Origin of the sequence: Moorena sp. SIO4G3 (assembly GCF_010692305.1) — a bacterium.
Taxonomy (GTDB): Bacteria; Cyanobacteriota; Cyanobacteriia; order Cyanobacteriales; family Coleofasciculaceae; genus Moorena; species Moorena producens_A.
On record NZ_JAAHIG010000046.1, the window covers coordinates 1 to 41,778 of the forward strand.

Below are 41,778 nucleotides of genomic sequence, written 5' to 3' on the forward strand. Positions count from 1 at the left end.
GAACCTGGATTTTAGATCCGAACTCTTCGGGAGATCTGACCTCTACTGTTCTTGGTTCCGGCCAGGTTCAGCAAGTCGGGTCGTCGAGCGAAGAATCCCCGCGTCTTTAGACCGGGGAGTGTCAACACCGTACCATTGTGCCATCGGATATATTACCAATTGAGCGATCGCATTTCCAGCTTGGCGGATCACGCGGAAGTTTTCACTACCAAGACGCTCAATGTAAGCCTCACAGTCACTTACGGAAACCCCAAAGCACTGAGATATAATCATCCCAATCTGCTCAAGGTCTTGTGAGTTGCAAACCGGACTATAGTCCAACCCAAGTGTCATATTAAAGAAGTTTGTATTACATATACTACTATAATACAAACTTCCCATACTGGGGGGGAAATAATGTCAAAGTCCCCCAGTATTGGGGGATTTAGGGGGCTTTGCGTAAGTCCTGTGGTTAATTTGAATTCTTAACAGTTACAGCTAACTACCTATAGTAACGATAAAAAATACCATCATGCCTGCGCCTGGGAGAATAGATTCTGACTCCCCTACGATTACGATAGTAGATTTCATCGTCCCTGCGCTTGGGAGAATAGACTCGCACGCGCCCACGCCTAGGAGAATAGATTCGCACCCCCCCACGCCTAGGAGAATAGATTCGCACGCGCCCACGGCCACGCCCACGCCTGGGATAATAGATGCGCCGACGCCTGCGGTGTGAACGATGCCTGTGTTTACGCCCGAATGAAGAGATGACAACGTCTAGGTTACTATCCCCAACAACGATGGGACTTTCAGCGTTAACTGGAGCCAGAGGGACTAGAGCCATCAGTCCTGTGAGAAGCACAATTGAGAATTTCATATTGCTGACCTCCTGTGGAAGAGCAATGCTATTTGAGCTACCGATAGATTAAATAAGCGTCAGCTATCAGCTAAAGGCGTTTAGTTAGGTTTGTTTCACCTTTTTAGTCAGGTGTTTTTGTCGAACTAAAGATCCATGCTTGATAGCTGATAACTGATCGCTCAATACTTACACAGATAGACGAGATAGACGTAGCTTACCTGAATGAATGTTCCCATACCCCCCTCTGTGGTGGTATTTTTATCCGGTTCCAAAGTAACGTAAGCATTCAGCTATCAGTTATCACCTAATGCGCTACGCGCAAGCTACTTGAGGTGCTAGCAGGCGCTTTAACTGAACGGGGTCGGATGAGTAAAACGAGCACAGATTTTCAACCAGTCGCACCAGCACCGTAAACTGTTTTCTTACCTCCCGTTGATTAGCTGACGGCTGACAGCTGATTGCTGAATGCTTACGATTACTGACCACCAACAGTCAACCGTCACCCAAACAGTTAAAAAGTGTGAAGTTTAGATCTCAAAGATGCTTAAAACAGTAGATAATAATAAATTTGGCATAAAAAGGATAACACCATGGCAGATTACCAGCACTGGGAGGAATCACTCGTAGCACCAATTATCCGTCAGGCTCAGCAAAAACTGATGTCTCCTAGGAAATTTCATGCCCTCTGCCAACAGGTCATCAAATCTACTGGTCAAAACAAGCTATACTTTTATCCACCACCTTCCGAGCTACTAGATGTAACTAACGGGATTACCATCAAAGAGTTAAGACAATTTTTAGACAAATTAGCAAAGTATGTCAGTAGTACCTCCTCAGAAGGACACCGAGTCACACTCTACCTAAAAAGAGTGCGGGTTAGATTAGGTAGGGTAAACAAGACAGTTGTTTTAGTAAAAAAAACCAGAGTGTGTCAGCACAGTCAAAAATCTGTTTTAAAGCGGTGCGACCCCGGTCGGGTTTCCCGACCTAGGGAAAGCGCACCAAGAGAGGCCAAGCCTTCTAGGAAAAAATTAGAAGTCAACTCCAAGGGGTTATATTCCAAGGCCATGCTCTCCCAGGATTTGCCCTCCCAGGATTTGCCTACACAACCAGCTCCAATTCACCCTGAAATGCTATCTACAGGGGGAATGAAGGTTGAGGTAGAAATAGCTGGAGCTGGCATGGTTGGTCGGGTAGCTCGCCTGAGAATTAATGGCAAAGACCTGGCATTTAAAGCATTTTTTGACCCAGATTTTGTCTGGCAGCATGGTCCTTGGGCTGAAATTCCCATTGGGATTAGACTGAAATATGCTCAGGTAACGAAAAATTGTGCAGAATTCTTGTTTGCTAGTCAAGATTGGATGGTATCGGAATGGATTTATCCCGATACTAATCCCGAGTTTCGGAACAATGGCATCACTTATGAACAGTTTGCAGAGCAAGAAGGTCTAACTCAACTCAATTCATTAAATATATATAATTACAATCCATACAATATACGTCTTGATCCAGGGGGAATTCAGAAAGAATATTGGGGCAGACGTTGGCATGATTTTTTAAGAGGAATTGTCTTTTACCTCAGAAAAGTCCAGCGAGAAGGATTAAAATCCCTGACACCATACCTTTCAAAAAGAATGATTACTTACCTATTACGGCGATTAATTGTTTTAATTTCTCCTTGGAAGAGTGACTCGATCGGAGGAAGGGAAAAGCGATGATGAGATGATGGGATAATGAGATGATGAGATGATGAGATGATAGGTATAGCAAGCAAAACAATCAAGCCAGAGAATAAGGTATAATTGGATCAGTATTCAATTACCTATTAGATCATGTAATAGCAATCCTAAATCAATTGAGAGAATGTTTTTTCCCTGTTCCCTACTCCCTGCTCCCAGATCCGCTGTTCCCAGATCCGCTGTTCCCTTTGCTAAAGGCTAATTAACCTTAATAAAAATCTCCCCATCTCGCCATCTCCCCATCTCCCCACACCTCCCACCCTCCCCACCCTTCCCACACTTTCATTTTTATTGACAAATATCAATACCCGATCTTCCCCCATCTTTTAACACAGGAGTTTGGTAGGATATCTATAAAAGTGTCCCTAAACGCACAACTATACATCCGAGAACTATACATCTCCTTCTCCTGCTATGCTTAAGAGACTAATTGGTGATCCCAACGCACGTAAGCTCAAACGGTACCAACCTGATGTTGTAGAAGTTAACCTCCTCGAAGAAGACATCCAGCACCTATCGGATGAACAACTCAGAGGCAAAACCGCAGAGTTCAAACAGCAGCTGGAGAAAGCCAACACTAGTCAAGAGCGTGATGAAATTCTTGATCAAATTCTGCCAGAAGCCTTTGCTGTAGTGAGGGAAGCAGGAAAGCGAGTGCTGGGTATGCGTCACTATGATGTCCAAGTCATGGGTGGCATTGTCCTGCACAAAGGACAAATCGCAGAAATGAAAACTGGTGAAGGAAAAACCCTGGTGGCTACTTTACCAGCTTACCTCAATGCCATCGATAGTAAAGGGGTTCACATTGTAACCGTTAACGACTACTTAGCCCGTCGGGACGCGGAATGGATGGGACAAGTTCATCGCTTCCTAGGTCTAACTGTGGGGCTGATTCAATCGGGAATGTCCCCCCTCGAGCGGCAAAAGAACTATGCCTGTGATATTACCTATAGCACCAACAGTGAATTAGGCTTTGACTATCTCCGGGACAACATGGCCACAGCAATGTCAGATGTGGTGCAACGTCCATTTAACTATTGCATTATTGACGAAGTAGACTCAGTACTGATTGATGAGGCCCGAACCCCACTGATTATTTCTGGGCAAGTGGAGCGACCGACGGAGAAGTACATTAAGGCCGCAGAAATTGTCCGCAGGCTCTATCCAGAAGATCCAGAGAATCCTGATCAACTAGGACACTACGAAGTTGATGAAAAAGCCCGTAACATCTTGATGACCGATGAAGGCTTTATCGAAGCAGAGCAACTTCTAGGGGTTAAAGATTTGTACGACCCCAAAGACCCTTGGGCTCATTATATTTCCAATGCCCTCAAGGCTAAGGAACTCTTTCAGAAAGATGTGAACTATATCGTGCGCAATGGCGAAGTAGTGATTGTAGACGAGTTCACTGGCCGAGTGTTGGCAGGACGCCGGTGGAGTGATGGTCTACACCAAGCCATAGAAGCCAAGGAACGGGTAGACATTCAAAATGAAACCCAAACCCTAGCAACCATTACCTATCAGAATTTCTTCTTGCTCTATCCCAAACTCGCCGGTATGACAGGTACCGCGAAAACCGAAGAAGCGGAATTTGAAAAAATCTACAACTTGCAAGTTACCATTATTCCCACTAACAAACCCTCTAAACGTCGAGACGTTTCCGATGTGGTTTACAAGACCGAGCCAGCTAAGTGGAGGGCAGTAGCAGAAGAATGTGCTGAACTCCATCAACAAGGACGTCCGGTACTAGTGGGAACCACCAGTGTAGAAAAATCCGAGTTGTTGTCGGGTCTGTTAGCCGAAAAGGGCGTACCCCATAACCTGCTCAATGCTAAACCGGAAAATGTGGAGCGGGAATCAGAAATTGTGGCTCAGGCAGGACGCAAAGGAGCATTGACTATTTCCACCAACATGGCTGGCCGAGGAACAGATATTATTTTGGGAGGTAATGCTGACTTCATGGCACGGCTGAAGCTACGGGAATATTTTATGCCCAAAATAGTTCAGCCAGAGCAAGACGAAGCCTTTGCCCCCATAGGGGTAACTACTGCAAAGCCTAAATCGGACGCTGTTGGGTTTGCTCCAGGAAAGAAACCGAAAAGCTGGAAGGTTAGCCCTCAGATTTTCCCTACCAAATTGTCCCGGGAAACGGAACAACTCCTAAAAGAGGCAGTAAATTTTGCAGTTCAACAGTATGGAGAGCAGAGTTTACCGGAACTAGAAGCAGAAGAGAAATTAGCGATCGCTTCAGAAAATGCTCCCACCAATGACCCAGTTATTCAAAAGCTGCGGGAAGTCTATAAAGCAATTCAAGGGGAATATGACGCATTCACCACCAAAGAACATGATGATGTGGTAGAAAAAGGTGGCTTGCACGTTATTGGCACTGAACGTCATGAATCCCGCCGTATTGATAACCAGCTCAGAGGACGAGCTGGACGGCAAGGTGACCCCGGTTCTACCCGATTTTTCCTAAGTTTGGAAGACAATCTGCTGCGGATATTCGGAGGCGATCGCGTAGCAAGAATGATGGATATGTTCCGGGTTGAGGAAGATATGCCCATCGAATCCGGGATGCTCACCAGCTCCTTAGAAAATGCCCAGAAAAAAGTGGAAACCTTCTACTACGATACCCGGAAGCAGGTATTTGAGTATGACGAGGTCATGAACAACCAACGGCGGGCAATTTATGCAGAAAGACGGCGAGTTCTGGAAGGACTAGACCTCAAAGAACAAGTCATCCAGTATGCCGAAAAGACCATGAGTGATATTGTAGACGCCTACGTTAACCCAGAGTTACCACCAGAAGAGTGGGATTTAGAGAGCTTGGTAGGAAAGGTCAAAGAATTTGTCTACTTACTCCAAGATCTAGAACCACAGCATCTAGAAGATATGACTGTCGGGGAAATCAAAACCTTCCTCCATGAAGAAGTCCGTAAAGCCTATGATATCAAGGAAGCTCAAGTCGATCAAATCCAGCCAGGACTAATGCGACAAGCTGAGCGATTCTTTATCTTGAATCAAATCGATAACCTCTGGCGAGAGCATTTACAATCCATGGATGCCCTACGGGAGTCAGTGGGATTACGAGGTTATGGCCAAAAAGACCCCCTGATTGAGTATAAGCAGGAAGGCTATGAGATGTTCTTGGAAATGATGATCGATATCCGCCGCAATGTGGTATACTCCCTCTTCCAGTTCCAGCCACAAATGCAACCCCAAGCAGTTTGATGGGTTTGTAAGTTGAAGGTTTAAGAAGTTGAAGGTTTAAGGTTGTTCGCGTAGCGTGGCCTTTTGGCCAAGGTTTAAGGTTGTTCGCGTAGCGTGGCCTTTTGGCCAAGGTTGAAGGTTGTTCGCGTAGCGTGGCCTTTTGGCCAAGGTTTAAGGTTTAAGGTTTGCTGCTGCCCTTAACCTTTTGCCTCTAGCATGCATGCCTCTTGCCTTCCCCTCCTGGGAGGGGTTAGGGGCTCACAGGGGTAGGTTTTTTACATTTGGGTAAAACATAGGACAAGCCAGAGGGAGAGGAAAAGAAAAACAACGAACAAATGATGATTTTTAACGACAAATTAATTAGACCTCTTGCAAAAATAGTTTGAGTTATAATTAAAGTTTTGGTAAAAATTATGTAGATTGTGTACTAGGCTTATACACAAACAGAGTACAAAGCAAGTTTGTTAGTCTTAAGCGATCGCTAACTGGAAAATTACAAAATTAATAATTGTACCACGAAAAACTTTTGCAAGAGGTCTACTGAGACGCGCTCAATACCCAAAACGGTAGAGATTGCTTGGGACACTACTAAAAATGGACGCAAGGATTCAAAATATAGTCAAGCACATGCTCTGGTTACGCAGCTAGTGAGCTTGAAAGCAACCTGATGGTAGCTTAGGTACAAACTGTGAAAAGACAACCTATTCAGCAATGAACAGGTTTTTTAATTTATGAAACAAAAACTTCCTGTTGGAAGGAGGTTAGTAACAACAAGGATAATTACCCTCTTACCCTGTTTTAACCCTTAGAGTTAATATTTCTTGCGGAAATTACTGCTCAGAATACTTAAAGGCAAAATTAAATTATTCTTACCCAAAACAGAGAGAAACCATGGTACGTCGTCAATTTGTTCACCGAAAACATCAGGAACCTCAAAAAAAGTCAGACGATAGTTGGATACTACAACGAAGTGCCGTGCGTAGAATTCCTACAAAAACTCAGGAATCCCAGAAATCAAAAGACAGTTGGATACTACAACGGAGTGCCGTGCATGAGGTTCCCGCAAAAAACTTGACGCAACCACCAGATTTTGTAGTCAGACCAAATTTGAGGCAACCACCAGATTTCGTAGTCAAACCAAATTTGAGACAACCACCAGATTTCGTAGTCAAACCAAATAAGGGAATTCAAGTGGATTTGACACAGATACCAGTGAGGAATTATTCTGAAACACCTTTTCAGCCAAAAATGCGATCGCATCTACAGGTACAACAGCTTGTGGCTAAGGACAGGTTAGCGACCCAACAAGAAAAAGGAAGAAGTGATAAAGAAACTCCAGTCCAGCGTCAGAAGGATAAAAGAGAAACGGAAAACAAGACAGGGTTACCAGACCATCTCAAGGAAAGAATTGAAAGTATGTCGGGTCACGACCTATCCGGAGTGCGTGTGAACTACAATTCGCCCAAGCCAGCCCAACTAAATGCTCATGCTTATACTCAGGGGCAGACGATTGAAGTAGCACCAGGACAGGAGCAGCATGTACCTCATGAAGCGTGGCATGTAGTGCAGCAGATGCAAGGAAGAGTTAAACCAACGATGAAAGTGAAAGGAGTTAGGGTAAATAATGAAAAGGATTTAGAGAAGGAGGCAGATATATTGGGGAAAAGGGCGATACAGAGGAGTTCAAGGAAGAGAGGTTTGCACGCTGAGCTCATCAGAGAAACAAGTAATAAACCGCAAAAAAAAGAAATAATTCAAAAAAATCCCATACCAATTAAAATAAATGATACAATAGTAAATTTAGAGATAGGAACAATCTACTTGATAGGAGAGACCCATGATCAAGATGAAGGCTTGGCTACAGAAATATTAAAAATCGAAAATGATCACATAAAAATTTTATTTGAAGGGTTAAGTCAAGAAGAAGCTATCCAAAATCCTGAAAAATACCCCAGAGCAAGTTATTTGGAAGAAGATTATCCAAAAATCATGCAAGAAATGTTTTATGCCGTCTTTGTAATGAACGACTACATAAAAATTTCGGAAAAACAAGAATCTAATCAGGTAGAATGGGATGGAAATGACTTTCAGCGTGTAGCATGGGGGGTAAGACAATTTAAAAAACTGTATACTAGTAATAACAATGAAGAAAAAATATTTAAGGAAAAAGTAAATAAACTGTTGTCTAAGCCTCAGATTATTCAAGGGTTACCAGATCTTCTAGATCTGATGGAGAAAAGTCCTGACGTAGCCAATAAAAACTTACTGGAAATTATGATATATACCTTGTCGATAGGAGTGGGTATATTACAACAAATAGTTAAAAAAACACCTAAAGATGAATTTGAAGATAGCGTAACAAATAAAGCCAAACAACTAAAGCAAGTAGTTCAAGAAACCGAAGGGAAATTTTTTAATCAAGAACCGACAAAAGAGTTAACTAGCTTACGTGAAGAAAGCATGATTCAGCGAATCAAAGATGAACACAAAAATACAGAAGCTCTAATAGTTATTATGGGAAAACGACATATCCCGGAGGTATTGAAGGAGGTGGCTAAGTTAGGGACAGTTGAAGTATTTAACAGCTATCAAGAGTTTTTCACTAGTGGCTGACGGGGTTACGAAACAGGCTGAAATGTTTGCTATGTAAAGCTACAGCCTTTTCAGATCTAGTGAGGTATAATCAAGATACTATAATATGAGCCGAGCCAAGAAAGAAGTGAGACCTTATTCTATTGATTTACGTCATGAGATTATCAATGTGTATGAGAATGAACCTATTTCTCAACGGCAGTTAGCCAAACGGTTTGGAGTGGCTTTGAGTTTTATTCAAAAATTAGACCTCTTGCAAAAGTTTTTCGTGGTAGAATTATTAGTTTTGTAATTTTCCAGTTAGCGATCGCTTAAGACTAACAAACTTGCTTTGTACTCTGTTTGTGTATAAGCCTAGTACACAATCTACATAATTTTTACCAAAACTTTGATTATAACTTAAAATATTTTTGCAAGAGGTCTAGTATATTGTCTTGATGCAAAGCGCGAGTGGTTTGAATTTACCGTAAGACAGTTGAGCCTTGTCTTGATGCAAAGCGCGAGTGGGGGAAACCCCCGCGTGAAGGCGCTGCATCGCTAATCAATAAGTTTTACCCATGCATCTGCATAGCCGACCAACCATAAAGGCTCAACGTAATCAGGTTTGGTCTCCGGGGGAAACCACGGCAGTCGCTCATGGGGGGAACCCCCAAGACCGCGCTGCCTTCCCAAGACCGCGCTGCATCGCTTTCTTATCCCCCACACCCCACACCCCACACCCCACACCCCACACCTGACGTCTTTGTAAAAAACATACCCTTGAAAGGGGGTTAGGGGTGGGTGCCTTTTGCCTTTTGCCTTTTGCCTTTTGCCTTGTTTAACTATAGTTATCACTAGTCAACCGATTCCCAATTCCCGATTCCCGATTCCCGATTCCCGATTCCCGACTTAACTTTATGGTCGAATCAACTTCCGTTCTGCCTGACGATACTCAGAAATCTTTCTGGCTCGTTGCAAAGGAATATAAGTAATCATTGCCACTAAGGGGATACCGGTTACTACCACAGCCGCTGGTACCAATGGATCAAGCAATCCCAGTATAAAAATTAGACCCAAACTACTCCCAAACGCTGTACTCACCAGTGACAGCCAGATCGAAAAATTCCTAGTCAATCCCCTATCCATAAACTTTTCTACCACAATACCGATTGCTACTCCACTGATCAATCCACCCACTAGTCCAGCTACAGCCCCAACCACTGTTGTAGCTTCTGCTGTTGCTACCAATCCAGTCAAAGCCGTTACCCAAGTAACAATACCAACTAAAATACCAGCCGTTCCTCCTGCCATTGCTCCTGAGGTACGACCAGCTGTTGCCGTTAACCAAGCTGCCAATTCCAAACCTACCGCTGCCCCAGCTAAGGTGCTAAAACCAGGTGTGGCACTAATTCCCATTAGAGTTCCGTAGATCAGCAGACTAGAGGCTATAATCCAATCAACAGCTACAGCAAATAGTAACAATAAGGCTAGGTAAGCGTAGGGGAGTTTTTTCCGAGTAATTGGGATAGGAGCAGTTTTTAAATTAATATCTAACGAATAAGTCTTCGGGGAAGAATTTGTGTGCAGTAAAACCTTTCTTTGGTAAGTTTTATCCGCCATCAACTTTCCAGTATCAATGGTGATTTTGCACTCAACTTGATTCCCTTCAAAGGTGGCTGGTTCAAACGAAATCCAGCTATGGTAATCGGGGGTATGAGGTGGATCGTGAAGATGAGGCGCAACTTCCCACTTTCCAGTTAACGTTGTCTCAGGTATAGGATTCTTGATCCAGATGGAGTGAGTCAGTTTTTTGCCCAAGCTAGTCCCGGTGAACTCCAGACTGCTGTGACTCAAGTCAACCTTTGGTAAACAAATCGGGTCAGTAGGTATAGCGGCTAGAGCAGCTCTAGCATTGGGATAGCGGTTCTCCAGTTGGGGTTCCACCATTTTTTCTAACCACTTCACCCAATGGGGACTCACCTTCGGAATTAAATGCTGAAAATTAACGTGATAGCGGATATCAACTAAATCATCAATATCCTCTGCTTTGGTATTACTCAATAAGCAAATTAATGTGATACCTACACTATAGAGATCTGATGCTTCGGTGAGTTGACGCCGAAATAATTGCTCTGGTGGCATAAAGCCTAAGGTTCCTTTAACCAGGCTACTAACCCCTACTTCTCCATCCCCCAGTCGCGCAAAACCAAAATCAATCAGATAGACATTGAGATCATCATCTACCAAGATATTAGCTGGTTTAACATCCCGATGAATTACTGAGGGAATACGGTTTTGGAGATAGACAAAAATTTCCAGCAAATAAATCGCAATTCGCTTAATGTCATCAGGACTAAAACTTCGCGGTTTGGCCAGAGATGAGGCTTCTTTATACTCCTGAACTAGGCAAAAACCATCTTCAGTTTGGAAGGAATCTAGATAGCAGGGAATCCCCGGATGTTCCAATCCTCGCAGCACTTGAATTTCACGCTCGTATGTGTCATAATTTAACCAGTTTGTGTTAGTTTGAATAACCTGAAACTGCTTAATGACAACATACTGTTTAGTTTTGAGGTTTATCCCCAGGTAAGTGTATCTGCCGACGGCTTGATTGCACGTTAACTCCCTGATGATCTGATAGCCATGAATTTTAAATTCTAGACAATTATTCATAAGCTGATAGAAATTTATCAACACTTAACCCGCAGGGTTAAATGTTGATAAATTTAGTAGTTATAGAAACCAATAGCTATTACTGGTTTCTCTAACTGGTCTAACTCTAACTGGTCTAAACTACATCACCTTTGATGGTATTGCTGGTTGATTAGTTTCAGTTCTTTCCCAGGGGAAAGACTTGTATTTTACGTAGAAACCACCTAATACCACCAGTATGATAATAATCATACCAATACCTAGGGAGCTGGGTAGCCAAAATGCCACTTCGATATGGTTGATTTGACCAGGTTGCAGTGTCCAAACTAGCTGATGTCCATCATCATAAATCTTGGGACTAATGGCATTGGGGGATTTCTCAATACTGTTTGCTCCCCAAGGGGTCTCTAGGCTAAACTGCAAATCCAACAGTGAACCAGCAGTAACCACAACCTTGCCATTATCAGAGTTGATTACCCCTAGGCTGCGCAAATCCAGGTCATAGCTTAAGTGATTTCGTTGCACCACAAAAAAGTTGTTTTGATCTAGGCGTAAATTAGAGTTAAAACTTGGGTTACTATCACTGTCTGGTGCTAATGGGGCATCTTCTGGGTGACCAACTGGGTTAAAAAACTGCTCAAACTTGGATACTAATTCCTTACCGTTGTTAAAGGGAATTGCGATCGCAATTTCTCGGTCCGAGAGGCGCTGGGTTTTCCCCTGAAGCTGCTTTGCCCGACTTTCGAGACTTCTGAGCCATTCAGTCGCCTCAGCATCGCTCAACTTTGTCAGCTGTTCTCCAAGCTTGATCTGCTGGACAATCTTGCCATGGTGTTCACCGTCAAACCTGACCCCAAGATCATAGTTGACACAACCAGACAGTAGCACTGATGCCAGCACAATCACCCCCAGAACCCGTAAATGCCTCAGAGTTCCACTAACCAACTGCCTTAAACTCACAAAATTTAACTTCACCAACCCTTCTCCTTTTTTTCTTAGTGTCCTTAGGGATTTATGAAACAATAGGTCGATTTGTTACATATATAACCTAAAACCAATACAATAGCATGTTGTAATCATGTTATAGAATCTCATAAACCAGCCCAAATCCTATGAATAAGCCTACTTTACGTAAACTGCATAGTACTTTAGCTCCAATCATCGTACTGCCTTTCATGATCACAGCAATCACCGGCATAGCCTATCGATTAGGGAGAGCCTGGTTTGGGCTTTCTAAAGATCAAACCCACTTTTTAATGGCGATTCACGAAGGAGAATACCTTGGTGATCAACTGAGGCCGATTTATGTACTTTTAAATGGTTTAGGATTAATTTTTATGTTAGTTACAGGTATAGTAATGTATTGGAAAAGTATCAGCAAGAAAGGTATTTTTTCTAGCAAAGTGACAGATAAAAAAACCGCCCCAGATAGTTAATTAACTGACTCTAGCAGTTTTTAATTCGGTGAGGGGCTTACTAGAAGTGGGTTTGAGGGAGTCGGGAGTCGGGAGTCGGGAGTCGGGAGTCGGGAGTCGGGAGTCGGGATCGGGAGCGGTGCGACCCACCCAACCCTTGGATTTAAGCAAAGTTCAAGAAACAGTCTCTGCTAAGCTGATGCGCATTTAAATTGGTTTTTCCCTGTTCCGGTGATCCGCTGTTCCGGTGATCCGCTGTTCCGGTGATCCGCTGTTCCCTTTGAGCAATTTAGGTATCCCAATCTAAATGCTGAACAGCTTAGCTAGTGATATCAAAGCCCAAACCAAATCAATCCACCCAGGGTTAAACTCACCAAACCAACAGCTAGCCAGACGAATTGATTATCCTTAGTGTTAATCTCAGCAGGATCTAGGGGTTCTGGTACCAAGCCTAGGTTAGGCTGCTTGCGATCGCTAAAAGACTTATACACATAACTCTCCCGGTCGTCACTTTCTGCGATCGCACCTAAGTCAGGAATGTTGGTCATCCATTCTGCTGGTCTAGTCAGCTGAGGAGCTTGCAGAATATAGAGTAAATCTTTACCTTGTTTGGAGGTATCTAGGTCAGGATGGCTAGTCAACTGTTGGCAAAGTGCGATCGCTTCCGCTTTTTGCCCAGCTGCCTCATAAGCCATCACCAACCACATTTGCACCTCTCCCCCGAGCCCAGAGGATGGATTTACCAGATTTCTGGCTGTGGTCAAATGCTCTATAGAAGCACGATATTCTCCTCGTTCAAATGCGGCTTTTCCTGACTGGTACTCAAGGTAAAATTTTTCATTAGCCATTAGTCATTCTTTAATTATAGCAATTCAAGAACTTGTGATGTACAAATTTACAGTTTTTAGGGAGCAGGGAGCAGGGACTTCGGAGCAGGGAGCAGGGAATAGGGAATAGGGAAGTCCGAAGAGAGAACAGCTAAAAAATAATTCGTACCTCATAGCTACGATAAACTCTCTATTAATTGTTAATAATTAAAGAATTAATTATTAATTTCCATTTTCAATTAAGCTTCTTCAGTACCTTTGATGCTAAATGTACAGTTAAAAAGCTTATAAAGCTTACTTTACAGGGGTTCTGAGGCTATTTAACTAGCAAAATCTGAATACCGCCTCTTCCGACTACTCCCTGCTCCGTTCGCGTAGCGTGGCCAACGGCCTCAGTCCCTGCTCCCTGCTCCCTTTGTAAAAGTGTTTATTTAGCATAACAAGTACCGAAGAGCCTCAATTAACAATTTCCTAGTTGCCATTTGCGATTTGTCCTTAGTTGGTAAATTCCGATGCCACAATCATCGAACCGATTCCTTCATCGGTGAAGATTTCCAGGAGCAGGGCATGGGGAATGCGACCATCAATAATATGAGCCGCACGTACCCCTTGGGCAAGGGATCGCACGCAGCAGTTTACCTTAGGAATCATCCCACCAGACACTACCCCACTCTCAATCAACTCCCGTGATTGTTGAATATCTAGGTGAGCAATCAGGCTAGATTGGTCTTTAGGATCCTTCAAAACCCCAGGGGTATCAGTCAGCAAGATCAGCTTTTCTGCTTCTAAAGCAGCTGCGATCGCACCGGCAACCGTGTCAGCGTTGATATTGTAAGCTTGGCCAGTATCATCAGCCGCCACACTAGACACTACTGGAATGTAGCCACTATTAACCAAAGACTCTACTAGCCGCACATCCACACTGCTCACTTCCCCAACAAAGCCAATACCCTCTTGACCTTGTGGGCGTGCTACGAATAAGTTACCATCTTTGCCACACAGCCCGACAGCATTACCACCAGCGTAGTTAATCCGAGAGACTAACTCTTTATTCACCCGACCCACCAGCACCATTTCCACTACATCCATCGTGGCAGCATCGGTCACCCGCAGACCATTCTTAAATTGTGGCTCAATCCCTAATTTCCCCAGCCAGCTATTGATTTCTGGACCACCACCGTGAATAACTACTGGTCGTACACCCACAGAAGCTAAGAAGACTATATCCCGGATTACCTGGTCTTTGAGATTGCTGTCTTTCATGGCCGCACCACCATACTTAACCACGACTGTGCGACCAGCAAACTTTTGGATGTAGGGTAGTGCTTCACTGAGTACCCGCACACGGGTTGCTTCAGTTTCCCTTATGTACTCTTGAGTATAGAGCATAGGCAATCACTCAAATCTATAATCACATCCACAGCAGTGTAAATCATTTTCATAGCTTAGGGCTAGATAGAATGGCTCGTTCCTTAAGAATTGGAACAGACAAAGCTTCAGGGGAACAGAGGTAGAGGTGTTTTCTTCTGGTAAAAGATAGATGGGTCAGATGGTCAGATGGTGATATAGGTATAATTTTCGACCCGATTCCCTCGGTGCGCTTACAGTCGTCGAATTAAATTCGCCACGGGTCGCACCGCTCCCTACTCCCTCGGTGCGCTTACAGTCGTCGAATTTAATTCGCCACGGGTCGCACCGCTCCCTACTCCCTACTCCCTACTCCAATTAACCTAGGAGGAGGTACCTCACCCAGCTCTTGAAATCAGAGAGTTTTTAGAAAAAATTGCGGATTTACAAGCAAAACCCAAGACTAATTTAACAGAATAAAACCAGGCTACCACCTTAAAGCAGGGCTTTATATTAAATTTACCTTAATGGAGAATTAGTAATCAATAATTTTACCTCACTACTACCGAGCAATTACCGATTACCATTAGCTCCTGTGTTAGCTTAAGTATATAGCCTGACAAAGAATTGCTTAGTTACCTGTTTCACCTCGATGCTGAAAATCCTGATCAAACAGCTGCGCCACGATCATTATATTTTTTGGTCTAACAGCTTAATTATTCTACTATTTTTAGTTTTAAGTATCTATGTCAAGATTCAGGACAGGGGTTATATAGTCGTAGGACTTTTTGATGATCCTTTTCTTCTACATCGCCCCTACATCGGCACGTTATCAGCTGTCTCTGAATTAATGTGGTGTGTAGTAGTAACCATTTGTTTATGGTGCTGGTTCTTGCTGAACAAAATTCAGCCCAATCAAAAAATAAATCGATTTATTTTATACTCTGCCATTGGCATTGGAATATTATTAACTGATGATGTCTTCAGGATTAATTTAATACTAGCAAAGCAAGGGATTTCCAAAGCGCCGGTGTATTTTATGTATGGCATAGGTGCCATCCTCTATGGATTAGCCTTTTGGAAGATAATTCGATCTACACCATATATACTGCTGATGATTGCGGGAATTTTATTTGTCATATCTGGTTTGGTGGACTTCTCCCATTTGTCAGGAAAAGGAACCCGAGCCATGCTAGAAGATGCCACTCGGTTATTGGGTATTATGAACATCACTCTCTATTTCAGCCAGGTATGCTGGCAGGTGATGCTGCAATCTTGGGATAGAAAGAGAAATCGAGCTATCTAATTCCTAAATTGGGATTTAAAGTTCTCTGGGCAAAGAATTGTTGTGGGGTAATTTTAAATTCCGTAATTTCACAGATTTACAGTCCCTGTTCAAAACGTTAAGAATAGAAGAACCAAGTGTGTCTTACTGTCATGGGAGGTGATTACCTTCTCGATACCCAGTTCCACTTCACAAGGGAATTAACTCCAACGGATAAGTTGGAGATCTGCTACTTGGTACGAAACCAAGATGGTTAATCTGACCATTGCTGTTACCATCGGTGCTGCTGGAAATTCTTGCCCAATTGACCAACGGCATATGCTCAAAACCTTACAAGAGATGTTCTCCGGTCATTATATATTCCACGAGCATTGCTATGTCTGGAAGCCTGAATTAGTTGGACTTCATGCTGGATCGGATTTACTAATTGCTCTATCCTATTACTCTATTCTGCTGTTGCTGATCTATGTTTGGTCTCAACACCAAGATCTGCCATTACTGAAGATTTTATTACTATTTAGTGCCTTGGTTTTGTGCTGTGGCACCAGTCACTTGCTGGAAGTCTGGACAATTTGGCATCCCGATTATTGGCTCTCTGGTTTAGTCAAAGGCACTAGTGCCATACTTTCTCTGTCTAGCGCGATCGCACTAGTAGTAGTGATGCCGAAAGTCTTAGCATTCTCCAGTCGAGCTCCACTGGAAGCGACTAACACAGCTCTGGAAAAGGAAATTGCTGAACGTAAGCAAACCCTAGAAGAACTACTGAGATCCCAACAAACCTTGTCCCTCCTGGTAGAGCAAACTCCCCTTGGTTTCATTGAGTGGAGCCTGGATGGTCAAGTGATGCAGTGGAACCATGTAGCCGAAAAAATTTTTGGCTATAAGAAGATGCAAGCCTTTGGGCATCGTGCTCATGAATTGATCAAGCCGCAATCTTCCGTCAAGCAGCTCCAACGAGTTCTGCAAGACTGTTTGAATTTTGATTATACCAACTGCATTACGGAAAACTACCATCCACAAGATGGCAGTAGTATATTTTGCCAGTGGCACAATGCTCCCTTAATTGAATCTGATGGCACCGTCATCGGAGTCGTCTCCGTGGTAGAGGATATCACGAAACGCAAGCTAGAGGACGATGTCCTCAGCCAAGCCTATGAAGAGTTAGAAAAACGAGTATCAGAACGGACAAAACAACTAGCAGCAGCTAATGAAGTCTTAAAAGCTGAAATCAGAGAGCGCCGCCAGGTTGAGTCGGAATTAGCCAACAACCTAGAGCTGCTCAACCTATTTTTGGAATATGTACCCGCAGCTATTGCCATGTTCGATCAGCAGATGAGGTACCAGTTTGTTAGTCGCCACTGGTACTCAGAGTACAACATCTCTGATGACAACATCATTGGCAAAAGCTACTACGACGTATTTCCAGAAACTCCTGAGCGTTGGAAGAAAATACACCAATGGTGCTTAGAGGGTTATTCAGCAGAGTGTGAAGAAGATTTGTTTATTCGCGCTAATGGTGAACAACAGTGGCTGAAGTGGGAAATCGGTCCTTGGGTTGACATTGCTGGGAAAATTAGCGGTATCATTATGAGTACTGAGGTGATTACAGAGCGTAAGGAAGCTCAAGAGTCCCTCAAACGACTTAATCAAGATTTATCCCGATCTAACCGTGAATTAGAACAGTTTGCCTACGTGGCTTCCCATGATTTACAAGAACCACTGCGAGCCATTAGTAGCTACACCCAACTCTTAGCTAAAAAATACCAGAGTCACCTGGATGCTCAAGCGGATAAGTATATTCATTACATCGTAGATGGCGCTACCAATATGCAGCAGTTAATCCAGGATCTGCTAAGTTTTTCTCGGGTGGGAACCCATGGTAAACAATTAGCAGTTACTGACTGCGAGGTAGTACTGAATCGGGTTTTAGACAATTTAAATGTGGCGATTATCGAGAGCGATGCCATAGTTACCCATGACTCCTTACCTGTAGTTATGGGGGATGATATACAACTGAGTCAACTTCTGCAAAATCTGATCGGTAATGCCATTAAGTTTCGCAGCCAAGAGCTACCCAGAGTCCATATTTCAGCGGAACTGAAGGCTAAGAAATGGATCTTTTCAGTTCAGGATAATGGTATTGGTATTGAGCCCGAGTACTTTGAGCGCATCTTCACTATTTTCCAGCGCTTGCATACCCGCCGTGAGTATCCCGGCACAGGCATTGGTCTAGCAGTTTGTAAGAAAATTGTAGAGCGTCATGGGGGAAAAATTTGGGTAGAGTCAGAGCTAGGAGTAGGCACAACATTTTACTTCTCAATACCACAGCATCATCATGAGTTAAACATTATCTAAAAATTTTAGGAACTGGCATCATGAACATTATGACAAATACTCAAGCAATTGATATTCTGCTGGTAGAAGATTCGTCCAGTGATGCCGAACTCATTTTAGAGGCCTTATGTGATAGCAAGCTATCCAGTCACTTTCATTGGGTTGATGATGGTGCTAAGGCGATCGCATTCCTCCGTAAGCAGGGCAAATATCAGGAAGCCCCACGTCCAGCTTTAATTGTTCTGGATCTCAATTTACCTAAAAAAGATGGTCGCCAGGTTCTCCAAGAAATAAAGGAAGACCCCAAGATAAGTACAATACCAATTATTATATTAACCACATCTGACTCTCAGCAAGATATTATCAATACTTACAGACTAAAAGCTAACTGCTACATTTGTAAACCCATTGATTTGGAAAGTTTTATGTCGATGGTAAAGCTGATTGAAGAATTTTGGTTAAACCTTGTTAGACTGCCATCATATCAATAAATATGGACACCCATTCCCTAAAAATCTTGCTAGTAGAAGATAACCCAGCTGATGCGGATCTTCTCCAAATCATTTTAACTGATGCCCAAGAGATTCAGTGGTCACTGGTGCAGGTAGAAAAGTTACAAGATGCTATTGATTCCCTGAGTAAACATCATTTTGATATAGTCTTGTTAGACCTATCGTTACCGGATAAACAGGGATTGATTACGGTAACAAAAACCCACGAGGTAGTACCGGATTTACCCATTGTGGTGTTAACGGGTCTAAATGATAGAGTGACCGCCCTAGAAGCATTACGAAAAGGAGCACAAGATTATTTAGTCAAGGGCAAAATTGATAGTGAATTGCTGATCCGCACAATTCGCTATGCCATTGAGCGAGCCAATACTATGAAGCAGCTTCGACAAAGTGAGGAGCAATTGCAACGACTCAATGAAGAATTAGAGCATCGCGTTGCGGAACAAACCGATGAATTAAGGCAAAAAAATCAGTACCTGCAACAGGAAATTTCAAATCGGAAGTCCTTGGAAGAAGAACTTCGTCAGGCGTTGAATAAAGAAAAAGAACTCAATGACCTCAAATCTCGGATTGTTTCTGTCGTTTCTCATGAATATCGCACTCCACTAGCCACCATCCTCTCTTCGGCAGAATTATTAGAACATTACAGTCATAAATGGTCTGCGGAAAAAAAGCGACGTCATTTGCAGCGGATTCAAACCACGGTTCAACATCTGACTAAGTTAGTGAGTGATGTACTGCTATTCAGTAAAGCTGAGGCAGGAAAATTGGAATTCAAACCCTTACCTATGGATTTGTTAGCCTTCTGTCAGGAAATTGTCGAAGAATTTCAACTCACAGCTAAGCCTGGCTTGACTATTAACTTTAACTGTACAGATAATTCAGAGCAAACCTCCTGCTGTATTAATCAGGATTGCTTTGACAAAGCTTATCTAGATGAAAAACTTTTGCGGCAAATTCTGTCTAATTTGCTCTCCAATGGGATTAAGTATTCACCGGATGGGGGTGATATCCAATTTGATCTGATCATCAGTGAACATAATACTATGTTCCGGATCCAAGATTCTGGAATTGGCATCCCCCCAGAAGACCAAAAACGATTATTTGAGGCTTTCCAGCGCAGTAGTAATGTTGGTACTATCTCTGGTACCGGACTAGGATTAGCAATTGTCAAAAAATGTGTCAACCTCCACGGTGGTGAGATTTGTGTAGACAGTGAAGTGGGAATTGGTACAGCCTTTACGGTCACATTGCCATTACACTCATCCCGTTATTCAGGTGTTAAGTCTTAGGTTAATGGTGGTAAGTCGTTAACCCTTAATATCTAGTCTAATATCATGTCAGGATAATTACCCTGTCTTGATGCAGTCGCTCATGGGGGAAACCCCCAAGACCGCGCTGCATCGCTTAATAAAAATCTCCCCCATCTCCCCATCTCCCCATCTCCCCATCTCCCCGCGCCCGGTCCCCACACTTTTATTATGGGTATTCAACCGAACTTGATATAAGGGTGTAAGTGTACCTAATCAGTCTTGCTGGTGAGCGAATTGGTGAGCACCAAACAGAGAAAGTGCGATCGCAAACCCCAGCAGAATCGGTATCGCATACCAGGGAAACTCGGACAGGGGTAAGTAAGCAGCAGCCCGGAGTCCAGTGCTGGTATAACTTAGAGGCAATAGATAGACAATCACTTTTAGGGCTGTAGGTAAGGTCCCTGGGTCAAAAAACGTTCCACCTAGGAACGACATCGGAACAATTAAGAAGTTGTTGAAAAGACCAACCATTTCCAAGGATTTGACATTCAATCCCACTATCACCCCTAAACCGGCAAACACAGCACAATTAAGCACTAGCAACAACAGAAATAAGGGATTGAGAAAACTCCATACTTTCCCAGTAAACAGCACTGCTACCAAAATCACTGAACCAGATGTCATTAATCCCCGCAAAATCCCCGCCATCATTTTACCGACATGCAAGGCTAAGGGATGCACTGGCATCAACAAGGTTTCCTCAAAGGTTTTCGTGTATAGCCGATCACCGCAAATAGAAAAGGTAGTGCCAGCAAAGCTAATGGTCATAGACGACAGCGCCACCATTCCTGGCAGAATAAATTCTAAGTAGGATTCACCAACTGCGGGAGTCATGGTCTGATCTAAGGTACTCCCTAAGCCGAGACCAAATGCCAATATGTAGATCACTGGGGAGATTAGCCCACTAGCAACGACTTGCTTGACTCGCACCCGTAACTTTAGCCAGTCCCCCCACAAAACCGTGAGGCTATCTGTGACTATAGTCGGTAACTGGGACCCTTTTATAGTGTTTTGATGGGGCAGTGATAGATTGGATTTCACAGTATCCGTTTAAATTAAGTTAATTTTCCTTTACATTAATAAATATTACTACCGACTACCACAAGATTCTATCCATGAGTTCGTAGGGTGCGTTAGGGGCGGGCTTGCCCTCATTTTCCGACTCTTCGCGCCTGGTTGGCACAGCCCGCCCCGTAACGCACCACCCAAGGGCTTGCCCTGATGTTCAACACTGAGCCCCTACTTGGCACAGCTCGCCTGGGAATTGTAACAGGCAAGATGCCTGTTCCACTCCCGACTCCCGACTCCCGACTGGGAATTGTAACAGGCAAGATGCCTGTTCCACTCCCGACTCCCGACTCCCGACTGGGAATTGTAACAGGCAAGATGCCTGTTCCACTCCCGACTCCCGACTCCCGACTGGGAATTGTAACAGGCAAGATGCCTGTTCCACTCCCGACTCCCATTAACCTAGATTTTCAAATCAAGTACTCAAAGATGGCAAGAAGCTGACTATACCAGGAAAGGCAATAATCAACACTAACACCAGCAGTTGCAACAGGATAAAGGGAATCGCACCTCGGTAAATTTCCATGGTTTTCACCTCTGGTGGGGCGACACCCCGTAAATAAAACAGAGCAAAGCCAAAGGGTGGTGTCAGAAATGAGGCTTGGAGATTGGCTCCGATAATTACCCCGTACCAGACTAAGTCAAGGTTAAGCTGTTGAGCCACTGGAGCAAACAGCGGTACTACAATAAAGGCAATCTCAAAAAAGTCTATAAAGAAGCCTAGTAGGAAAATAGTTAACATACTGACTACTAGGAAGCCAATGTAACCACCGGGAAGGTTTAACAGCATCGCTTCCATTACGCGATCGCCATTCAAGCCACGAAACACTAAACTAAATGCTGTTGAACCCAGCAATATAAATATCACCATGCTGGTAATCCGCATGGTGGCATCAGAGCTCTGTCGCAGGGATGGCAAATTCAACTGACCATTCACACCAGCTAATACTATTGCGCCCAGGCAACCCACAGCCCCTGCTTCCGTTGGAGTAGCAATCCCAAAAAAGATACTGCCCAATACTAATAGAATTAACAATAACGGTGGTACCATTGATTGGATCACCCGCTTTCCTAAGGCTTTGCCACTGATATCTCGCACTTCTAGTGGTAGGGCTGGTGCTGCGTCTGGCTTGAGCCATGCTACAATGATCACATGAATGGCAAAGGCCCCAGCCATCATTAAACCAGGAATCACGGAACCGATAAACAGGTCTCCTACGGAAATTCCTAACTGATCCGCTAATACCACCAGTACTACACTCGGGGGGATAATCTGTCCTAATGTACCCGATGCCACGATTACCCCAGTGGCTAGTTCTTTGTTATAACCGTAGCGCAACATAATTGGGAGGGAAATCAGTCCCATGGCCACTACTGTTGCGGCAACGACTCCAGTAGATGCGGCCAGCAACGCACCTACAATTACCACCGCTAAGGCCAATCCCCCTCGCAGCCGTCCAAACAGAATTCCCATGGTTTCCAACAGCTGCTCAGCAATGCCAGATTTTTCTAGCATGGAACCCATAAAAATAAAGTAGGGCACGGCTAGGAGAGTGTAGTTGCCCATGATGCCGAAAATCCGCTGGGGCATAGCGGTCATGAAAATCGGGTCAAAGATACCCAAACTCACTCCTATGATGGCAAACAAAATTGCCACCCCACCTAGGGAGAAGGCTACCGGGTAGCCGATGGAAAGTAATACTAAGGCACCGCCAAACATGGCTGGACCTAACCAGTCATAACCCATGGTTTTAGTCCTCCTCCTGGGGTGCCAAATATCCAGCAAAAATTGCCCAGTTTTTGATCGCTTCTGAGATTCCTTGAAGAATCAGCAACCCAAAGCTGACAATAATCATGGATTTAATTGGATAACGGGGTAACCCTCCTGGATCTGGGGACATCTCTTGAATCGTCCAGGAATTAACAATTGCTCCCCAAGAAAAATAAATTACCATGATGCAGAAGGGAATTAAGAACAATAATGTCCCAATTAAATTAGCGATCGCTTGAGCCTTTGGCTTCAAACTCTTATAAAAAACATCCACTCGCACATGGCCATTATGCTTGAGAGTGTAAGCCGCCCCCAACAGGAACACTAAGTCAAACAAGTACCACTGAGTTTCGATAAACCCATTAGAACTTAAATTTTCTCCTATAAAACGTCCCAAGTAGCGACCAACGACATTCCACACACCAATCATGATCATCAGTGGCAAAATCCAGTAGGTTAAGCGACCGATTCTCTCGTTGAAGCTATCAATTACTCTAGAGATACGTAATAGTTGTTGCAATAGCCACACTCCTCACTTACCAGCTATTGGAATGATATTTTAACATAGCACTTCCCAAGTCGCTAAGTAGCTGGATAAAAATAAACATCCCTTTATTAAGTTGTGTAAAGTTACCAAAAATTCCTCTGTTCCCTGGTCCCTGCTCCCTGTTCCCTATTTCAACAGTTAATTTTACTTTTGTCCGACTACTTATTCCATCAAGACATTGTGCCCAAGAAGAGATAAGATTAGATAAGTTCTATCCAAGCAAAATAATAAGTGTTTGATGAAAGGATAGTGATGAATTACCAGACGATAGGTTTACCTCAAGAATTCCTGAAAAGCTTGCAGGCATTGCCACCACAGCAACAACGCATGGTGTTTGATTTTGTCGAGTTTCTGGCTCTCAAGTATGTTGAATCTGAGCCAAGTCAATCTCAGGCTCCTCGGATTTCAGGCTTGCTAGAAGGACAAGGATGGATCAGTGATGATTTTAACGAGCCTTTATCTGATGAATTTTGGTTCGGTGAGAATGATCCATTGTCAGATCAGTCTCAGGCAGGTTAATAATGAGACTACTATTGGATACTCATACGTTGATCTGGTGGACGGTAAGTGAAGGGAAGTTATCGGAACAGGTTAAAAGTTTACTGGCTGATAGGCAAAACGACTTGTTCTTGAGTTTGGTTAGTGTCTGGGAAATGCAAATCAAACTCCAACTTAACAAATTATCATTTAACTTTCCACTGGCTGAGATGTTGGAAAGACACCAGCAGACAAATGATTTGTACTTTTTACCAATTGAGTTAGATCATATCTATGCATTAGCAAGTTTACCATTACAGCATCGCGATCCTTTTGACCGACTTCTGATCGCTCAAGCTGTTGTGGAACAGATGCATTTGTTGAGTATAGATTCTGTTTTTGATGCTTATCCAATCCAGAGGCTATGGTAGAAAGCAGCCAATGGCATCATATTATCGGTGTTTAACAATAGCATTTTTATCATCTCTAACCTGCGGAATTATAACTTTACCCAATTTGATAAACACCGATGCTCTAAATAGAAAACCTTGCAATCCATCCACGTTGCACAAATCGCGGCAACTCAGACGCTACATTAATGGTTATTTTAGAATGAATAATGTAGAATTGGGAATTGGGAATTTAGAATTGGAAATTCTGCCTTCTGACTTCTGCCTTCTGCCTTCTGACTTCTGCCTTCTGCCTTCTGCCTTCTGCCTTCTGCCTTCTGCCTTCTGCCTTCTGCCTTCTGCCTTCTGCCTTCTGCCTTCTGCCTTCAACCTTCAACCTTGGCCTTTGGCCACGCTACGCGAACAACCTTAAAACCTTGGCCTTTGGCCACGCTACGCGAACAACCTTAAAACCTTGGCCTTTGGCCACGCTACGCGAACAACCTTAAAACCTTGGCCTTTGGCCACGCTACGCGAACAACCTTCAACCTTGGCCTTTGGCCACGCTACGCGAACAACCTTCAACCTTGGCCTTTGGCCACGCTACGCGAACAACCTTCAACACTCTGCGAGCACAATCGCTCCAATAACTCCTTCGGAATAGTCTCAAAATCCTCCAACAAAAAATCCATAATCGCCAGATGGCGCAACTGACCAGGAGTGGGAGGGTAACAGCGACGACTGGTGGAAAACCAGCCATTAACCGTGTGAACAGAACAGGAGCAGATCAAAGCAATATCTTCGTGAGTTACGTCCCACTTCTGGTAGAACCGTTGCGGTGTCATGCCCAATTCCAAGTAACTAATTTGCTCTCGCTCCGTGATGGGACAGGGATAGGAATTTTCCTGCTTCGGTTCCGTCTGTTGTCCAAGCTGTTCAAGACCCTCCATTGCTTCACGATAATCGATGGGATGATGTATAAATCGTTTGTTTGCCATTATGATAGAGTTACCTAAACTGTAGTTTGGGAAAGAGCCGCGCTTGTGGCCGGTCAAGCGAAAAGCGCGGCTTTTTTTGGGATGTTTATAGTATAAACATTGGCTAGGGTTGTTGTCAAGTGGAAAATCAAAAAAATTGAGACAACTTATAAATTTTTTAATAATTTTTTACTTGTAAATAATTAGGAGGTAGTAGTTAGTAGTTAGGAGTTAGTAGTTAGGAGTTAGTAGTTATAAAGGTGGATAATTTACTGCATCCCCATAAGGAAAGAATAAAATTGATTCTTTATTCTGTCTCCTATCTCCTGTCTCCTGTCTCCTGTTTGAGTTAGTAGTTAGGAGGGAGGAGTTAGGAGGTAGGAGTATTGAGGTAGGAGTATTGAGGTAGGAGGTAGGAGTATTTAGGTAGTAGGGAGGAGTATTGAGGTAGGAGGTAGGAGTTATAAAAGCACATACCAACAAGGCTAAAACCTTTATCTGTCAATGCTTTGAGAGTTAATCAGCAAGATCTATAGTTATCACCCGGTCTAACCCGACCAGAGTAAGGCGTTCGCGTAGCGGCGACCTAGGAGAATCGCACTTGGTCCGATCCCAGGCACGAAATAAAATGTTGGTTGGGTTAGACGAATGTGAACTACCCCGACGTCAACGAAGTAAGTCGGGGTAGTTCACTTACCAATTCTCTGTAACAATGTGCTTAATCATTGCCTTGCTATTTCTGTGTAATCACGCCCATAACAGCTGCTGTATTAAGCGCATTTTCCTAGAGAATTGGTAATCGATCATTTTTTTTTTGTCAGTCCCTTACGCGTCCAATATCAGCGGAAAGATCTGGATTTCAGCTTTTCCTTCATTGGGATCAGTACTCCATGTGGTATCTTTTCGCTCAGGCCAGTTCATATACTCCACTATTGGATAAACATATCCTGTAGTGTCCTCTGCATAGAAAGCCATTGTTTTCGGCAGCCAAAGGTCATCACCTTTGATGATCAGAACCATAGTCTGGAAGTAGTATAAATTCTCCGGCATGTCTAGAGAGTATGCAATCGCTTTGCCTTGTTCCCGATGCACTGTATCGAGTTGGAAAGTCTTAATTTGCGGGGTTCTATCTTGTCTTGGCACGTCAGAGTATAGGGTGTATAATTCTAGAGGACTACTAGATTCGCTCCATTGAGACCTGGATGTAATCGCCAGAAAATGAAGGGTTTTGATTCTTGGTACAGACATTGTGTATTTACTTCTCCTTTCGGTTTTGTTTGTCTACATCCTTAAGACGATTTCGCCGATAAATTTCTGAATTTTTGCGCTAACTAAAAGGATCATTTATTTTTTGGAAGTCCCTTACACGTCCAGTAGCAGGGGAAAGATCTCGATTTTAGCTTTTCCCTCCTTCGGATCAGTACTCCATGTGGTATCTTTTCGCTCAGGCCAGTTTATATACTCCACTATTGGATAAACATATCCTGTAGTGTCCTCTGCATAGAAAGCCATTGTTTTCGGCAGCCACAGGTCATCACCTTTGATGATCAGAACCATATTCTCGAAGTAGTATAAATTCTCGGGCATGTCTAGAGAGCATGCAATCGCTTTGCCTTGTTCCCGATGCCCTGTATCGAGTTGGAAGCTCTTAATTTGCGGCCCTAGATCAGGTCTTTGCACGTCATAGGATCGGGTGTCTAATTCTAGAAGACTACTAGATTCGCTCCATTGAGACCTGGATGTGATCGCCAGAAAATGAAGGGTTTTGATTTTTGGTACAGACATTGTGTATTTCCTTATCCTTTCGGTTTTGTTTCTCTACACCGTTAAGACGATTTTTAAGACGATTTAGCCGAGGAATTTAGGAATTTTTGCGCTAACCCAAAGAACAATTTAGGTGCGCTTGACCCATTAAGAATTAAATTCGCTCAAGGTGCGCTTTCCAATGGCCGGGGAACCCGGCCTTGGGTCGCACCTATCGGCAAAGCCGACGCGGGGCGCGTTCGGGTCGCACCTCAGGAAATGAATTTTGAATTTTGATAGTTTTTTCAGCTGTCGGTGGGCTTCTCGGACTCTCGTGGCTCCCTTTTCGGATGATCAATCTATCACCTAGATCAGAAACCAACTCACTCCTATCCCTCACAAACTTATGACTTGGGAGTGAACATTGGAAAGGCAAAATTAACTTAGAAAATAGGGTAGTAGCATTGACACTCCCCTTCCTTTCACAAAGCGCCGCCTCAACACACCGATAACCATCTTTATTTACTTCTATATTTACTTCTAATTTGAAGTCCAGATAATTACCCTTAATAAAAATCTCCCCATCTCCCCATCTGCCAACACTCCCCACACTCCCCACACTCCCCACACTTTTATTATGGGTATTCAACCGCACTTGATCTAAGGTCTCCTCAGAAGTAGCCGCAACAGGAACCGACTCAGAGTGCTGCAGTGATCGGCGTTTCGGCAAAGCCGACGCTACGCGAACGCGAAGCGTGGCCAAAGGCCTCAGCCGCGCCAAAGGCGATCGCACTTCTTCACCCACAACACTCTCCACTTCCTTTACCGCAACAGATGATGTCACCGTATCGCCCACAATCGCTTCAACTTCCCCATTCTCCTGGGACATTTCCCCAATTGCTGACTCTGTTGCCTCATTAGTTGGCGTAACCGATAATTCCCTATCAGTCTCATCCTCGCCGATAAAATATCCCCTCAACTCCTCTCGCAGAATGGCCCGCGCCTGGGAGATGCGCTTGCAGACATTTTGGTAGGAAATCTCTTGCTGTTTGGCTATCTCTCGATGAGACAGTTCTTGAGAAAAGTGCAAGATAAACGTCTGGTGCAGCCGACCAGGTAAGTTATCAATGGCACGGCGGATAGCAATCTTTTTCTCGTCTGTCTCCAAAGCCCTTTGTGGGGTATCGTCACAGAAAACTAATCCTTTTTCCTCTGGAATCCCTTCTATATCCTCAACATGGTTAGCGCTGCGACAATGTTCTCGATGAATATCCACGCAGAGATTATGAGTCAGCTTTGTCAGCCAAGCCTTAAAATTAGCAATTTTCCCCCTAAATTTTTGCACCTTCTCCCATGCCTTGATCATCGCCCGACTCAGGGCATCTTCAGCATTAGTAGGGTTTCCACCCATCCACCTGAGACAGCGATGATAGAGATAGTCTCGATATTGCTGCCATTGCTGCCAAAACTCTTTCTGTGAAAAGTGATGGGATTGGCTCAATGCAGTGGAAGTAGAAGTGGCTTCTAATGGAATATCTGACATCATAATTGCTCAACTTGTAGTAAATTCTAATCAAATTGACGTAAGCATATGGGCTAGATCACAGCGTCGAAGCCTGTGCCACGCACGCTACTTGAGGTGCGTTCAGTGGTCAGCGAACAGCGGTCAGCGAACAGTGGTCAGCTGACGTAACAGAGATTAAACCAATGCTTACGTGTTGTCTTGATCCCAAGCGCGAGTGGAGAGGGGCTGCGTGGGTCACCTGCCTCCGCACCTTGAAAATCCCGTGGAAACCCCGGCAGTCGCTGATGGGGGGAACCCCCGTGAGGCCACTGCATCGCTTATTCAAAAGCTGTTTGGTGTACCGTGGCACAGGCTTTGACGCTGTGATCCATAACCTGTTCGCGTAGCGTGGCCAAAGGCCTTTAGCACCTCAAGTAGCACCATCTGTAGCGCATTAGCTGTTCGCGTTCGCGAAGCGTCGGCTTTGCCGAAAGCGTGGCCAAAGGCCTTTAGCACCACAAGTAGCGCATTAGCTGTTGGCGTAGCGTGCGCGTAGCGCATTAGCTGAATGCTTAAGATTCAAGAGTATTATGATTGGTTTATTATTATTGAATCTAATAGTGGCGAGTATTTTATCGATGAATATAAAAAGGTAGCACTTTCAAAATCCCGTTCTAAACATCCAAGTGAGTACAATTACTTGGTTAAAAGAGACAATCTTAATTTCTGGGGTAGAAATAAGATCCATTGTGTTCATGTATTTCTCCTTGTTGTACTTGTCAACACATGTTTCTTGAGCTTGGCTAAGTTTTTCTCTCACCACATTTTTATGATAGCTAGTAATTTTTAAGGCCACAGTACCCCTGAGGGTACTATTACTTCTATAAGTAGTCAGTTGATTGAATGATGGCCATTATAAGGGTTTTTAAAATAGAGGTACCTTGTAGCTATATTGGGTTATCTCCCCCCAGATACTGTTGAGATACCCCCAGTACAAATATCCACAGAGCTAATTGCCAGGCCTTAAGTAGCTGGACCAAATAAACCTCGCGGTATTAACTTGTGTAAAGTTGCCAAAAATTCCTCTGTTCCCTGTTCCCTGTTCCCTGTTCCCTATTTCAACAGTTAATTTTACTTTTGTCCGACTACTTATATGCTAGGGGTTTTGTGGATAGGTGATGTCGGTTATATGCCGAGGGTCGATGTAAAGGCAGCTGTTTGCTCGGACTCTATCTTGATAGCGATCGCATCGCACCACCCATTTACCTCATTTTCATCTGTAAGTTCCAGTAACCCCAGTTACAAGCATTAAAAATCATGTAAATTGATTATTTCGAGTCTGGAGATAACTGTTGCGCTACTGTTTTAGGGTCTTTGTCTACTTCCTTTGTCTTTGAATTGAGGTCGATGTCAGGATAGAGTTTTTGTGCTTCTTGATAGACGGAAATAGCCTTCTGTATTTCCCCTTTTCTTGCTAGTTTTCCTCCCTGATGCACTTTGGCTAGTGCGGCTAACAAGTGCACCACTGTTTTTGGATCTTTATCTATTTCCTCTGTATCTGGATTGAGGTCGATGTCAGGATAGAGTTTTTGCGCTTCTTGATAGGCAGAAATAGCCTTCTCTATTTTCCCCTGTTTTGCTAGCCACCGACCCTGTCGTACCTTCCTTTGTGTAGCAAACTGTTGCGCTATTGTTTTGCGGTCTTTATCTATTTCCTTTGTTAATGGATTGAGGTCGATGTCAGGATAGAGTTTTTGCGCTTCTTGATAGGCAGAAATAGCCTCCTTTATTTTTCCCTTTCTTGCTAGTATTGCTCCTTCAATTACCTTAGGTTGTGCGGCTAACAAGTGCGCTACTGTTTTGGGGTCTTTGTCTATTTCCTCTGTATCTTGGTTGAGGTCAATATCAGGATTGAGTTTTTGTGCTTCTTGATAGATAGAAATAGCCTCCTCTATTTTCCCCTCTCTTGCTAGTATCGCTGCCTCTTGTATCTTGGCTGGTGCGGCTAACAAGTGCGCTACTATTTTAGGGTCTTTATCTATTTTCTCTGTATCTGGGTTGAGGTCGATATTAGGATCGAGTTTTTGCGCTTTTTTAAATTTTTTAACAGCATTGTTGAGATTTGGCTCTTTTTGTAAAACAAAATCCCTACCTTGTCTGACTAGAAACTCTGCTTTCGCTTCATCCTCCCAATCGGCATACTTGAGACAGGCTTCTCCTGCTTTATTATCTTTTTTATTATCTTGATGATTTTGAGGCGCAACGAGGTCAGGATGAAATTGCAGCTGATCACATCCCTCTTTTAACAAATTTTGCCAATCTAAACCCAGCCACAAACGCACTGTTTTGTCCCAACTGCTACTGAGAATCTGTTTGCCATCTGGACTAAAAGCGATATCATTGACAGAACCTTTATGACCTTTGAAAGTATGGAGAAGTTTACCGGTTTCTGTGTCCCACAAACGCACTGTGGAGTCCCTACTGCCACTGATAATCTGTTTGCTATCTGGACTAAAAGCGATATCTGTGACAGCACTTGTATGACCTTCTAATGTATGAATTAGTGTCCTGGTTTCTGTGTCCCACAAACGCACTGTTTTGTCGCCACTGCCACTGAGAATCTGTTTGCCATCTCGACTAAAAGCGATATCTGTGACAGAACTAGTATGATCTTTGAAAGTATGAATTAGTTTACCGGTTTCTGTGTCCCACAAACGCACTGTGGAGTCCCTACTGCCACTGATAATCTGTTTGCTATCTGGACTAAAAGCGATCCCATCGACATCATCTGTATGACCTTCTAATGTATGGATTAGTTTACCGGTTTTTGTGTCCCACAAACCCACTGTTTTGTCAAGACTGCCACTGATAATCTGTTTGCCATCTCGACTAAAAGCGATATCAGTGACATCATCTGTATGACCTTCCAAGGTATGGATTAGTTTACCGGTTTCTGTGTCCCACAAACCCACTGTTTTGTCTTCACTGCCACTGATAATCTGTTTGCCATCTGGATTAAAAGCGATCGCATCGACATAATCTGTATGACCTTCTAATGTATGGATTAGTTTACCGGTTTCTGTGTCCCACAAACCCACTGTTTTGTCAAGACTGCTACTGATAATCTGTTTGCCATCTCGACTAAAAGCGATATCAGTGACATAATGTGTATGACCTTCTAATGTATGGATTAGTTTACCGGTTTCTGTGTCCCACAAACCCACTGTTTTGTCAACACTGCCACTGAGAATTTGTTTGCCATCTGGACTAAAAGCGATATCTCTGACATAATGTGTATGACCTTCCAAGGTATGGAGAGGTTGACCCGTTTCTGTGTCCCACAAACGCACTGTTTTGTCAACACTGCCACTGAGAATCAGTTTGCCATCTGGACTAAAAGCGATCGCATCGACATCATCTGTATGACCTTCTAATGTATGGATTAGTTGACCGGTTTCTGTGTCCCACAAACCCACTGTGTTGTCAAGACTGCCACTGATAATCTGTTTGCCATCTCGACTAAAAGCGATATCTGTGACAGAACTTGTATGACCTTCTAATCTATGGAGAAGTTTACCGGATTCGGTGTCCCACAAACCCACTGTTTTGTCTTCACTGCCACTGATAATCTGTTTGCCATCTGGATTAAAAGCGATATCTGTGACAGAACTTGTATGACCTTCTAATATATGGAGAAGTTTACCGGTTTCTGTGTCCCACAAACGCACTGTTTTGTCTTCACTGCCACTGATAATCTGTTTGCCATTTCGACTAAAAGCGATATCTGTGACAGTATCAGTATGACCTTCTAATGTATGGAGAAGTTTACCGGTTTCTGTGTCCCACAAACGCACTGTTTTGTCTTCACTGCCACTGATAATCTGTTTGCCATCTCGACTAAAAGCGATCGCATCGACATCATCTGTATGACCTTCTAATATATGGATTAGTTGACCGGTTTCTGTGTCCCACAACCGCACTGTTTTGTCTTCACTGCCACTGATAATCTGTTTGCCATCTCGACTAAAAGCGATCGCATCGACATCATCTGTATGACCTTGTAAAGTATGGAGAGTTTGACCGGATTCGGTGTCCCACAAACGGACTGTGGAGTCCCTACTGCCACTGATAATCTGTTTACCATCTGGGCTAAAAGCGATCGCATAGACAGCTCTAGTATGACCTTCTAATGTATGGATTAGTTTACCGGTTTCTGTGTCCCACAAACGCACTGTGTTGTCTTCACTGCCACTGATAATCTGTTTGCCATCTGGGCTAAAAGCGATATCATTGACCCTTTCTGTATGACCTTCTAAAAGATTCCTTTCTCGAACCTTATCTAAGGCTGTCAATAAGCTAGAATTAACTTCATTGATTACCTTTGATTCTAAGTATTTTTGCTGGGATAGACTTTTAGCTGTTGCTTCAATAGCTTGGAGCAATTCTTCTGTAGTAGGTTTTACTGATAGAGAATACTTGATCTTGGTAGCTTCTGCTTGTAATTCTGCATTAATTGCCTGTTTACGAAATTTTAAGCCAAAATAAGTCGATACAATTGAGCTTATTGCTACCACACCTATAACAAAAGCAAATAACCCAACCCTTACCCCTTTATTTCTCTTACGCTTCTGAATACTTTGTTTAATAAACTCCTTCCCCAACACAGACAGCAAACCTAATTCAAAATAATCCTCCAAATAATTTTCCGTTTCCGTCAATTTTGCCCCATTAAACAGATAATCTGCCGATTTTCCTTTTATTTTCCACTCTTCAGCCGCCGCCTCAATCTTACGGGCTATTCTCATCCCATCCCGGTTTTCACTTATCCAACTCCGCAACAGACTCCAATGACGAATCAAAGCTTCATGAGCTACATCCACCACTGCTACTCTCTTTGCTTCTCTTCCTTTACCTACCATTTCAGTAGTAACAACTAGCTTTTCATCAGCCAATTTCTGAACTACCGTATCAATAAGTTCTTCGTTATAGCGCTGATTCACTAAATTCGGCTTTAATACTCGTCTGCGGGTATCTTCTGTCCCTTCCCCCAACTGAGTCAGTGCTAGAAAAATATGCTTAACTGCTGCTTGTTTTTCTTCTGAAAATAGCTCATACACCTCAGTCGCCCGTTGACGCAAAGTACCCATCACACCACCCAATTTGACATAGGTGTTGAGCCGCAAACAGTTATCAGTGCTTTCTTCCCACAGTCGTGTCAGGGTATATTGCAGTAATGGCAGATACCCTGGCGCATCGGCTACATCCGCCAGTATTTCTTTCACCAGTCCTGGCTCAATCTCCAATTCTACCTGTTTGGCTGGTTTTACAATTGCCTGTTTTAACTCCTCTGGTGACATGGGCATCACAGCAATTCCATGTTGTTGAATCTGCTGTGCCAAGCCACTATAGTCCTGTTCAAGACATTTACCAAAAAAGTCTGCCCGCATCGTCAATACCAAGCAGAGTTTATCCCCGGTTTTAGGTAAAGCTCCTAATAAGCATTCAAAAAACTGCTGTCTTTCTGAGCTATCCTGACACAAGGTAAAGGCTTCTTCAAACTGATCAACTACTAGTATTAGCCGCTGGGTATCGGTCACAGCGATTAATTGTCTCAACCCTTCAGAACCCTTTTTGATCAAATCCTCGGCTTGAGCTAATCGAGTCGCCCGTTCGATATCAGATAACCCAGAATCTAAAAAGGTTAGTGCTAAGGAATTGAGGGGATGTTCACCGGGCTGAAGGATTTTTATCTGCCAACTTTCACTACCCGATAACCTCCGTCCCAGTTGTAACTGATACAACAATCCCGCCCTAACTACACTAGATTTCCCACTACCAGACGCTCCCAAGACAGCCAGAAAATTACCAACACGCACCTTTTCCAACAATTGATCCGTTAAGGCAGTACGACCGTAGAAATACCTGGCATCTTCTTCCGTACAATCAAAATAAGCCAAACCCTTATAAGGACAGATACTTTTTGCCGAGGCAGCCAACTGTCTTGTTGCTGCTGTCCACCTGCGAGTCAGATTAATCGGTTCACCAGAATTACTAAAAATAGGACGCTGGGGAAAAGCATTCCGTTGTTGAGTGAGTAGATCAACTAAGGAATAGTTAGTTATCCACCGCTGTTGGCTTGGTTCTAATCCCTTGATCAGTGCAGAGGTGAGAACACTATGATTACTCCCAATGTCTTCATAGGCCAGTTCAAAGGCACGAGAAGCAGCAATGAAACACCGGTCTCTGCCTTTACCCCGGTCTCCAGGGTCTGCTTCTTTGAAATTTAGTACCTCTCCGGCATAACAGCAATCTAAAATAATAATCTGCTGCCTTACTTCACTTTCTTGTAGTAGTTCCCGCAACCATTTTAAACGAACACCCCAGTTACCCATGTCCGGGTTTACATCACTAGTTGCCAAAAAGCCTTCTTGTATGCCCTTGCTTTTTCGTAAACCATGCCCAGAAAAATAGAGTAGCGCTGTATCTGGGGGTTTCCCAGTTGGTTTGAACAATTGTACTATGGCGTCTTCTAACTGAGTCAGAGTGACTTTGGTCTTTTTACCAACGCGAATGGTATTATTCTGTTTATCCTTAACTGCCGGGAGTCGCGTTACCTTAAAGTCTCCATACTTTTCTAGTAATTGGGCTACAGCTTCTGCATCCCGCCCAGGTGCCGTTAAATTATTGAGGCGTTCATAGCTGTAGGTATTAATTCCTATTACTAAGGCATTCCGACTCATAACAACCAGCTTTTTTTTAGATAAATAAATAATTAATAGGAATACAATTGTTGTAAGCTATCAGCTATCAGCCGTCAGCTATCAGCTATCAGCTATCAGCTATCAGCTATCAGCTATCAGCTATCAGCTATCAGCTATCAGCTTATTCCCTAGGTCCCAGCGTCGAAGCCTGTGCCACGCTTTTGAATAAAGCAAGTAAACATTTGTTGAATCTGAGTTAAGTCTGCTGACGGCTGACTGCTGACGGCTGACTGCTGACCGCTGTTCGCGTAGCGCTTAAACTCAATACTTACATTTATTAAATACCATACTATGACACAATTAACGCCAATTCAACTAGAGGATGGCACAATTATTTATGTTGAAGCTACAGAAGATTTAGACATTCCTACGGTAAGCAGCCCAGACAACCAAGACGAAGAAGAAGAGGAAGAAGAAGCCCTCACCGACAAGGGCATGAGTCCTCCTGAAAAACTACGACAACAAATAATACAACACGCTCAAACCATTGAAGGGACGATCCGGGCTTACACTATTATTGGCTTAAATGCGTTTAAGAAAAAGCCAATCCCTAATGTTAAAAAAGTTACCCTAGAATTTGGGATAGAATTAGGGGGAGAAGCGGGGATTCCTTATGTTACCAAAGGCACTGCTAAAAGTAATCTTAAGATAACAGTAGAGTGTTCGCTTCCTAAGCAAGTTGAAAATAAAACTTAGTTAAGACAAATTACGCGTTCGCTTTTAGCGGAAGCGAAGCTTCATCCCTTGCAAGTAACTGAACCAGTTTCCGTAGGGTAAACACATTTACCGATGGAGTGCGTAGGCATGTTCAAAGAGAGCGTACGCACTCCATCCTGAACCCCGCTTCACCCTATCCATACTTGGCATAGCGCATCACATTCAGGACTTCCGAACATCTCAATCCCCAGAAGTATTAGTTACATCGGGCAACCCTGATTTCAACACCTACCCCATGTGTTTCTTAGGAGTTAAGCCTGGTTCTAACTCATAAAGTTGGAAATGTTGTTAAGGGCGCTCTCACTTACCCCTTCTACTAAACCTATCGTGCTATTGTTTGCTTCGATAGTAGTTGCGCTAGGAAGTTGGGTGAATGACAGAGCCCCAAAGGTTAGACCATCATCTAATAAGAATTTATCTATACCAACTTCAAAGTCAGTTATAAATTGACTTTGAGTACTTCTCAACACAAATATGTCGGCATCGGAACCACCAGTGAGAGTGTTCAGTGGACCATTACCTCCATCAAGTATATCTTCACCATTACCGCCAACAAGGGTATCAACACCATTACCGCCAACAAGGGTATCATTACCATCACCACCTCGCAGCAGGTCATTTCCAGAGAGACCAGAAAGGGTATCGTTACCACCTTGACCATTGATAACGTCATCCGAGTTGTTGAAGCCAGAGGTGTTGTTATTTAAATCATTGAGGAAGGTTACTGTATTGGGATTAAAGACGGTGCTACGAAGTTGATTCGCATTAACAACATCAAAGCTATCTTGAATTGTCAGATCGTTATCGAACAGTATATTGCCGATGCCTTGTGAAAGGTTATCGAGATCCTCAAGATTAAAGTTTTTCAGAACCACCTTATCACTGCTATTTCCCTCAAAGGTAATCTCTAAGTCACTTCCATTCTGAGTGAGAAGTAAATTTTTTGCGGTCTGTCCTGAATCAGAAAACTCTATGATATCGACTTCGTCAATAACAGCTTGAGATGGGTTTGTCCCAGTGCCAACACCTCCGAAATCAGTAATAATGTCATTCCCTCCACCGAAGGCGTCAAATCTGTCTTGTCCACCACCTCCAATTGCAATGTCATTTCCAAAGCTACCAAAGAAGAAGTCATTTCCAGACCCACCATTAAGAATGTCATCACCTAGACCACTACTAAGAGTGTCATTTCCAGAACCACCGTTAAGGTTGTCGTCGCCAAATCCACCACGAATAGAGTCACTACCGTTCCCACCATTTAATGTCACATTAGGATTAGAGCTTGAGAATAAAATTCCATCGGCGTTGAGAGTATCATTGCCATTTCCACCATTAAGAATGTCATCACCGTCTCTTCGGGTCTCTAGAAGATCATCGCCATCTCCACCATTAAGAGTGTCACTAAGACCTCGGCTCAAGAGGGTATCGTTACCAGAGCCACCGTCAAGAATATCAATTGAAGGTGTAAATCCAGTTCTTATTTCATTGCCATCTCCAAAGAGCTGATCATCACCATCTTCACCAAAAAGGATATTGGTACTTGAAACTCCACTTGTTCCACTAGAAAGAGTGTCATTACCATTCCCACCAAAAATAGTATCTGAGGCGGGTCCACCATCGAGGTTATCATTACCTTCCCCACCAAAAAGGATGTCATTGCCAAAAAAATCATCGATAATATCATTACCCACCCCACCAATGATAGTATCATTGCCACTTTGACCATTGAGAGTATCGTTGCCAAGTTGACCATCAATTAGATCACTACCACCTCCACCATTGAGGCTGTCGTTATTCACAGTACCTGAAATTATTGCCATGGTATTTCTCCTTGATTTAAAACAGTGATAAAAATCAAAACTTATGTTGCTGATATCAATAACAGCACCCTTAAATGACTGATCAATTCAGAACCGAAAGCTGGTTGACTGACAAAAGTTCACATAGGGCGATCGGTGCAGGAATCGGTGTAGCGGTGCGCTACCCTACGAACACTCATCCAAACCCACTGATGGAAGCATCTTTTCCCACTGATGGAAGGTGTTACCTTCTCAAATTGGCTACAAATGTCATATTCTGACTGGGTGACATTACTCAGACAGGATGACAAGCGAAAACTCCCGTATCTATAATGCCCTTCTTAGGTTATTGGGTCAATCCAAACAATGGGCTGATATCAGGTATCTACATACAAGGCGTCTCGATAGTAGTTGGACTAATTCACTCAGGTAGCGTAAATCTGACAAAATGGACTATGTACATCGACTCAAGTCCTGTGTTTGCCCAACCTAAACAGGCAAGGGGTCTCCCGTTATACCCGGAGGGTTAGCGGGAGGGGAATTGCCTGTTTAGGTTGGCTGATCGAGGCCACATTCCGCAGGTGCGATCGCACTCCATCCTGACCCCCGCCTTACCCTATCCATACTTGGCATAGCGCATCACATTCAGCTGAGGGGGCGACATGAGCCCTGAAAAGCTTACTAGATTCTGCTGCTTCACCCGATAGATTATGAGGAACGCACCACCCAAAACCTTTGATATTCATGTTTGTTACCCTAATATTTTCTCTTTAATTGTAAGTGCGATCGTGTTATACTAAGTAAAAAAATATAATCAAAAAAACGTAATTAATCATGACAGCAAATAGCACTAAGCGAAAATCGACTCATAGAAAAAGTTAAAAAACTGTCCCTTGAACAAATATAACAATAATACAGGATATATAGGGTTTTTCGTAGCTATGAGAAACCCTATAGTCTTATTAAAGCGGATTTGGGTACAGACCCCAGATCCAACTTCTTCAAAGTCTGAGTAATAGAATTATTAACAGGCTAGATACCAGGCTGGCAAAGGTTGTCCTGATTGAATTCCATAGGAGCCAACGTGGTTCAAAGTCCATACGAGCCGCTTTTTGTGCAGTTTCATCCATCTCGTCAATATTCAGCGTTTGCAGTTTGTTATTCAAGGGTATGTTAATGGTGAAAGTCGGCAATTGAACAACTAGAAGGTAAGCAAGCACCGCTAAGATTATGAGCAGACGCTCCGCTCCCTCCAATTGCCCGATGCCAAGTATCCCTGAAGCCATTAGAGCCAAGATTGAACCCACCCAGACCAACACAAAAATCGGCTGATTATTCTGAATAATGCCATCCATTACCTGAAAAGCTCGGATAAACTCCCGGTCACTTAAAGTCTTGATACCCGGCATGACTACTACAGCAAAAGCAAACACGAAGCCTGCTACCAGAGAACACAGCAATGTAGCCAAGATCAATGTAATCTGAAAAACTCCTTCTATTGACATGGGAAAACCTCGTCTGTTCTATTGATTCCGAACTATTCTTCCATTTCTTTAAGGGATGCCATGAACTCGGAGCCAGTGAGTCGAGGATGATTACCTGCGAGATCATACAATGCAGGTTTCTTGTCAATGTAAATTTCCCTGGCAAGCTTAAATGGCTTTAAGTCGTCAAAAGTACCCATCCAAAGCACATACAGGTTTGCCTCTTTCAAGTGATAAAAAAGATTCGTGCCACAACGGTTACAGAAACCGCGTTCTGCCCACTCTGATGAATCAAATCGAGTGATGTTCTGCTCACCGTTAAAGCTGACCTGACCAACACTCACTGCAAAACCCGGTCCACCATTCCATCGCAGACAGATATCACAGTGGCAACTATGAACGTCCGTCTCTACCTCTTTGGCGGCATATGTGACAGCACCACATAAACAACGTCCTGTAGCTTCCATTTGAACTTCCTTAAATTGGTGATCAACTTAAAGCTTACATTTAATCAGCTTTCTTGCAGGGATGAAATTGTTACTGGCGGGTGTGCCTTGGGGTGTGCCTTAGGGTAGGTGGGGGCAGTCTGGATGGGGGATTCTATTGATGCACCAGACTCAAAACCAGATCTCAAGTGATTGGACATGGTTTGCAGGATTTTTGCGGAGCGTTCCACAAAATTAAATGAATTTTTCAGAGAATTCAAAAGTCTTCCCTAGTCCCATTAGACTCATATCTTGAGCAGATGACAACGTACTATATAGCGTTTATCATAACTATGAGGTACACATTGTTTTGACTTATTCACTATTATCTGCTCCCTGCTTCCTGCTCCCTGCTCCCTGCTCCCTATTGCCTGTTCCCTGTTCCCTGTTCCCTGTTCCCTAAAACCCATAAATTTGTACCTCATGAGTGTTATAATTTATATAATACCCACAATACTTTTGAGGGATTTGAGATGGCATTGAACTCTTCTACTTCCAGTTCGCCCAATACAGATAATTGGCAAACATCCTTACATAAAGAAGAATTCTACACTTGGCATAATTACCGTTGTGCCTATGAAGTCTATACCCCAACAGATGACAGTGCTAAGACGAAAACTCCTCTACTATTAGTCCATCCTATCGGTGTTGGACTATCACGCTTTTTTTGGCATCGCTTTTGCCAGGAGTGGTTGAACACTGGCAATGGTCATCTAATTTATAATCCCGACTTACTAGGATGTGGCGAAAGCGAAATGCCCCCTGTTGCTTACTACCCTATTGATTGGGCTGACCAGTTACACTATTTTTTAACAACTGTAGTCAAAAAACCGGTGATTATGCTAGTGCAAGGGGCTTTATTAGCTGTGGCACTTACCTTGATCCAAAAGCAAACTGAACCAAATTATATTAAAGGGTTAGTACTCTCAGGTCCTCCGTCTTGGTCTCTGATGACAGCAGAAACTCAATACTGGCAGCAGCGAGTTGCTTGGAATCTCCTCGAATCTCCTTTAGGTAGTGCCTTTTTTCGTTATGCTCGTCGCCGTCAATTCCTGCAAAAGTTTTCGGAAGATAAACTGTTTGCTGAGAGTTCTACAGTAGATAAGGAATGGTTAGATAATCTCCAAAAGGGAGCAATTAATCCAGCTAGCCGCTATGCAGTTTTTTCTTTTTTGGCTGGCTTTTGGCGACAAAACTATCAACAGGCGATCGCTAATACGTCTCAACCTACCCTAGTCGTAGTAGGAGAGCAAACTTCAAGTATTAGTAAGCTGGGTAAATCTGAAACACCAGAAGACCGACTAGCTCAGTATATCAAGCATCTTCCTCAAGGTGAAGGTCGTAAAATTCCTGGTCGTAATGTTTTGCCTTATGAGTCAACCTATGAGTTTGTAAAAGTTGTCGCAGATGCTATTTCTTGGTTTGAGTAGCAATTAAAAGTAATCTTAGAGGATATCTGAAAAGTTTTTTTATACTGAGTTTTGCCCCCCTAGCCCCCCAACTTTGGGGGGAACAAGAGTCAATTTGCTTCTAAAAGTCCCTTCCGGTGCGCTTTCCAATGGGCGAGTAAATCGCCCTTGGGTCGCACCGCAAAATTGGGGGATTTAGGGGGCTTAGATGTTGCAAATGAGACTTCTCAGACAACCTCTTAAGATAACAGTAGAGTGTGAGCTTCCTAAGCCAATTAAAAATCCAACTTAGTTAAGACAAATAGCTCCAGGGTAAACACATTTACCAAAGAAGTCAACATTAGCCGATAGAATGAAATCATTAAAGGACTATAAAATTATTTTACGTCCCGATGACAACTAGCGTTTCTTGCAGTTATGAGGTACAATTATCAAATTCAAAGTCCCCCTTGTTAAGGGCAGGGCTGTTTCAAAGTCCGACTAAAACGTCATTTGTGGGGAGGTGGGGAGATAGGGAGATAGGGAGATAGGGGGGATTAAAGCTAATAAAAAGTTATTTTTAACCTGAAAAAAAACCTCTCCCCAGCACCCCAGCTCCCTT

At 43.4% G+C, this 41,778-nt stretch carries 36 protein-coding genes and 2 pseudogenes; 17 read left to right on the forward strand and 21 right to left on the reverse strand.

The features are described from left to right. Nucleotides 1-110: pseudogene (locus tag F6J99_RS11510) on the forward strand (transposase); the annotation flags it as partial. Nucleotides 111-481: 371 nt separating this feature from the next. On the opposite strand, the gene F6J99_RS11515 reads toward F6J99_RS11510, so the two are convergent. Continuing rightward, a complete protein-coding gene (locus tag F6J99_RS11515) occupies nt 482-859 on the reverse strand; it encodes a hypothetical protein (RefSeq protein ID WP_293113039.1) in 378 nt (125 codons plus the stop codon). A 572-nt stretch (nt 860-1,431) separates the two neighbouring features. Here F6J99_RS11515 and F6J99_RS11520 point away from each other — a divergent pair. After that, the gene (locus tag F6J99_RS11520; protein ID WP_293113040.1) at nt 1,432-2,559 is read left to right on the forward strand and encodes a hypothetical protein; all 1,128 of its coding nucleotides are present in this window, start codon (nt 1,432-1,434) and stop codon (nt 2,557-2,559) included. Between the two features lie 212 nt (nt 2,560-2,771). Here F6J99_RS11520 and F6J99_RS11525 read toward each other — a convergent pair whose 3' ends face one another. Beyond that, complete coding sequence (locus F6J99_RS11525) at nt 2,772-2,903, reverse strand: hypothetical protein (protein WP_293113041.1); 132 nt, start codon at nt 2,901-2,903, stop codon at nt 2,772-2,774. Nucleotides 2,904-2,994: 91 nt separating this feature from the next. Here F6J99_RS11525 and secA point away from each other — a divergent pair, with 91 nt between their 5' ends. The 4 genes and pseudogenes from secA (at nt 2,995) to F6J99_RS11545 (ending at nt 9,156) form a co-directional block, all read left to right on the forward strand. Then, nucleotides 2,995-5,811 carry a preprotein translocase subunit SecA gene (gene secA / locus F6J99_RS11530; RefSeq protein ID WP_293113042.1) on the forward strand — a complete coding sequence of 939 codons (2,817 nt, stop codon included), beginning with the start codon at nt 2,995-2,997 and terminating at the stop codon, nt 5,809-5,811. Nucleotides 5,812-6,681: 870 nt separating this feature from the next. Further along, complete coding sequence (locus tag F6J99_RS11535) at nt 6,682-8,403, forward strand: DUF4157 domain-containing protein (RefSeq protein WP_293113043.1); 1,722 nt, start codon at nt 6,682-6,684, stop codon at nt 8,401-8,403. A gap of 106 nt (nt 8,404-8,509) precedes the next feature. Next, nucleotides 8,510-8,629: pseudogene (locus F6J99_RS11540) on the forward strand (IS630 family transposase); the annotation flags it as partial. A 389-nt stretch (nt 8,630-9,018) separates the two neighbouring features. Further along, nucleotides 9,019-9,156, forward strand: a complete 138-nt coding sequence (locus F6J99_RS11545; RefSeq protein ID WP_293113044.1) for a hypothetical protein — start codon at nt 9,019-9,021, stop codon at nt 9,154-9,156. A gap of 120 nt (nt 9,157-9,276) precedes the next feature. On the opposite strand, the gene F6J99_RS11550 is transcribed toward F6J99_RS11545, so the two are convergent. Continuing rightward, nucleotides 9,277-11,034, reverse strand: a complete 1,758-nt coding sequence (locus tag F6J99_RS11550; protein ID WP_293113045.1) for a protein kinase — start codon at nt 11,032-11,034, stop codon at nt 9,277-9,279. Between the two features lie 120 nt (nt 11,035-11,154). Further along, entirely contained in the window at nt 11,155-11,988 is an 834-nt protein-coding gene (locus tag F6J99_RS11555) for a DUF3153 domain-containing protein (RefSeq protein WP_293113046.1), read from the reverse strand. A 137-nt stretch (nt 11,989-12,125) separates the two neighbouring features. Between F6J99_RS11555 and F6J99_RS11560 the strand changes: the two genes are divergently transcribed. Beyond that, nucleotides 12,126-12,449: a PepSY-associated TM helix domain-containing protein gene (locus tag F6J99_RS11560; RefSeq protein ID WP_293019827.1), complete on the forward strand. Its 324-nt coding sequence runs from the start codon at nt 12,126-12,128 to the stop codon at nt 12,447-12,449. Here F6J99_RS11560 and F6J99_RS11565 read toward each other — a convergent pair whose 3' ends face one another. The 4 genes from F6J99_RS11565 to argB form a co-directional block, all read right to left on the reverse strand. Beyond that, the gene (locus F6J99_RS11565; RefSeq protein ID WP_293113047.1) at nt 12,450-12,599 is read right to left on the reverse strand and encodes a hypothetical protein; all 150 of its coding nucleotides are present in this window, start codon (nt 12,597-12,599) and stop codon (nt 12,450-12,452) included. It lies immediately after the preceding gene. Nucleotides 12,600-12,760: 161 nt separating this feature from the next. Next, complete coding sequence (locus tag F6J99_RS11570; protein WP_293113048.1) at nt 12,761-13,276, reverse strand: hypothetical protein; 516 nt, start codon at nt 13,274-13,276, stop codon at nt 12,761-12,763. A gap of 24 nt (nt 13,277-13,300) precedes the next feature. Beyond that, nucleotides 13,301-13,429, reverse strand: a complete 129-nt coding sequence (locus F6J99_RS11575) for a hypothetical protein (RefSeq protein ID WP_293113049.1) — start codon at nt 13,427-13,429, stop codon at nt 13,301-13,303. A 321-nt stretch (nt 13,430-13,750) separates the two neighbouring features. Next, entirely contained in the window at nt 13,751-14,644 is an 894-nt protein-coding gene (argB, locus tag F6J99_RS11580; protein ID WP_293113050.1) for an acetylglutamate kinase, read from the reverse strand. A gap of 610 nt (nt 14,645-15,254) precedes the next feature. On the opposite strand from argB, the gene F6J99_RS11585 reads away from it, so the two are divergent. The 4 genes from F6J99_RS11585 (at nt 15,255) to F6J99_RS11600 (ending at nt 20,025) form a co-directional block, all read left to right on the forward strand. Then, complete coding sequence (locus F6J99_RS11585) at nt 15,255-15,908, forward strand: hypothetical protein (RefSeq protein ID WP_070392899.1); 654 nt, start codon at nt 15,255-15,257, stop codon at nt 15,906-15,908. A 228-nt stretch (nt 15,909-16,136) separates the two neighbouring features. Continuing rightward, nucleotides 16,137-18,242: a PAS domain S-box protein gene (locus tag F6J99_RS11590; protein ID WP_293113051.1), complete on the forward strand. Its 2,106-nt coding sequence runs from the start codon at nt 16,137-16,139 to the stop codon at nt 18,240-18,242. Nucleotides 18,243-18,262: 20 nt separating this feature from the next. Then, nucleotides 18,263-18,712 carry a response regulator gene (locus tag F6J99_RS11595; protein WP_293113052.1) on the forward strand — a complete coding sequence of 150 codons (450 nt, stop codon included), beginning with the start codon at nt 18,263-18,265 and terminating at the stop codon, nt 18,710-18,712. Between the two features lie 2 nt (nt 18,713-18,714). Further along, complete coding sequence (locus F6J99_RS11600; protein WP_293113053.1) at nt 18,715-20,025, forward strand: ATP-binding protein; 1,311 nt, start codon at nt 18,715-18,717, stop codon at nt 20,023-20,025. A gap of 57 nt (nt 20,026-20,082) precedes the next feature. On the opposite strand, the gene F6J99_RS11605 is transcribed toward F6J99_RS11600, so the two are convergent. Together F6J99_RS11605 and F6J99_RS11610 are read right to left on the reverse strand one after the other, a co-directional pair. Further along, nucleotides 20,083-20,205, reverse strand: a complete 123-nt coding sequence (locus F6J99_RS11605; protein ID WP_293113054.1) for a hypothetical protein — start codon at nt 20,203-20,205, stop codon at nt 20,083-20,085. Nucleotides 20,206-20,259: 54 nt separating this feature from the next. Beyond that, the gene (locus F6J99_RS11610; protein WP_293113055.1) at nt 20,260-21,087 is read right to left on the reverse strand and encodes an ABC transporter permease; all 828 of its coding nucleotides are present in this window, start codon (nt 21,085-21,087) and stop codon (nt 20,260-20,262) included. Nucleotides 21,088-21,267: 180 nt separating this feature from the next. Here F6J99_RS11610 and F6J99_RS11615 point away from each other — a divergent pair, with 180 nt between their 5' ends. Beyond that, nucleotides 21,268-21,558, forward strand: a complete 291-nt coding sequence (locus tag F6J99_RS11615) for a hypothetical protein (protein WP_293113056.1) — start codon at nt 21,268-21,270, stop codon at nt 21,556-21,558. Here F6J99_RS11615 and F6J99_RS11620 read toward each other — a convergent pair. Both F6J99_RS11620 and F6J99_RS11625 read right to left on the reverse strand, forming a co-directional pair. Then, entirely contained in the window at nt 21,530-22,861 is a 1,332-nt protein-coding gene (locus F6J99_RS11620) for a TRAP transporter large permease subunit (RefSeq protein ID WP_293113057.1), read from the reverse strand. The two genes, F6J99_RS11615 and F6J99_RS11620, sit on opposite strands and share 29 nt — an antisense overlap. 4 nt (nt 22,862-22,865) lie before the next feature. Beyond that, nucleotides 22,866-23,405 (reverse strand): TRAP transporter small permease subunit, encoded by a 540-nt coding sequence (locus F6J99_RS11625; RefSeq protein ID WP_070396660.1) that lies wholly within the window; start codon nt 23,403-23,405, stop codon nt 22,866-22,868. Nucleotides 23,406-23,684: 279 nt separating this feature from the next. Between F6J99_RS11625 and F6J99_RS11630 the strand changes: the two genes are divergently transcribed. The 3 genes from F6J99_RS11630 to F6J99_RS11640 all read left to right on the forward strand — a co-directional run bounded on the left by F6J99_RS11630 (nt 23,685) and on the right by F6J99_RS11640 (nt 24,731). Beyond that, on the forward strand, nt 23,685-23,951 hold the full coding sequence (locus F6J99_RS11630; protein ID WP_293113058.1) for a DUF2281 domain-containing protein: 267 nt from the start codon (nt 23,685-23,687) through the stop codon (nt 23,949-23,951). Between the two features lie 2 nt (nt 23,952-23,953). After that, nucleotides 23,954-24,340, forward strand: coding sequence for a type II toxin-antitoxin system VapC family toxin (locus F6J99_RS11635; protein ID WP_293113059.1), 387 nt, complete (start codon nt 23,954-23,956; stop codon nt 24,338-24,340). Between the two features lie 181 nt (nt 24,341-24,521). After that, nucleotides 24,522-24,731, forward strand: a complete 210-nt coding sequence (locus F6J99_RS11640; protein ID WP_293113060.1) for a hypothetical protein — start codon at nt 24,522-24,524, stop codon at nt 24,729-24,731. 148 nt (nt 24,732-24,879) lie between these two features. Here F6J99_RS11640 and F6J99_RS11645 read toward each other — a convergent pair whose 3' ends face one another. From F6J99_RS11645 to F6J99_RS11670, 6 genes are all read right to left on the reverse strand, one after another. Continuing rightward, nucleotides 24,880-25,296, reverse strand: a complete 417-nt coding sequence (locus tag F6J99_RS11645; protein WP_293113061.1) for a hypothetical protein — start codon at nt 25,294-25,296, stop codon at nt 24,880-24,882. A gap of 804 nt (nt 25,297-26,100) precedes the next feature. Continuing rightward, the gene (locus tag F6J99_RS11650) at nt 26,101-26,523 is read right to left on the reverse strand and encodes a hypothetical protein (protein ID WP_293067452.1); all 423 of its coding nucleotides are present in this window, start codon (nt 26,521-26,523) and stop codon (nt 26,101-26,103) included. 114 nt (nt 26,524-26,637) lie between these two features. After that, nucleotides 26,638-27,060: a hypothetical protein gene (locus tag F6J99_RS11655; RefSeq protein ID WP_293067450.1), complete on the reverse strand. Its 423-nt coding sequence runs from the start codon at nt 27,058-27,060 to the stop codon at nt 26,638-26,640. A 190-nt stretch (nt 27,061-27,250) separates the two neighbouring features. Further along, the gene (locus F6J99_RS11660; RefSeq protein ID WP_293113062.1) at nt 27,251-28,564 is read right to left on the reverse strand and encodes a sigma-70 family RNA polymerase sigma factor; all 1,314 of its coding nucleotides are present in this window, start codon (nt 28,562-28,564) and stop codon (nt 27,251-27,253) included. A 300-nt stretch (nt 28,565-28,864) separates the two neighbouring features. Continuing rightward, nucleotides 28,865-29,083 carry a hypothetical protein gene (locus tag F6J99_RS11665; protein ID WP_293067445.1) on the reverse strand — a complete coding sequence of 73 codons (219 nt, stop codon included), beginning with the start codon at nt 29,081-29,083 and terminating at the stop codon, nt 28,865-28,867. A gap of 767 nt (nt 29,084-29,850) precedes the next feature. Continuing rightward, nucleotides 29,851-35,262 (reverse strand): caspase family protein, encoded by a 5,412-nt coding sequence (locus F6J99_RS11670; protein ID WP_293113063.1) that lies wholly within the window; start codon nt 35,260-35,262, stop codon nt 29,851-29,853. A 312-nt stretch (nt 35,263-35,574) separates the two neighbouring features. Between F6J99_RS11670 and F6J99_RS11675 the strand changes: the two genes are divergently transcribed. Beyond that, a complete protein-coding gene (locus F6J99_RS11675) occupies nt 35,575-35,979 on the forward strand; it encodes a CU044_2847 family protein (RefSeq protein ID WP_293113064.1) in 405 nt (134 codons plus the stop codon). A gap of 284 nt (nt 35,980-36,263) precedes the next feature. Here F6J99_RS11675 and F6J99_RS11680 read toward each other — a convergent pair whose 3' ends face one another. The 3 genes from F6J99_RS11680 to F6J99_RS11690 form a co-directional block, all read right to left on the reverse strand. After that, complete coding sequence (locus tag F6J99_RS11680; RefSeq protein ID WP_293113065.1) at nt 36,264-37,820, reverse strand: calcium-binding protein; 1,557 nt, start codon at nt 37,818-37,820, stop codon at nt 36,264-36,266. A 980-nt stretch (nt 37,821-38,800) separates the two neighbouring features. Beyond that, the gene (locus tag F6J99_RS11685) at nt 38,801-39,304 is read right to left on the reverse strand and encodes a DUF1772 domain-containing protein (RefSeq protein WP_075901003.1); all 504 of its coding nucleotides are present in this window, start codon (nt 39,302-39,304) and stop codon (nt 38,801-38,803) included. 32 nt (nt 39,305-39,336) lie between these two features. Continuing rightward, entirely contained in the window at nt 39,337-39,750 is a 414-nt protein-coding gene (locus F6J99_RS11690; protein WP_075901005.1) for a GFA family protein, read from the reverse strand. Between the two features lie 491 nt (nt 39,751-40,241). Here F6J99_RS11690 and F6J99_RS11695 point away from each other — a divergent pair, with 491 nt between their 5' ends. Continuing rightward, the gene (locus F6J99_RS11695; RefSeq protein WP_293113066.1) at nt 40,242-41,198 is read left to right on the forward strand and encodes an alpha/beta hydrolase; all 957 of its coding nucleotides are present in this window, start codon (nt 40,242-40,244) and stop codon (nt 41,196-41,198) included. Nucleotides 41,199-41,778 lie beyond the last annotated feature (580 nt).

Coding starts and splice junctions, on each gene's coding strand:
- F6J99_RS11685 (WP_075901003.1), bottom strand. CDS start 39,304: ATGTCAATAGAAGGAGTTTTTCAGATTACATTGATCTTGGCTACATTG.
- F6J99_RS11535 (WP_293113043.1), top strand. CDS start 6,682: ATGGTACGTCGTCAATTTGTTCACCGAAAACATCAGGAACCTCAAAAA.
- secA (WP_293113042.1), top strand. CDS start 2,995: ATGCTTAAGAGACTAATTGGTGATCCCAACGCACGTAAGCTCAAACGG.
- F6J99_RS11545 (WP_293113044.1), top strand. CDS start 9,019: ATGGGGGGAACCCCCAAGACCGCGCTGCCTTCCCAAGACCGCGCTGCA.
- F6J99_RS11520 (WP_293113040.1), top strand. CDS start 1,432: ATGGCAGATTACCAGCACTGGGAGGAATCACTCGTAGCACCAATTATC.
- F6J99_RS11690 (WP_075901005.1), bottom strand. CDS start 39,750: ATGGAAGCTACAGGACGTTGTTTATGTGGTGCTGTCACATATGCCGCC.
- F6J99_RS11570 (WP_293113048.1), bottom strand. CDS start 13,276: ATGGCTAATGAAAAATTTTACCTTGAGTACCAGTCAGGAAAAGCCGCA.
- F6J99_RS11620 (WP_293113057.1), bottom strand. CDS start 22,861: ATGGGTTATGACTGGTTAGGTCCAGCCATGTTTGGCGGTGCCTTAGTA.
- F6J99_RS11585 (WP_070392899.1), top strand. CDS start 15,255: ATGCTGAAAATCCTGATCAAACAGCTGCGCCACGATCATTATATTTTT.
- F6J99_RS11615 (WP_293113056.1), top strand. CDS start 21,268: ATGTTCAACACTGAGCCCCTACTTGGCACAGCTCGCCTGGGAATTGTA.
- F6J99_RS11695 (WP_293113066.1), top strand. CDS start 40,242: ATGGCATTGAACTCTTCTACTTCCAGTTCGCCCAATACAGATAATTGG.
- F6J99_RS11630 (WP_293113058.1), top strand. CDS start 23,685: ATGAATTACCAGACGATAGGTTTACCTCAAGAATTCCTGAAAAGCTTG.
- F6J99_RS11595 (WP_293113052.1), top strand. CDS start 18,263: ATGAACATTATGACAAATACTCAAGCAATTGATATTCTGCTGGTAGAA.
- F6J99_RS11590 (WP_293113051.1), top strand. CDS start 16,137: ATGGTTAATCTGACCATTGCTGTTACCATCGGTGCTGCTGGAAATTCT.
- F6J99_RS11670 (WP_293113063.1), bottom strand. CDS start 35,262: ATGAGTCGGAATGCCTTAGTAATAGGAATTAATACCTACAGCTATGAA.
- F6J99_RS11600 (WP_293113053.1), top strand. CDS start 18,715: ATGGACACCCATTCCCTAAAAATCTTGCTAGTAGAAGATAACCCAGCT.
- F6J99_RS11650 (WP_293067452.1), bottom strand. CDS start 26,523: ATGTCTGTACCAAGAATCAAAACCCTTCATTTTCTGGCGATTACATCC.
- F6J99_RS11660 (WP_293113062.1), bottom strand. CDS start 28,564: ATGATGTCAGATATTCCATTAGAAGCCACTTCTACTTCCACTGCATTG.
- F6J99_RS11575 (WP_293113049.1), bottom strand. CDS start 13,429: ATGAGGTACGAATTATTTTTTAGCTGTTCTCTCTTCGGACTTCCCTAT.
- F6J99_RS11640 (WP_293113060.1), top strand. CDS start 24,522: ATGAATAATGTAGAATTGGGAATTGGGAATTTAGAATTGGAAATTCTG.
- F6J99_RS11525 (WP_293113041.1), bottom strand. CDS start 2,903: ATGGGGGAAGATCGGGTATTGATATTTGTCAATAAAAATGAAAGTGTG.
- F6J99_RS11645 (WP_293113061.1), bottom strand. CDS start 25,296: ATGGCAAACAAACGATTTATACATCATCCCATCGATTATCGTGAAGCA.
- F6J99_RS11665 (WP_293067445.1), bottom strand. CDS start 29,083: ATGCGCTACGCGCACGCTACGCCAACAGCTAATGCGCTACTTGTGGTG.
- F6J99_RS11515 (WP_293113039.1), bottom strand. CDS start 859: ATGAAATTCTCAATTGTGCTTCTCACAGGACTGATGGCTCTAGTCCCT.
- F6J99_RS11655 (WP_293067450.1), bottom strand. CDS start 27,060: ATGTCTGTACCAAAAATCAAAACCCTTCATTTTCTGGCGATCACATCC.
- F6J99_RS11680 (WP_293113065.1), bottom strand. CDS start 37,820: ATGGCAATAATTTCAGGTACTGTGAATAACGACAGCCTCAATGGTGGA.
- F6J99_RS11675 (WP_293113064.1), top strand. CDS start 35,575: ATGACACAATTAACGCCAATTCAACTAGAGGATGGCACAATTATTTAT.
- F6J99_RS11550 (WP_293113045.1), bottom strand. CDS start 11,034: ATGAATAATTGTCTAGAATTTAAAATTCATGGCTATCAGATCATCAGG.
- argB (WP_293113050.1), bottom strand. CDS start 14,644: ATGCTCTATACTCAAGAGTACATAAGGGAAACTGAAGCAACCCGTGTG.
- F6J99_RS11560 (WP_293019827.1), top strand. CDS start 12,126: ATGAATAAGCCTACTTTACGTAAACTGCATAGTACTTTAGCTCCAATC.
- F6J99_RS11635 (WP_293113059.1), top strand. CDS start 23,954: ATGAGACTACTATTGGATACTCATACGTTGATCTGGTGGACGGTAAGT.